The organism is Pseudomonas sp. NPDC087814 (assembly GCF_044742865.1).
Taxonomy (GTDB): Bacteria; Pseudomonadota; Gammaproteobacteria; order Pseudomonadales; family Pseudomonadaceae; genus Aquipseudomonas.
The window spans coordinates 22826-79742 of the sequence record NZ_JBIUVK010000017.1; the positions used below are offsets into that span (position 1 = coordinate 22826).

The 56917-nt window shown below is 61.4% G+C and carries 51 protein-coding genes and 2 pseudogenes (1 of these 53 only partly in view); 31 read left to right on the forward strand and 22 right to left on the reverse strand.

Translation table 11 applies throughout. The annotated features are described in order from the left end of the window. A partial coding sequence (locus ACIOMR_RS15350; protein WP_401195108.1) for a hypothetical protein occupies positions 1-169 on the reverse strand: 169 nt, incomplete at its 3' end. 305 nt (positions 170-474) lie between these two features. On the opposite strand from ACIOMR_RS15350, the gene ACIOMR_RS15355 reads away from it, so the two are divergent. Beyond that, positions 475-930 carry a DUF721 domain-containing protein gene (locus ACIOMR_RS15355; RefSeq protein WP_008432358.1) on the forward strand — a complete coding sequence of 152 codons (456 nt, stop codon included), beginning with the start codon at positions 475-477 and terminating at the stop codon, positions 928-930. A gap of 121 nt (positions 931-1051) precedes the next feature. Here the strand turns inward: ACIOMR_RS15355 and ACIOMR_RS15360 are convergent, their stop codons facing one another. Beyond that, the gene (locus ACIOMR_RS15360) at positions 1052-2530 is read right to left on the reverse strand and encodes a helicase HerA-like domain-containing protein (protein WP_008432355.1); all 1479 of its coding nucleotides are present in this window, start codon (positions 2528-2530) and stop codon (positions 1052-1054) included. A 196-nt stretch (positions 2531-2726) separates the two neighbouring features. Between ACIOMR_RS15360 and ACIOMR_RS15365 the strand changes: the two are divergent. Beyond that, a pseudogene (locus ACIOMR_RS15365) lies at positions 2727-3758 on the forward strand (cache domain-containing protein); the annotation flags it as partial. Positions 3759-3851: 93 nt separating this feature from the next. Next, the gene (locus ACIOMR_RS15370) at positions 3852-4616 is read left to right on the forward strand and encodes a methyl-accepting chemotaxis protein (protein WP_371132408.1); all 765 of its coding nucleotides are present in this window, start codon (positions 3852-3854) and stop codon (positions 4614-4616) included. A gap of 10 nt (positions 4617-4626) precedes the next feature. Here ACIOMR_RS15370 and ACIOMR_RS15375 read toward each other — a convergent pair whose 3' ends face one another. Beyond that, complete coding sequence (locus ACIOMR_RS15375) at positions 4627-4827, reverse strand: hypothetical protein (protein WP_023659227.1); 201 nt, start codon at positions 4825-4827, stop codon at positions 4627-4629. Between the two features lie 84 nt (positions 4828-4911). Continuing rightward, positions 4912-5760: a formyltetrahydrofolate deformylase gene (gene purU, locus ACIOMR_RS15380; protein ID WP_003209762.1), complete on the reverse strand. Its 849-nt coding sequence runs from the start codon at positions 5758-5760 to the stop codon at positions 4912-4914. A gap of 349 nt (positions 5761-6109) precedes the next feature. Here purU and mvaT point away from each other — a divergent pair, with 349 nt between their 5' ends. Then, entirely contained in the window at positions 6110-6484 is a 375-nt protein-coding gene (gene mvaT, locus ACIOMR_RS15385; RefSeq protein WP_003209760.1) for a histone-like nucleoid-structuring protein MvaT, read from the forward strand. Positions 6485-6574: 90 nt separating this feature from the next. Here mvaT and sbcB read toward each other — a convergent pair whose 3' ends face one another. Further along, positions 6575-8002 (reverse strand): exodeoxyribonuclease I, encoded by a 1428-nt coding sequence (sbcB, locus tag ACIOMR_RS15390; RefSeq protein ID WP_003214166.1) that lies wholly within the window; start codon positions 8000-8002, stop codon positions 6575-6577. A gap of 189 nt (positions 8003-8191) precedes the next feature. Between sbcB and ACIOMR_RS15395 the strand changes: the two genes are divergently transcribed. From ACIOMR_RS15395 to ACIOMR_RS15420, 6 genes are read left to right on the forward strand one after another with little or no spacing between them, the layout of a single operon-like run. Continuing rightward, complete coding sequence (locus ACIOMR_RS15395; protein WP_003214165.1) at positions 8192-8884, forward strand: RDD family protein; 693 nt, start codon at positions 8192-8194, stop codon at positions 8882-8884. Further along, entirely contained in the window at positions 8881-9861 is a 981-nt protein-coding gene (locus ACIOMR_RS15400) for a stage II sporulation protein M (protein ID WP_003214164.1), read from the forward strand. Before ACIOMR_RS15395 ends, ACIOMR_RS15400 begins: the two co-directional genes overlap by 4 nt. Next, positions 9848-11377 (forward strand): DUF4129 domain-containing protein, encoded by a 1530-nt coding sequence (locus ACIOMR_RS15405; RefSeq protein ID WP_401195038.1) that lies wholly within the window; start codon positions 9848-9850, stop codon positions 11375-11377. Before ACIOMR_RS15400 ends, ACIOMR_RS15405 begins: the two co-directional genes overlap by 14 nt. After that, on the forward strand, positions 11374-12531 hold the full coding sequence (locus tag ACIOMR_RS15410; RefSeq protein WP_401195041.1) for a DUF4350 domain-containing protein: 1158 nt from the start codon (positions 11374-11376) through the stop codon (positions 12529-12531). Before ACIOMR_RS15405 ends, ACIOMR_RS15410 begins: the two co-directional genes overlap by 4 nt. Beyond that, positions 12528-13508: a MoxR family ATPase gene (locus ACIOMR_RS15415; protein ID WP_008432346.1), complete on the forward strand. Its 981-nt coding sequence runs from the start codon at positions 12528-12530 to the stop codon at positions 13506-13508. The genes ACIOMR_RS15410 and ACIOMR_RS15415 overlap by 4 nt, the downstream gene beginning before the upstream one ends. Before the next feature lie 7 nt (positions 13509-13515). Continuing rightward, positions 13516-14847 carry a DUF58 domain-containing protein gene (locus tag ACIOMR_RS15420; RefSeq protein WP_401195044.1) on the forward strand — a complete coding sequence of 444 codons (1332 nt, stop codon included), beginning with the start codon at positions 13516-13518 and terminating at the stop codon, positions 14845-14847. A 16-nt stretch (positions 14848-14863) separates the two neighbouring features. Here the strand turns inward: ACIOMR_RS15420 and ACIOMR_RS15425 are convergent, their stop codons facing one another. After that, positions 14864-15223 carry a PilZ domain-containing protein gene (locus ACIOMR_RS15425; RefSeq protein ID WP_023659226.1) on the reverse strand — a complete coding sequence of 120 codons (360 nt, stop codon included), beginning with the start codon at positions 15221-15223 and terminating at the stop codon, positions 14864-14866. Between the two features lie 226 nt (positions 15224-15449). Beyond that, the gene (locus ACIOMR_RS15430; protein WP_003214151.1) at positions 15450-15824 is read right to left on the reverse strand and encodes a tol-pal system YbgF family protein; all 375 of its coding nucleotides are present in this window, start codon (positions 15822-15824) and stop codon (positions 15450-15452) included. 175 nt (positions 15825-15999) lie between these two features. Between ACIOMR_RS15430 and pyk the strand changes: the two genes are divergently transcribed. Continuing rightward, entirely contained in the window at positions 16000-17451 is a 1452-nt protein-coding gene (gene pyk / locus ACIOMR_RS15435) for a pyruvate kinase (protein ID WP_003214149.1), read from the forward strand. 199 nt (positions 17452-17650) lie between these two features. Here the strand turns inward: pyk and ACIOMR_RS15440 are convergent, their stop codons facing one another. Beyond that, positions 17651-18400: an enoyl-CoA hydratase-related protein gene (locus ACIOMR_RS15440; RefSeq protein WP_003214147.1), complete on the reverse strand. Its 750-nt coding sequence runs from the start codon at positions 18398-18400 to the stop codon at positions 17651-17653. A 30-nt stretch (positions 18401-18430) separates the two neighbouring features. Further along, entirely contained in the window at positions 18431-19363 is a 933-nt protein-coding gene (locus tag ACIOMR_RS15445) for an iron-sulfur-binding ferredoxin reductase (RefSeq protein WP_177081666.1), read from the reverse strand. 216 nt (positions 19364-19579) lie between these two features. On the opposite strand from ACIOMR_RS15445, the gene ACIOMR_RS15450 reads away from it, so the two are divergent. The 4 genes from ACIOMR_RS15450 to ACIOMR_RS15465 all read left to right on the forward strand — a co-directional run bounded on the left by ACIOMR_RS15450 (position 19580) and on the right by ACIOMR_RS15465 (position 26015). Beyond that, on the forward strand, positions 19580-21103 hold the full coding sequence (locus ACIOMR_RS15450; RefSeq protein WP_003214142.1) for a fumarate hydratase: 1524 nt from the start codon (positions 19580-19582) through the stop codon (positions 21101-21103). Positions 21104-21320: 217 nt separating this feature from the next. Beyond that, positions 21321-23087 (forward strand): ATP-binding protein, encoded by a 1767-nt coding sequence (locus tag ACIOMR_RS15455; protein WP_003214141.1) that lies wholly within the window; start codon positions 21321-21323, stop codon positions 23085-23087. Continuing rightward, complete coding sequence (locus ACIOMR_RS15460; RefSeq protein ID WP_177045880.1) at positions 23081-24406, forward strand: sigma-54 dependent transcriptional regulator; 1326 nt, start codon at positions 23081-23083, stop codon at positions 24404-24406. Before ACIOMR_RS15455 ends, ACIOMR_RS15460 begins: the two co-directional genes overlap by 7 nt. 289 nt (positions 24407-24695) lie before the next feature. Beyond that, a complete protein-coding gene (locus ACIOMR_RS15465; RefSeq protein WP_008435500.1) occupies positions 24696-26015 on the forward strand; it encodes an MFS transporter in 1320 nt (439 codons plus the stop codon). Positions 26016-26077: 62 nt separating this feature from the next. On the opposite strand, the gene ACIOMR_RS15470 is transcribed toward ACIOMR_RS15465, so the two are convergent. Beyond that, positions 26078-26833 carry a hypothetical protein gene (locus ACIOMR_RS15470; protein WP_401195052.1) on the reverse strand — a complete coding sequence of 252 codons (756 nt, stop codon included), beginning with the start codon at positions 26831-26833 and terminating at the stop codon, positions 26078-26080. A 195-nt stretch (positions 26834-27028) separates the two neighbouring features. Here ACIOMR_RS15470 and ACIOMR_RS15475 point away from each other — a divergent pair, with 195 nt between their 5' ends. Next, positions 27029-27661, forward strand: a complete 633-nt coding sequence (locus ACIOMR_RS15475) for a flavin reductase family protein (protein WP_102369799.1) — start codon at positions 27029-27031, stop codon at positions 27659-27661. A gap of 141 nt (positions 27662-27802) precedes the next feature. On the opposite strand, the gene ACIOMR_RS15480 is transcribed toward ACIOMR_RS15475, so the two are convergent. Together ACIOMR_RS15480 and ACIOMR_RS15485 are read right to left on the reverse strand one after the other, a co-directional pair. Beyond that, positions 27803-28051, reverse strand: coding sequence for a hypothetical protein (locus tag ACIOMR_RS15480; protein ID WP_003214132.1), 249 nt, complete (start codon positions 28049-28051; stop codon positions 27803-27805). A gap of 43 nt (positions 28052-28094) precedes the next feature. After that, positions 28095-28436: an antibiotic biosynthesis monooxygenase family protein gene (locus ACIOMR_RS15485; RefSeq protein ID WP_003214130.1), complete on the reverse strand. Its 342-nt coding sequence runs from the start codon at positions 28434-28436 to the stop codon at positions 28095-28097. A 326-nt stretch (positions 28437-28762) separates the two neighbouring features. On the opposite strand from ACIOMR_RS15485, the gene ACIOMR_RS15490 reads away from it, so the two are divergent. Next, complete coding sequence (locus ACIOMR_RS15490; protein ID WP_003214128.1) at positions 28763-29692, forward strand: AraC family transcriptional regulator; 930 nt, start codon at positions 28763-28765, stop codon at positions 29690-29692. Positions 29693-29844: 152 nt separating this feature from the next. Here the strand turns inward: ACIOMR_RS15490 and ACIOMR_RS15495 are convergent, their stop codons facing one another. The 4 genes from ACIOMR_RS15495 to edd form a co-directional block, all read right to left on the reverse strand. Continuing rightward, positions 29845-31314 carry an ATP-binding protein gene (locus tag ACIOMR_RS15495; RefSeq protein ID WP_087694634.1) on the reverse strand — a complete coding sequence of 490 codons (1470 nt, stop codon included), beginning with the start codon at positions 31312-31314 and terminating at the stop codon, positions 29845-29847. Continuing rightward, positions 31304-32035, reverse strand: a complete 732-nt coding sequence (locus ACIOMR_RS15500; protein ID WP_003214124.1) for a response regulator — start codon at positions 32033-32035, stop codon at positions 31304-31306. The genes ACIOMR_RS15495 and ACIOMR_RS15500 overlap by 11 nt, the downstream gene beginning before the upstream one ends. A 154-nt stretch (positions 32036-32189) precedes the next feature. Then, on the reverse strand, positions 32190-33146 hold the full coding sequence (locus ACIOMR_RS15505) for a glucokinase (RefSeq protein ID WP_003214122.1): 957 nt from the start codon (positions 33144-33146) through the stop codon (positions 32190-32192). Next, positions 33143-34969 (reverse strand): phosphogluconate dehydratase, encoded by a 1827-nt coding sequence (edd, locus tag ACIOMR_RS15510; RefSeq protein ID WP_003214119.1) that lies wholly within the window; start codon positions 34967-34969, stop codon positions 33143-33145. The genes ACIOMR_RS15505 and edd overlap by 4 nt, the downstream gene beginning before the upstream one ends. A 221-nt stretch (positions 34970-35190) precedes the next feature. On the opposite strand from edd, the gene gap reads away from it, so the two are divergent. From gap to ACIOMR_RS15550, 8 genes and pseudogenes are all read left to right on the forward strand, one after another. Next, on the forward strand, positions 35191-36192 hold the full coding sequence (gene gap / locus ACIOMR_RS15515; protein ID WP_003214117.1) for a type I glyceraldehyde-3-phosphate dehydrogenase: 1002 nt from the start codon (positions 35191-35193) through the stop codon (positions 36190-36192). Between the two features lie 184 nt (positions 36193-36376). Then, the gene (locus ACIOMR_RS15520) at positions 36377-36895 is read left to right on the forward strand and encodes an RNA polymerase sigma factor (RefSeq protein ID WP_003214115.1); all 519 of its coding nucleotides are present in this window, start codon (positions 36377-36379) and stop codon (positions 36893-36895) included. A gap of 61 nt (positions 36896-36956) precedes the next feature. Continuing rightward, a complete protein-coding gene (locus tag ACIOMR_RS15525) occupies positions 36957-37925 on the forward strand; it encodes a FecR domain-containing protein (protein ID WP_087694633.1) in 969 nt (322 codons plus the stop codon). A gap of 117 nt (positions 37926-38042) precedes the next feature. After that, positions 38043-40622 carry a TonB-dependent receptor gene (locus tag ACIOMR_RS15530; RefSeq protein WP_401195061.1) on the forward strand — a complete coding sequence of 860 codons (2580 nt, stop codon included), beginning with the start codon at positions 38043-38045 and terminating at the stop codon, positions 40620-40622. Between the two features lie 131 nt (positions 40623-40753). Continuing rightward, a complete protein-coding gene (locus tag ACIOMR_RS15535) occupies positions 40754-41362 on the forward strand; it encodes a biliverdin-producing heme oxygenase (RefSeq protein ID WP_003214109.1) in 609 nt (202 codons plus the stop codon). Positions 41363-41532: 170 nt separating this feature from the next. Continuing rightward, positions 41533-41934 carry a YbaN family protein gene (locus tag ACIOMR_RS15540; protein ID WP_008435511.1) on the forward strand — a complete coding sequence of 134 codons (402 nt, stop codon included), beginning with the start codon at positions 41533-41535 and terminating at the stop codon, positions 41932-41934. Positions 41935-42199: 265 nt separating this feature from the next. Then, positions 42200-43339 (forward strand): annotated as a pseudogene (locus ACIOMR_RS15545) (HAMP domain-containing protein); the annotation flags it as partial. A gap of 102 nt (positions 43340-43441) precedes the next feature. Then, on the forward strand, positions 43442-44197 hold the full coding sequence (locus ACIOMR_RS15550; protein ID WP_371103562.1) for a methyl-accepting chemotaxis protein: 756 nt from the start codon (positions 43442-43444) through the stop codon (positions 44195-44197). Positions 44198-44346: 149 nt separating this feature from the next. Here ACIOMR_RS15550 and ACIOMR_RS15555 read toward each other — a convergent pair whose 3' ends face one another. Next, complete coding sequence (locus ACIOMR_RS15555) at positions 44347-44910, reverse strand: NAD(P)H nitroreductase (protein WP_003214103.1); 564 nt, start codon at positions 44908-44910, stop codon at positions 44347-44349. Between the two features lie 139 nt (positions 44911-45049). On the opposite strand from ACIOMR_RS15555, the gene ACIOMR_RS15560 reads away from it, so the two are divergent. From ACIOMR_RS15560 to ACIOMR_RS15570, 3 genes are read left to right on the forward strand one after another with little or no spacing between them, the layout of a single operon-like run. Further along, positions 45050-46477, forward strand: a complete 1428-nt coding sequence (locus ACIOMR_RS15560) for a di-heme oxidoredictase family protein (protein ID WP_401195064.1) — start codon at positions 45050-45052, stop codon at positions 46475-46477. A 31-nt stretch (positions 46478-46508) separates the two neighbouring features. Continuing rightward, positions 46509-47573 (forward strand): imelysin family protein, encoded by a 1065-nt coding sequence (locus ACIOMR_RS15565; protein WP_008435517.1) that lies wholly within the window; start codon positions 46509-46511, stop codon positions 47571-47573. A 2-nt stretch (positions 47574-47575) separates the two neighbouring features. Next, on the forward strand, positions 47576-48673 hold the full coding sequence (locus ACIOMR_RS15570; protein ID WP_087694475.1) for a DUF1513 domain-containing protein: 1098 nt from the start codon (positions 47576-47578) through the stop codon (positions 48671-48673). A gap of 879 nt (positions 48674-49552) precedes the next feature. On the opposite strand, the gene ACIOMR_RS15575 is transcribed toward ACIOMR_RS15570, so the two are convergent. From ACIOMR_RS15575 to colR, 5 genes are all read right to left on the reverse strand, one after another. Then, positions 49553-49783 (reverse strand): hypothetical protein, encoded by a 231-nt coding sequence (locus ACIOMR_RS15575; protein WP_008433604.1) that lies wholly within the window; start codon positions 49781-49783, stop codon positions 49553-49555. Beyond that, positions 49783-50499, reverse strand: a complete 717-nt coding sequence (locus ACIOMR_RS15580; RefSeq protein ID WP_023659223.1) for a lipopolysaccharide kinase InaA family protein — start codon at positions 50497-50499, stop codon at positions 49783-49785. Before ACIOMR_RS15580 ends, ACIOMR_RS15575 begins: the two co-directional genes overlap by 1 nt. Before the next feature lie 4 nt (positions 50500-50503). Then, on the reverse strand, positions 50504-51184 hold the full coding sequence (locus ACIOMR_RS15585; protein WP_008433602.1) for a class I SAM-dependent methyltransferase: 681 nt from the start codon (positions 51182-51184) through the stop codon (positions 50504-50506). Positions 51185-51372: 188 nt separating this feature from the next. Continuing rightward, the gene (locus tag ACIOMR_RS15590) at positions 51373-52653 is read right to left on the reverse strand and encodes a HAMP domain-containing sensor histidine kinase (protein ID WP_008433601.1); all 1281 of its coding nucleotides are present in this window, start codon (positions 52651-52653) and stop codon (positions 51373-51375) included. Further along, on the reverse strand, positions 52643-53326 hold the full coding sequence (gene colR / locus ACIOMR_RS15595) for a two-component system response regulator ColR (protein ID WP_003208587.1): 684 nt from the start codon (positions 53324-53326) through the stop codon (positions 52643-52645). Before colR ends, ACIOMR_RS15590 begins: the two co-directional genes overlap by 11 nt. Positions 53327-53527: 201 nt before the next feature. Here colR and ACIOMR_RS15600 point away from each other — a divergent pair, with 201 nt between their 5' ends. From ACIOMR_RS15600 to ACIOMR_RS15610, 3 genes are all read left to right on the forward strand, one after another. Further along, positions 53528-55477, forward strand: coding sequence for an LTA synthase family protein (locus ACIOMR_RS15600; RefSeq protein ID WP_177041818.1), 1950 nt, complete (start codon positions 53528-53530; stop codon positions 55475-55477). A gap of 54 nt (positions 55478-55531) precedes the next feature. After that, a complete protein-coding gene (locus ACIOMR_RS15605) occupies positions 55532-56275 on the forward strand; it encodes a phosphatase PAP2 family protein (protein WP_087695318.1) in 744 nt (247 codons plus the stop codon). Positions 56276-56348: 73 nt separating this feature from the next. After that, positions 56349-56917, forward strand: partial view of a response regulator transcription factor gene (locus ACIOMR_RS15610; protein ID WP_401195073.1) — the 5' portion only. The gene runs 130 nt beyond the window's last position; 569 of the gene's 699 nt are visible here — the first part of the coding sequence; it begins with the start codon at positions 56349-56351; its stop codon lies off the right edge, out of view.

The following is a 56917-nucleotide window of genomic DNA, read 5'->3' on the forward strand; positions in this document are numbered from 1 at the left end:
CCTTGGCGATACGGGCCTTGAACTCGGCAGTCTTGGCACGCAATTGATCGTCCGAAAGGGCCACCATTTGCTCTTCGAAGGCATTGACGATCTGTACCGTCTTGAGCATGCGTTTGACTTCGCGCTCATTCTTGCTTCCAAAAAGTTTCTTTAACAAAGGCGCAAACATATCGGCAGGTTCTTCCACACATAGGGATGGAGGGCGCCCCGTGAGTCGCCCGAGCAGCCCTCACGGCCGCATGCGAACGAGCATTCTACCCGGAAACGTGGGTGAGGAAAGTGGCGTTATTCCACGATGCTGGCACGGCGCTCTTGGAGGGCTTGTTTAAAATAAGGGCTTTTTGCTGAACTTCAACCCATTCGGGCAATAAGTTACTCGTTGATTTAATGGATAAACTGCCGGTAATGCAATGGCGGCGGTGTCGCAGACGCTTTCTGCTACCATGGCCTCTCTGTTACTTAAGGTGTCTAGTCATGGCATTTCGCCCTCTTACGGCCCGAGCTCCCGCCGTGTTGCTTCGCGAAGCCAAGCCTTTAAAAGCCATCTTCGGCCATGCGCAACGCCTTGGTCATCTGCAACGCCTGGTAGAAAGCCAACTGCAGCCCGCCGCTCGCGAACACTGCCATGTGGCCTCGTGGCGCGAAGGCAATCTGCTGCTGATCGTCACCGACGGCCATTGGGCGACGCGCCTGCGCTACCAGCAGAAACGTTTGCAGCGCCAATTGATGGCCTTCGACGAATTCGCCAGCCTGACGCGCATCCAGTTCAAGGTGCAACCGCCGACCGTGCCGCAAGGCGCGGTGGGGCACACGATGGATTTGTCGGAAATCGCCGCCGAAACCATTCAGGCCACGGCAGACGGGATTACCGATCCGAACTTACGCGCTGCGCTGGAGCGGCTGGCCGCTCACGCCAAACCCAAAACCTGAGACCGGCGCAGAACCAAGTGTGGGAGCGAGCTTGCTCGCGAAGGTGGCGTGTCAGTCACTGGATATATTGACTGATCCACCGCTTTCGCGAGCAAGCCCGCTCCCACATTTGATCCCATCGTTATTTACGTTTGCTGCCGCCTAACAACGACCCCAGTAACCCGCGCACCAACTGCCGGCCCATCTGATTGGCCGCCTGTTGCATCGCCGATTTCAGTGCCTTGCCTGCCGTAGTACCGAGGAACGCACCGGCCTTGTCGGTAAAGCTTGGCTCTTCAGCGGCGGGCGTCGAATCCTCTTGCGGGCCCAAGTCCTTGCGCGCCATCAACACTTCGTACGCCGACTCACGGTCAATCGGCTTGTCATAACGCCCCTGCAATGGCGAACTGGCAATCAGTGCTGCCCGCTCAGCTTCGCTCAGTGGCCCGATCCGCGATTGCGGCGGTGCTACGAGTACGCGTTGGACTACTTCAGGCGTCCCCTTTTCCTGCAAGGTTCCCACCAATGCCTCACCTGTACCCAACTCGGTCAGCACCGCCAGCGCATCAAATGCCGGATTGGGCCGAAAACCATCGGCCACCGCCCGCAGGGACTTCTGCTCCTTGGTGGTGAACGCCCGCAGCCCGTGCTGGATGCGCAAGCCGAGTTGCGCCAGCACGGTGTCCGGCAAGTCCCCGGGAGACTGGGTGACGAAATACACACCGACGCCTTTCGAGCGAATCAGCCGCACCACTTGCTCCAGGCGATCCTGCAGGGCCTTGGGGGTGTCGGCAAACAACAGATGCGCCTCATCGAAAAACAGCGCCAGCAGCGGCTTGTCGGCATCGCCACGTTCCGGCAGTTGCTCGAACAGTTCGGCCAACAGCCAAAGCAGGAAGGTCGCGTAGACCTTCGGCGCCTCATGCACCAGCCGGCTGGCGTCCAATAGATGAATACGCCCGCGGCCGTCACTGGCCGGTTGCAGGATGTCTTCGAGTTGCAGCGCCGGCTCGCCGAACAACGCTTCGGCACCCTGCTGCTCCAGCACCGCCAGGCGCCGCAACAGCGCCTGGCTGGAACCGGTGGTCATCAAGGCCGCGTCTTCCCCGAGCAACTCCGGGTGATAGCGCAAATGGTTCAGCAGCGCCTTGAGGTCCTTGAGGTCCAGCAACAACAGGCCTTCACGATCGGCCACCTTGAAGGCTGCGTAGAGGGCCGATTGCTGGCTGTCGGTGAGCTCCAACAGGCTGCCGAGCAACAGCGGGCCCATTTCACTCATGGTGGTGCGCAACGGATGACCGGACTGGCCGTGGATATCCCACAACGTCACCGGATACGCCTTGGGCGTGTAATTAAGGAAAGGCATGCCGGCTATGCGCTCGGCGACCTTGCCCTGAGGGTTGGCCGCAGCGCCCAGGCCACACAGGTCACCCTTGATATCGGCGGCAAATACCGCGACGCCGGCGTCGCTGAAAGCTTCCGCCAGGCGCTGCAAGGTCACGGTCTTGCCGGTGCCGGTGGCGCCTGCGATCAGGCCGTGGCGGTTGGCCAGGCGCATCGACTGGGCAATCGGCTGGCCCTGAAGATCTGCACCAATAATGAGTTGCGAGGAGTCAGGCATTTTGTCACCCATGGTTAATCTTTGGCGCTGAATGGTCGATACAGATAAAGCGAGAGACCCAAAAAGTCTTGGAAAAACAGGCCGGATAATTCCTGCAGGAGCAGATGGAAATATCACACTTTTTTTGACGCAGCCATTCCGCGCGCCCCAGAAGGACGTGCATCGGATATTAAGACCATAGCGGACCCCACAAGCCATGAATAAAAATCTGCGTTTCAGCCATAAAATCCTGCTTGCCGCCGCTCTTGTCGTCATTGCCGCCTTTGCGTTGTTTACCCTCTACAACGACTACTTGCAGCGTAATGCGATTCGCGACGACCTGAACAACTACCTGCATGAAATGGGCGATGTCACTGCCAGCAACATCCAGACCTGGCTTACCGGGCGCATTGTGCTGATAGAAAGCGCCGCACAGAACATCGCCATCAACCCGGATTCAACCAGCGTCGCCAGCCTCCTGGAACAGAAGGCCCTGACGTCCTCGTTCATGGCCACGTACCTTGGCGACAGCAAGGGCGGCTTCGTCATCCGCCCCGATACCAAGATGCCCGACGGCTTCGACCCACGGGTACGCCCCTGGTACAAGGGCGCGCAGGGCAGCAACGGCTCAACCCTGACCGAACCCTACATTGACGCGGCCACCGGCCAGTTGATCATCTCCATCGCCACCCCCAGCACCAAGGCCGGCCAGAGTGTCGGCGTGGTGGGCGGCGACCTGAGCCTGCAAACCCTGGTAGACAACATCGGTGCCCTGAACTTCGGCGGCATGGGTTATGCCTTCCTGGTCAGTGCCGACGGCAAAGTGCTGGTACACCCGGACAAGGGCCTAGTGATGAAAACCCTGGCCGACGTCTATCCGAACAACACCCCCAGGATCAGCAGCGACTTCAGTGAAGTCGAGGTAAACGGCAAGACACGTATCGTCACCTTTACCCCGATCAAGGGCCTGCCCTCGGTGAACTGGTACCTCGGCCTGTCGGTGGATAAAGATAAATCCTTCGCCATGCTCAGCGAATTCCGCACCTCGGCGATCATCGCCACGATCATCGCCGTGGTCATCATCATCGCCCTGCTGGGCATGCTGATTCGCATCCTCCTGCAGCCACTGCACGTCATGACCCGCGCCATGGAAGACATCGCCGACGGTGAAGGCGACCTGACCCGCCGCCTGACCATCCAGAACCACGACGAATTCGGCGTGCTTGGCAGCGCTTTCAATCGTTTCGTGGAGCGGATTCACACCTCGATTCGCGAAGTTTCCTCGGCCACCGAGCAGGTCAATGAAGTGGCCCTGCGGGTGGTCAGCGCCTCCAATTCCTCGATGGTCAATTCCGACGAGCAGGCCAACCGGACCAACAGCGTCGCGGCCGCGATCAACGAGCTGGGGGCCGCCGCCCAGGAAATCGCCCGCAACGCCGCACAGGCCTCCAACCAGGCCAGCGATGCCCGGCACTTGGCCGAAGACGGTCAGCAAGTGGTGGAACGCAATATCAAGGCGATGAACCAGTTGTCGCAGATGATCAGCGCCTCCAGTACCAATATCGAAGCGCTTAACAGCAAGACAGTGAACATCGGGCAGATTCTGGAAGTGATCACCAGCATTTCCCAGCAAACCAACCTGCTGGCCCTCAACGCGGCGATTGAAGCCGCACGGGCCGGGGAAGCCGGGCGCGGCTTTGCGGTGGTGGCCGATGAAGTGCGCAACCTGGCGCACCGCACCCAGGAGTCGGCGCAGCAGGTGCAGAAGATGATCGAGGAGCTGCAAGTCGGCGCCCGGGATTCGGTCAGCACCATGAGCGAAAGCCAGCGGCACAGCCAGGACAGTGTGGAAATCGCCAACCTGGCGGGCGAGCGTCTGAACAGCGTGACCCAGCGTATCGGCGAAATTGACGGGATGAACCAGTCGGTAGCCACCGCTACCGAGGAACAGACCTCGGTGGTGGAGTCAATCAACATGGACATCACCGAGATCAACACCCTCAATCAGGAAGGTGTGGAAAACCTGCAATCAACCTTGCGGGCCTGTTCCGACCTGGAACAGCAAGCGGCGCGCTTGAAACAACTGGTGGGTAGTTTCCGGATTTGATCCCGCCGGGTCAGCGGCTGCCTTGCACAGCCGCTGACGCCTTTTCTTCAGGCAATTCGGATGTGTCCTGCAATTGTTCCCACAACTCGGCGGCGCCTGGAAACTCGGTGCCGTCCTCACTGCTCAGGTCATCCGGGTCATATCGACTCAAACAACCCTCTCCCAGCGTCGCGGGGGCTTTGGAAGTCGCCTTGTCCAGTGGATCGCTCATGCTCCAGTCCTCACCCGCGCTCAAAAAAAGGGCCTGTAGCGATTTAACGCCCAGGCCCTTCATTCTTCAATCAAAACACTTCAATCAGAACACGACAGTCTTGTTGCCGTGCACCAGTACCCGGTCTTCCAGGTGATAGCGCAGGCCGCGAGCCAGCACCATCTTCTCGACGTCACGGCCAAAACGGACCATGTCTTCGATGCTGTCGCTATGGCTGACACGCACCACGTCCTGCTCGATGATGGGCCCGGCGTCCAACTCTTCGGTGACGTAGTGGCACGTTGCACCGATCAGCTTCACGCCACGCAGGGATGCCTGGTGATACGGCTTGGCACCCACAAACGATGGCAGGAAACTGTGGTGAATATTGATCACCTTGCCAGCGTATTCACTGCACAACTCCGGCGGCAGAATCTGCATGTAGCGCGCCAGTACCACGACGTCCGCATCGTGCTGCTTGACCAGGCGCGAGACCTCGGCAAAGGCCGGCTCCTTGTCCTGCGGGTTGACCGGGACGTGGTAGTACGGAATGCCATGCCACTCGACCATGCTGCGCAGGTCGTCATGGTTGGAAATCACGCAGGAGATCTCGCAGTCCAGTTCATCGCTGTGCCAGCGGTGCAGCAGGTCTGCCAGGCAGTGGGACTCACGACTGGCCATCAGGACCACGCGTTTTTTCTGTTCCGTGTCGGTGATGCGCCAGGTCATCGAGAACTCTTCAGCGATCGGCGCAAATGCCTCGCGAAATGCCTCTAGACCAAAGGGCAGCGTATCGGCACGAATTTCGTGACGCATGAAAAACCAGCCGCTGAGATTGTCCGAGTGATGGCTCGCTTCGGTGATCCAACCGTTGTGGGAAGCCAGAAAGTTACTGACCTTGGCAACGATGCCAACCCGGTCCGGGCAAGCAATCACCAGCCGAAAAGTGCGCATTAGGGGGAAACTCCAGAACTTCGCAAAGGCCGCCATTCTAGCGATTGCGCAGAAAAACTGCAGTATTCCTCAACGCTTATTCTGATCGGCTGCGTCAACCCTGCCCCTTAATAGCGTAAGGTTTTTCCCCATTATGTGTGCAAACGCGTGGACTCCGGCAGTAAGCCAAGACTTAACCAGAGTATCTTTAGGCCATCCCCCTTACTAATTAACTCAATTCCACGCTTTTGCCACAAACAACCAAAGTAAATTACATAAATGCGGCCTTAAATGTTTACTTGGGCAAACTGTCTGACTATTATTGAGCCACTATCCCCTTTCACCCAGCGCCCTGCATAAGGTAGTCCCCATGTCCCTGATCAACGAATATCGCGCCACCGAAGAAGCTATCAAAGAGCTGCAAGCCCGTTTGAAGAACCTGTCCCAAGACGACAAACTGCAAACCGAGCTGGAATTCGAAGGCAAATTGCGCACCCTGATGGGCGAATACTCCAAATCCCTGCGTGACATCATCGCGCTGCTGGATCCGGATTCGAAAGTTAAGGCTCCACGTGGCGCCGTAAAAGCTACCGGCACCAAGCGTGCACGCAAGGTTAAACAATACAAAAACCCGCACAACGGCGAAGTGATTGAAACCAAAGGTGGCAACCACAAGACTCTGAAAGAGTGGAAAGCCAAGTGGGGCGGCGACGTGGTTGAAGGCTGGGCTACCCTGCTGGGCTAAGCCTCGCCAGGACGCTGCGTGATACGCAACGCAATAAAAAACGCCAGCTTGCTGGCGTTTTTTATTGTCCGTATTTTACCGGGAAGCTGATTACAGACTCATTCGAGTCGCTAAGGCATCAACATACTCCTGCCATTCATCAAGCACCTGGCGCTGAAACGGTGTGGCACTAACAGCCAACTCAAGACACGCCTGCTTAAAACCCTCAAGGGTGTTTGGCGCGCCCCATTGAGGGTCTGACAAACGTTGCTGACAGAAAACTCTCCAGCGTTGTTGCTCTTCACTATTCAAGGTGTCTGGAAAGTTGCGTGCACGATAGCGAAATAATAATTCAGGCAAACGTTCATCATCGAAAGGCCATTGCTGGCGCGCTAGTTGCGCCGGCTCGGCGACTCTCACTTGCTCGCATAAACGTCGATCACGATCCCCGATAAAACCATCGTATAGCTGCTGCTCGGGATCGGCGCTTGGCGCAAAATCTTCCTCGGCGTAAATCGCCGCCAGTTTATCGCGCCATAGTTCCTGTGCGTCGCTTAGCCGCAGGGCCCGCGCATCACACTCATCCATATCCAGCTGCAAACGCTCGCGGTCTTGCGGCCGAAGCACGCTCAACGGTGCGACCACCGGGCAACGATTGATGTGCAGCAACTTGAGCGGTACCGGCAATTCACCTTCGGCCAGTTCGTCGCGGCGGGTATATAAGCGCCGGCGCAAGGTATCGGCGTCCTCGTCCAACAGCCCTTGCGGATCGAGCCCCAGGTCGCAGACGATCAATGCATTGCGATTGCGCGGGTGCCACGCCAGCGGCAGCACCACCCCCAGGTAATGACGCTCGGCAGAAAAACGACCGGAAATATGCACCATCGGCTGCAACAACCGCACCTGGTCCATGACCCGTTGTTTGCTGCGCAGTTGAAACAGCCAGTCATAGAGCTTGGGTTGCTTCTCGCGGATCAACCGGGCCAGGGCGATGGTGGCGCGCACATCGGACAAGGCGTCGTGGGCCTGGCCGTGGTCGATGCCGTTGGCGGCCGTCAACCGCTCAAGCTTGAGGGTGACGCGCCCGTCCTGTTCCGGCCAGACGATCCCGTCAGGGCGCAGGGCGTAGGCAGTGCGCACCACGTCGATCAGGTCCCAGCGGCTGTTGCCGCCTTGCCATTCCCGGGCATAGGGATCGAAGAAATTGCGGTACAAGCTGTAGCGCGTCATCTCATCGTCAAAACGCAAGGTGTTGTAGCCGGCCCCGCAGGTGCCCGGGGTGGCCAGCTCGGCGTGCACCCGGGTCATGAAGTCGGCTTCGGCCAGGCCTTTTTCCGCCAGCACGCCGGGAGTGATGCCAGTGATCGCGCACGCTGCCGGATGCGGCAGGATATCGTCGCTGGGGTGGCAGTAGAGATTGACCGGCGGCCCGACCTCGTTAAGCTCGAGGTCGGTGCGAATACCGGCTACCTGCAGCGGGCGGTCGGTACGCGGATTGATGCCGGTGGTTTCATAGTCGTACCAGAAAATGGTGGTCACGGGCTATTCCTGTGCTGAAGACCGGCAAAGTCTAGGCGCTTGCAGGCATCGGGGGCCAGCGCTGTGTTCCCTGTACAAACATTCAGTAAATCGTTGAGTGGTTGCTTCCACCGTCGACACTGCTAGCATCGGTCTTTCCAACCCCGCCGCTGCCGCCCAGGCGCCAGCGCCGCACTGCCAAGGACCGCGATGCCACCTGCGCCACTGGATACCCGCTACCAGATCGAGACCCCGGAGGGTATCGACCTGCCCCTGCGCCCGGCCGGCCTGCTGGTACGCTCACTGGCCTTTGCCTTCGACCTGGGTTTGCGCGGCCTGATTCTCGGCATCCTGTTTATCGCATTGGCCTTTCTCGGCAACCTAGGCATTGGCCTGGGTTCGCTGCTGCTGTTCCTCGTCAGTTGGTGGTACATGGTGCTTTTCGAAGTGCTCAACCAGGGCTGCTCGCCCGGCAAACAGGTCATGGGCCTGCGGGTGGTACAGGACGATGGCACGCCCATCGGCTGGTCCGCCTCGCTGATCCGTAACCTGCTGCGCTTTGTCGACATGCTGCCCTTCGGCTATTTCCTCGGCGCCATCAGTTGCCTGCAACACCCCAACTTCAAGCGCCTGGGCGACCTGGCGGCCGGGACCCTTGTGATCTACCGCGAACAACCGCTTTCCCGCCCGCAAGTGCCCCAGGCCCCGGCGCTGCGCCTGCCGTTCGCCCTTGAGCTGAACGAACAACGGGCGATTCTCAGCTTCGCCGAACGCCAGGGCGAACTGTCGGCCGAACGGGTCAACGAACTGGCCGCTATCCTGGCCACGCCCCTGCAGGTCTCCCCTGCCCGCGCCGTGGCAGAACTCAACGGTGTGGCCCGCGGATTGTTGGGGCCAGCATGAAACAGAGTCTTTTCGAAAGCCGCCATCAGCCACAATGGCAAGCCTTTGCCGAGCAATTGACGCAGTTGGAGAAAGGCAAAGCCAAAGGCGCCGACTTCGTCGACTTCCCTCATCAATACCGGCAGTTGTGCCAGCACCTGGCCCTGGCCCAGGAGCGCGGCTACAGCAGCTACCTGGTGGACCCGTTGCAGCAGCTTGCCTTGCGCGGCCATCAACAGTTGTATCGTCATCGCAGCCGGATGGGGGCAAACGTGCTGAGCTTCCTGCTGGCCGATTTCCCCAGGCTGGTTCGCGCGCAATGGCCATTTGTGCTGGCTGCCGGCCTGCTGTTCTTTGGCAGCCTGCTCGGCATTGCCTTGCTGGTGTACCTGTTTCCGGACTTGATCTACAGCATCGTCAGCCCTCGGCAGGTGGCCGAGATGCAGGCCATGTACAACCCCGATGCCAGCCGCCTGGGCCGGGCAGCCGAACGCGCTTCCAGCGAAGACTGGATGATGTTCGGCTACTACGTGATGCACAACATCGGTATCGCCTTCCAGACCTTTGCCGCCGGGTTGCTGTTCGGCCTGGGCAGCGTATTTTTCCTGTTCTTCAATGGCCTGATCATTGGCGCCGTTGCCGGGCACCTGACGCAAATCGGCTACGGGCAAACGTTCTGGTCATTTGTCATCGGCCATGGCGCCTTCGAGCTCAGCGCAATTGCCCTGGCTGGCGCGGCTGGCCTGCAACTGGGCTGGGCGCTGATTGCACCGGGGCCCCTCACCAGAGGCGAATCCCTGCGCCTGGCCGCGCGCAAAAGTGTGCAAATGATTTGTGGTGTGATGGTGTTCCTGCTGATCGCCGCGTTTATCGAGGCGTACTGGTCGTCCACCAATGCCGTGGCGCCGTGGGTCAAGTACCTGGTCGGCACCGCCCTGTGGTTGCTGATGGCGGCCTACCTGCTGTTTGCCGGACGGAATCGCCATGCGCCTGAGTGATGCCAGCGTCGTGATCCGCCCGCGTACCTCCTGGGAGGCCATGGACCTCGGCATCCTGCTGGCCCGGGAACACCGGCTGCTGTTGATGAGCAGTTGGGCCATCGTGACCTTGCCGGTCTTCGCCCTGTTCAGCGTGCTCCTGTGGAATCACCCCACCACCGCGCTGTTGCTGTTCTGGTGGTTGAAACCGGCATTCGACCGCCTGCCACTGTATATCCTGTCCAAGGCCCTGTTCTGCGAAACACCCAGCCTGAAACAAGCGCTGCGCCAATCGCCGCGGCTGCTCAAGGGCCAACTGCTGGCCAGCCTGACCTGGCGGCGCTTCAGCCTCAGCCGTAGCTTCGAGATGCCGGTGGTCCAGCTCGAAGGGCTGCAAGGCCAGGCGCGCCAACAACGTCTCGGGGTGTTGCAGAAGCGCAACGCAGGCGCCGCGCGCTGGCTGACCCTGATCGGGGTGCACCTGGAAATCGCCCTGTGGTTCGGGTTGATGGCCGTGTTCTATTTCTTCCTGCCGCAAGAGGTCGAACGCGACTGGGATTGGCAGCAACTGGTGCTCACCGCCGGCCACGACTGGCGTTGGCTGGAGCACCTGACCAGCATGTTCTACGCCTTGATCCTGGTGTTCTGGGAGCCGATCTATGTCGCCTGTGGCTTCAGCCTTTACCTGAACCGCCGCACGGTGCTGGAAGCCTGGGACCTGGAACTGGTGTTCCGCCGAATGCGCCAGCGCCTGAGCGGTGTGGCGTCGCTGCTGTTGCTGGTGGCCGGGCTGACGCTGATTCCGCCGATCCCATCGGCATGGGCTGATGAACCGGTTCCCCAAACGCCGCTGACTACACAATCGGCCAGTCACTCGATCAAGACGCTGTTGGAGCAGCCACCGTTCAAGATCCCGGAAACGCTCACTCGTTACCGCTTCGGCGAGGATAAAGCAGCCGACAAAAACAAAGCGGCAGGTGATGCCAAGCTGCCAGCCTGGCTGGAAGCATTGCTGAAAAACCTCAACAGTGATTCGTTCAAGCACATCGCCAAGGGCCTTGAAGTACTGCTCTGGGGATTGCTGGCAGGTGGCCTGGCACTGGTGATCTGGCGCTACCGCGACTGGCTGCATGCCTTTGTCAGCCGCCGCAGCCCGCGCAAACCCAAGGCTGCCAAACCCGTGCCTTCGCAGCTGTTCGGCCTTGAACTGGGGGCTGACACCTTGCCCGAAGACATCGCAGGCGCCGCCGAACAGCTGTGGGCAACACAGCCCCGGGAAGCCCTCGGCCTGCTCTACCGTGGGTTGCTCAGCCGCTTGCTGCACGACTTCAACCTGCCGCTGAAAAGTGCCGACACGGAAGGTGAAGTCCTGGAACGTATCCGCCAACTGCAACAACCGCAGCTGCTGGCATTCAGCGGTGAGCTGACCCGTTACTGGCAAAACCTTGCCTATGGCCATCGCCTGCCGCCTGCCTTGGTGCAACAACAGCTATGCAGCGATTGGCGAACCCTGTTCGGTTCGGGAGCGGCGCAATGAACCGGCCGTTGCTGTGGGTCGGGCTGCTGGTCGCGGGCTTGCTGGCAGCAGGCGGTTTTTATGCCTGGCACAAGGCGATTCCTTATCAGGAAGTGGTCGATCGCGGCCCTTCACCCGAAGCCCTGGCCAACCCCTACCTGGCAGCTGAACACTTTCTGCGCCAGCAGGGCCTGGTGGTGGAACATGCCAACAGCCTCGAACGGCTGGCCAGCCTTTCGCCCAAGGGCAACAGCCTGCTGTTGCTGGGCGAGCGCAGCAACATGAGCCCGCCCCAGGTTGATCAATTGCTGCAGTGGACCCGGGCTGGCGGCCATCTGCTGCTGGTAGCCGAAGCGCTGTGGGATGAGGACACCGGTGAAAGTGGCGACCTGTTGCTGGATCGTGTGCAGATACACCAATCCTTCAGTGAAGAATTCGACGCTCCGGCACCCGCGCGTAAAAAGAAAACGCCGGACCTGACCAAACTCTATGTGGACAACGAAACAGCGCCGGCCTATTTCAGCTTCGACACCGACTTCAACCTCACCGACCCCAGGCACCTGGCACAATTCTCGGCCAACAGCGCCCGGTCGACGCACCTGATGCAGGTCAACCTCGGGCAAGGGCGTGTGACCGTGGTCACCGACAGCGACCTGTGGAAAAACCCCGGCATCGGCCTGCACGATAACGCGTGGCTGCTCTGGTACCTGAGCCAGGGCACCCAGGTCACACTGCTGTTCAACACTGATATCGAGGACCTGTTCAGCCTGTTGTTGCGCTACTTCCCCCAGGCACTGGTGGCACTTGCCGCACTGATCGCCCTGGGCCTCTGGCACGCCAGCCTGCGCCAGGGTCCGATCCGGCAACCGGCGCCCAAGGCACGGCGGCAATTGCAGGAACACTTGAACGCCAGTGCCGACTTCCTGTTGCGCCGCAGCGGGCAAGACAGCTTGCTGCAAGCCTTGCAGCGCGACATCCAGCGCACCGCTCGGCGCCGTCATCCCGGGTTCGAACACCTCGATACAGCCGAACAATTGCGGGTGCTTGAACGCCTGACCCGCCAACCCTCCCTTGTTATCAGCCAGGCCCTTGGCCCACCTGCGACGAAACGGCTCTCCAGCGCCGATTTCAGCCGCCAGGTGGCCTGCCTGCAAACCCTCAGGAATGCCCTATGAGCGAATTTCCCGCCACTGACCCGATTCAGCGCGCCAGCCAACTGGCCCAGGCCTTGCGCGTCGAACTGCGCAAGGCGGTTATCGGTCAGGACCCGGTGATCGATGACGTGCTCACGGCGTTGATCGCGGGCGGCCATGTGTTGCTTGAAGGGGTTCCCGGCCTGGGCAAGACCTTGCTGGTACGCGCGCTGGCACGCTGTTTTGGAGGCGAGTTCGCGCGCATCCAGTTCACCCCGGACCTGATGCCCAGCGACGTGACCGGCCATGCCGTATACGACCTGCATACCGAACAGTTCAAGCTGCGCAAGGGACCGTTGTTCACCAACCTGCTGTTGGCTGACGAGATCAACCGTGCCCCGGCGAAAACCCAGGCAGCGTTGCTGGAAGCCATGCAGGAACGCCAGGTAACCCTTGAAGGCGAGGCGCTGCCCATCGGCCAGCCGTTCATGGTACTGGCCACCCAGAACCCCATCGAGCAGGAAGGTACTTACCCGTTGCCCGAAGCCGAACTGGACCGTTTCATGCTCAAGGTGCGCATGGACTATCCCGAGGCACAGCAGGAACTGGACATGGTGCGCGAAGTCACCCGCTCGTCCCGAGCCGACATGCTCGACGTACAGCCGCTGCGCACGGTGCTGCAAGCCGAAGACGTGCTGCTGTTGCAACAGATTGCCAGCGAGTTGGCGCTGGATGAGCAGGTGCTCGACTACGCCGTGCGCCTGGCCCGCACTACGCGCAGTTGGCCGGGCCTGACCATCGGCGCCGGGCCCCGGGCCTCCATCGCCCTGGTTCGCGGTGCACGGGCGCGGGCCTTGCTGCGCGGGGGCGAGTTCGTGACCCCGGACGACATCAAGGGCTGCGCCCTGGCAGTGTTGCGCCATCGGGTGCGTATTGCCCCGGAGCTGGATATCGACGGGTTGGAAGTCGACCAGGTGCTCCGGCAATTGCTGGACCAGGTCCCGGCGCCACGCCAATGAGACGCCCATGAGACCAACCCGCCTGCTGTTGACCTGGCTCGGTGTACTGCTGGGCCTGAGTATCCTGCTCGGCGCACTGGTGGCGCTACAGGTCAAGGTGCCAGACGCCCTGCACTCAGTGACGTGGGGCCTGCTGCTGGCCCTGTTGCTGCTGGCCCTGCTGGATGCCAGCCGCCTGCGCCGCCGGCCGTCCCCGCGCGTGCGACGGCAGATGCCCGGCAGCCTGGCACTGGGGCGCTGGGGGGAAGTGCGGGTAACCCTGGAGCACGATTATCCCCAGCCGTTGGCGGTCCAGGTATTCGATCATGTGCCTGACGGCCTGGCGGTGGAGGACCTGCCGCAATCCATCGAACTGCGGCCCGGCGAGCACAGTGAACTGGGTTATCGGCTAAGGCCCCAAAGGCGCGGGCATTTCAGCTTTACCCGCTGTGAAGTGCATCTGCCCAGCGCCCTGGGGCTATGGTCGGCCCGGCGCCTGATCGACGTCAGCGACGCCACCCGGGTCTACCCGGACTTCGCACGCCTGTATGGTGCGCAGTTGCTGGCGGTGGACAACTGGCTCAACCAGCTGGGCGTACGCCAGCGGCAACGGCGTGGGCTGGGCCTGGAGTTTCACCAGCTGCGTGAGTTTCGCGAAGGTGACAGCCTGCGCCAGATCGACTGGAAAGCCACCGCCCGGCAACGCACGCCCATTGCCAGGGAGTACCAGGACGAGCGCGACCAGCAGATTATGTTCATGCTCGATTGTGGCCGCCGTATGCGCAGCCAGGACGCCGAACTGTCGCACTTCGACCACGCGCTCAACGCCTGCCTGCTGCTCAGTTATGTAGCCTTGCGCCAGGGCGATGCCGTAGGGCTGTGCACCTTTGCCTGCGACCAGCCGCGCTACCTGGCGCCGGTCAAGGGCAGTGGCCAGCTCAACCTGTTGCTGAATGCGGTGTATGACCTGGACACGTCCCGGCGTACGGCCGATTACCAGGCGGCCGCCAGCCAACTGCTGGCCCGGCAGAAACGTCGCTCGCTGGTGATCGTAGTGACCAATTTGCGGGATGAGGAAGATGAAGAGTTACTCAGCGCCGTAAAGCGCATCAGCCGCCAGCACCGGGTAATGGTCGCAAGCCTGCGGGAGGAGGTCCTTGGCCAGTTACGCCAGGCTCCCGTGCAAACCCTGCACGAAGCCCTGGCCTACTGCGGCACGATCAACTATCTCAATACCCGGGACGAACTCCACGACCGCTTGAACGCCCACGGGCTGTCGGTACTGGACACACTGCCTTCGGACCTAGGCGCCGCCCTGGTGACCCGCTACCTGGGCTGGAAAAAAGCCGGCGCGCTATGAACGCCGGATGCAGCACCTAGGCAGAGGCCTGCAACGGATCAAAGCTGAAGTAATCCAGCAGCGCGCTGATCACCTCCCCATATTCGGCTGGGGCCTGGGATATGGTGAACCCGGAATCGTAATGCTGGGGGTTTATATCCTCATGACACCACAGGCAGGTGGCCGTGAGGTCTACCGCCTGCACCTCACCCTCAGGCCCGGGGATCTTCAAGCGCAGCTCGAACTCCACATCGACCATCATGGGTAACTGGCTGATCAACATCAGGCCCTGCTCGGAAACATTGCCCAGATAGCCGATTGGCTTGTCCGTCAGGCGGTTGAACACTTGAAGGAAGCAAGGTAACTGATGCCGCTCGATCCGTCGGTGAGTAAACATGATGAGGTCGCCATCCAATGGCCATATATGTGGCCGCTCCAGTGATTCGAAACGAGCCTGAAGGCCCGCTCTCCCCGGATATCGGTGCGACAACCGCAAACGGGTTGCCACTTTTACAGCTGCCAAATCCGGGAACGCCATCCGTTTGAATAGAAACTTATACAAACTGACATTCAAAGATTAGCCCAAGACTGGCAACGAGCCAGCTATGGCATGACAAATATCATCACAACGACGCCGGCCGCGGCTGGGCAACACTCGCGCCGGGGTAATGCCCCAGTTGCTGCAGGGTATCCAAACGGGCACGGGCACGGAATGCGTACTCGCTCGCCGGGTACTGGCTGATGATGAACTGATAGGTTTGCGCCGCATCGACAAACAGCTTCTCGCGCTCCAGGCACTGCCCGCGCAACATCGAGACTTCCGGTTGCACGTAGCGCCGGGAACGGCTTTCACGGTCGACCTGGGACAACTCAAGGGTGACCCGCTGGCAATCGCCCACACCGTAGGCGCGGTACGCATTGTTCAAATGATGGTCCATCGACCAACGGGTGCAGCCGACAACACTGACGGCCAGGGCAGCAATGATCACGATTCGCATGGGGGTTCTCCTGTCTTGTGCAGTGTATCGACCCTTCATCGAAAATCTTCAAGGTTGTTCATCTGTTCATGCAGAGTGAAAACAAGCGAATCATCGATAAGTAGTGCAAACGAACAATGACTACAACCAAAGAGCATAGTAGCCTTCCCCAGCGCTTGAACTCAGGAGTCCGTGCATGTCCGTCCGTCGTACCAAAATCGTCGCCACCCTTGGCCCGGCCAGTAACTCGCCGGAAGTCCTCGAACAGCTGATTCTGGCTGGCCTGGACGTTGCCCGTCTGAACTTCTCCCACGGCACCCCGGACGAGCACAAGGCTCGCGCCAAGCTGGTGCGTGACCTGGCCGCCAAGCATGGCCGCTTCGTGGCGTTGCTGGGTGACCTGCAAGGCCCGAAAATCCGTATCGCCAAATTTGCCAACAAGCGGATCGAGCTGAAGATCGGTGACCAGTTCACCTTCTCCACCAGCCATCCGCTGACCGAAGGCAACCAGCAAGTCGTGGGTATCGACTACCCGGACCTGGTGAAAGACTGCGGCGTCGGCGACGAACTGCTGCTGGACGACGGCCGTGTGGTAATGCGCGTCGACACCGCCACCCCGACCGAACTGAATTGCACCGTGATCATCGGCGGCCCGCTGTCGGACCACAAAGGCATCAACCGTCGCGGCGGTGGCCTGACTGCCCCGGCCCTGACTGAAAAAGACAAGGCCGACATCAAGCTCGCCGCCGAAATGGAAGTGGACTACCTCGCGGTATCCTTCCCGCGCGACGCCGCCGACATGGAATACGCCCGTAAACTGCGCGACGAAGCCGGCGGCACTGCCTGGCTGGTGGCGAAGATCGAACGCGCCGAAGCCGTAGCCGACGATGAAACCCTCGACGGCCTGATCAAGGCTTCCGACGCCGTGATGGTTGCCCGTGGCGACCTGGGTGTGGAAATTGGTGACGCCGAGCTGATCGGTATCCAGAAGAAAATCATCCTGCACGCACGTCGCCACAACAAGGCGGTGATCGTTGCGACCCAGATGATGGAGTCGATGATCCAGAACCCGATGCCAACCCGTGCCGAAGTGTCCGACGTGGCCAACGCCGTGCTCGACTACACCGACGCCGTGATGCTTTCAGCTGAAAGTGCGGCTGGCCCGTACCCGCTGGAAGCCGTGCAGGCCATGGCACGCATCTGCGTCGGCGCTGAAAAGCACCCGACCAGCAAGACCTCCAGCCACCGTATCGGCAAGGTCTTCGAAAGCTGCGACCAGAGCATCGCCCTGGCGGCCATGTACACCGCCAACCACTTCCCGGGTGTGAAAGCGATCATCGCCCTGACCGAAAGTGGCTACACGCCGTTGATCATGTCGCGCATCCGTTCCTCGATCCCGATCTACGCGTTCTCCCCGCACCGCGAAACCCAGGCCCGTGCGGCCATGTTCCGCGGCGTCTACACCGTACCGTTCGACCCGGCATCGCTGCCGCCTGAGCAAGTCAGCCAGGCCGCGATCGACGAGTTGCTCAAGCGCGGCGTCGTGGAGAAAGGCGACTGGGTCATCCTGACCAAGGGTGACAGCTACCACACCATCGGCGGCACCAACGGCATGAAGATCCTGCACGTTGGCGACCCAATGGTCTGAGTGACCGCTCGCTGAAAAACAAAAGCCCTGCCATGTGAATGGCGGGGCTTTTTGCATTGCAAATTGGCTTGTGTGTTGGCTTTACTGGCCTATTCGCGAGCAAGCCCGCTCCCACATTTGATCGCGTACATCCTGAAGAAACACGGTCGAATGTGGGAGCGGGCTTGCTCGCGAAGACGGCCGACCAGTCAACGCTCATTCACCTCCGAGTGATAAACCCCGACAACGCCGCAATCGCCTCCGGCGACTTCAACCTCTGGGTAAACAACGCCCCCTCCTCCTCGATGACCTTGCGCAACTGCTCGCGATCAACGCTTTTCATCAGATGCTTGCTGACCTGCACCGCGCCCGGCGCCAGGGTCTCAAACCGTCCAGCAATTTCCCGGGCCTTGGCCAGGGCCGATTCACCGCTGCCCAATGCCTCGGTGGCAATGCCCCAGGCGGCAGCCTGTTCGCCGGTGAACCCTTCACCCAGCAGCAGCAACTCCGCCGCCTTGGCATGCCCCAGCAAGCGCGGCAGGATCAAGCTGGACCCAAACTCCGGACACAGCCCCAGGTTGACGAACGGCATGCGCAACCGTGCATCCCGGCTGACATACACCAGGTCACAATGCAGCAGCAGCGTCGTGCCAATTCCCACCGCCACGCCCGCCACCGCCGCAATCACCGGCTTGCGGCAGTTGAGCAAGCTGCGCATGAAATTGAAGACCGGGCTGTCGAGATCCGCCGGCGGTTGTTCGAGGAAGTCGCCAATATCGTTACCGGCGGTGAAGCACTCGCTGCTGCCCTGGATCAGCACGGCATTCACGCTGGTATCGGCATCCGCCTGCTCCAGCGCCTCGGCCAATTGGCTGTACATGGCGCGGGTCAGGGCATTTTTCTTGTCCGGGCGATTGAGCTGCAAAATCAGCAACCCGCGTTCGCGTTGCTGCAGGATGGCATCGGTCATGACAAATCTCGCGGCTGGGAAATTCAGCGCTCAACCACGGGGCAGGAACACATCGGCCAGCAGTTGATTGCGCGGCAGTCCGGCCAGGAACAGGCGCTTGGAAAAGGCCTCGACACTGGCCGGGTGCCCGCAGAGTAAAGCCAGAGTTTGCCGGGAAACAAGCCGCAGTTGCGCCAACGCCTGCGTCACCTCAGCCGCTGTCCATAGCTCAACGGTCACGTTCGGATGCGCACCAGCCAGCTGGGCCAATGGCCCGGCGAGGTAATGACCGCCCGCGTCATGGGCCAGGTGAATGACCCGGATGGCGCCCTGGTGATCATGGCGCAAGGCCTCGCGCAACACGCCCCATAGCGGGCCGAGTCCGGTGCCCGAGGCCAGCAGCCAGAGCGGCCGCGATTGCCAGTCGGGGTCGTACTGCAAGGCGCCGCCCCGCAATTCGCCCAGGCGCAGGCTGTCACCGGCCTTGAATTGGCGGGCGGCGTCGCTGAATTCGCCGGGCAGGCGGCAATCGATGTGAAATTCGAGAAACGGATCTTCCTGGGGCAGGCTGGCCAATGAATAAGGCCGCGCAACGCTGCCGGCCCACAACACCAGATGCTGCCCCGCCCGGTAGCGCAAGCCGCGTTCGGGTTGCAGCCGCAAGCGCAGTACACTCGGGGTCAACCAATCGACGCTCAGCACCGTCGCCGGCAACCCGTCACGCAGCGGGTCGAAGGCTTCGACCTGCAAGTCACCTGCGACCTGGCACTGGCACGCCAGGCGCCAGCCATCCTGGCGCTGCGCCGGGCTCAGGGCATCCGGCTGGTTGTCCTGGATATCACCCTGGCAACGCACCAGGCAGGCATGGCAGCTGCCGGCGCGGCAACTATAAGGCACGGCCACGCCCGCCTGGTTCAGGGCATCCAGCAGGTTGCTGCCGGCGGCTACCGACCAGTGGCGTTCACCGACGTGAAGTTCAGGCATCAAGGGTCTCGGATCAAAAAGGCGTCTACAGGGAATCACGCCCCGTAGAGTTTGACCATAGTCGGGTGTATCGGCCACCGTGGCGGGTTATACTGCCGCGCCTTTTTAGCGTCGCGCCTGCACCACTTTGGCGTGCCTTGGAAAGGTGGCTTCAGCCGACCGATGCAACACTGACGCCACCTTTATTGAATGTTCCCTTATAGAGGAGCGCGACTCATGACCGTGATCAAGCAAGACGACCTGATTCAGAGCGTTGCCGACGCCCTGCAATTCATTTCCTACTACCATCCCGTTGACTTCATCCAGGCGATGCACGAGGCCTACCTGCGCGAAGAATCGCCAGCGGCCCGTGACTCCATGGCTCAGATCCTGATCAACTCGCGCATGTGTGCCACCGGCCACCGCCCGATCTGCCAGGACACCGGGATTGTCACCGTATTTGTACGTGTAGGCATGGACGTGCGCTGGGATGGCGCCACCATGAGCCTGGACGACATGATCAACCAAGGCGTGCGCCAGGCCTACAACCTGCCGGAAAACGTCCTGCGGGCTTCGATCCTCGCCGACCCGGCCGGTGCGCGTAAAAACACCAAGGACAACACCCCTGCCGTGATCCACTACTCCATCGTCCCGGGTAACACCGTGGAAGTGGACGTGGCCGCCAAGGGCGGTGGTTCCGAGAACAAGTCGAAAATGGCCATGCTCAACCCGTCCGACTCGATCGTCGACTGGGTGCTCAAGACCGTTCCGACCATGGGCGCCGGCTGGTGCCCACCGGGCATGCTTGGCATCGGCATCGGCGGCACCGCCGAGAAAGCCGCGGTAATGGCCAAGGAAGTGTTGATGGAGTCCATCGACATCCACGAGCTGAAGAAGCGCGGCCCGTCCAACCGTATCGAAGAGATGCGCCTGGAGCTGTTCGAGAAGGTCAACCAACTGGGCATCGGTGCCCAGGGCCTGGGTGGCCTGACCACCGTGCTCGACGTGAAAATCATGGACTACCCGACCCACGCGGCCTCGCTGCCGGTGTGCATGATCCCCAACTGCGCCGCCACCCGTCACGCGCACTTCGTGCTCGACGGCTCGGGCCCTGCATCGCTCGAAGCGCCACCGCTGGACGCCTACCCGGAAATCGTCTGGGAAGCCGGCCCGTCGGCCCGTCGCGTCAACCTCGACACCCTGACCCCGGAAGACGTGCAGAGCTGGAAGCCGGGCGAAACCGTGTTGCTCAACGGCAAGATGCTCACCGGTCGCGACGCCGCGCACAAGCGCATGGTCGAGATGCTGAACAAGGGCGAAACCCTGCCGGTGGACCTCAAGGGTCGCTTCATCTACTACGTCGGCCCGGTTGATCCGGTGCGCGAAGAAGTGGTGGGGCCTGCCGGTCCGACCACCGCCACGCGGATGGACAAGTTCACCCGCCAGATCCTCGAGCAAACCGGCCTGTTGGGCATGATCGGCAAATCCGAGCGCGGCCCGACCGCTATCGAAGCGATCAAGGACCACAAGGCGGTTTACCTGATGGCAGTGGGCGGCGCGGCTTACCTGGTGGCCCAGGCCATCAAGAAATCCCGCGTCGTGGCGTTCGCCGAGCTGGGCATGGAAGCGATCTACGAGTTCGACGTGAAAGACATGCCGGTCACCGTTGCCGTTGATAGCAAGGGCGAGTCGGTACACATCACCGGTCCTGCCATCTGGCAGAAAAAGATCAGTGAAAGCCTGGCGGTTGAAGTGCAGTAAGCATTTCCCCTGCAAGGATAAAAGGCGACCACTACGGTCGCCTTTTTTTGTTTCATGCACCTCTCACTGTGGCGAGGGAGCTTGCTCCCGCTCCAGTGCGCAGCGCTCCCATTTTTTTGGGGCCGCTACGCGCCCCAGCGGGAGCAAGCTCCCTCGCCACAACAGCCATGCGCCTCATGCTATGGTGCTCGCCCCTAATTGCACTGTTCATCTTCGTATGATTGCGATTCCCCGTCCGCTGCGTTTGACCTTCTACTCCCTGCTGATCATCGCCGGTGCGATGCTGGCTGCCGCCCTGGCCACCCGCCACGCCGAACGCCTGGCCCTGGTGGATGACGCCGCCCGCGCCAATCAGCAGCTCATGCTTTATGGCAACTCCCTGCACACCCTGATCGAACGTTACCGCGCCCTGCCCGCCGTGCTGGCCCTGGACTCGGAAATGATCAGCGCCCTGAAGGGCCCGCTGGACACCGCCACCCAGGATTTGCTCAACCGCAAGCTGGAGCGCATCAACGGCGCCGCCCAGTCCTCGACCCTGGAACTGATGGACCGCAACGGCCTCGCCGTGGCCGCCAGCAACTGGAACCTGCCCAGCAGTTATGTGGGGCACAACTACGCGTTTCGTCCCTACTTCAGCCAAACCTTGAGCCAGGGCACCGGGCGTTTTTATGCAGTGGGCGTGACCACCGGGATTCCGGGGTATTTCCTCTCCAGCGCGGTGGTCGGCGAGAACGAGCAGTTCCTCGGTGCCATGGTGGTCAAGCTGGAGTTCCCGGAACTGGAGCGCGAGTGGGCCCAGGGCAATGACTTGCTGCTGGTCAGCGATGCCCGGGGCATTGTGTTTATCGCCAATCAGCCGGGCTGGCGCTACCGCGCGCTGCGTCCGTTGTCGGACAGCGACCACGCCGAACTCAAGGCCACCCGCCAATACGACAAGAAACAATTGCTGCCGCTGGACACCGAAGCCTTGCAACGCTTTGACGAAAACAGCCACCTGATGCGCGTCGACGGCCCCGACGGCAAGGCCAATTACATTTGGGAATCCCTGCCGCTGAAGGCCGAAGGCTGGACCTTGCACCTGCTGCGCAAGCCACAATTTGCCTTTGAAGACCAACGCAACGCCGGCCTCGCCGCCGCCGGCTCATGGCTGGCGCTGGTGTTCCTGGTGCTGTTCCTGACCCAGCGCTGGCGCCTCGCCCGCTTGCGCCAGCGCAGCCGCGAAGAACTTGAACAACTGGTGGAAGAACGCACCCGCGCCCTGCGTACTGCCCAGGATGGCCTGGTGCAATCCGCCAAACTGGCAGCGCTGGGGCAGATGTCTGCCGCCCTCGCTCACGAAATCAACCAGCCATTGACCGCCCAGCGCATGCAGTTGGCGACTCTGCGGCTGCTGCTGGACCATGGCCGGGTGGACGACGCCTACCAGGCCCTGACCCCGCTGGACGACATGCTCACACGCATGGCCGCGCTCACCGGCCACCTCAAGACCTTCGCCCGCAAGAGCCCCAGCGGCCTGCGCGAACGCCTCGACCTGGCGACGGTGGTGGACCAGTCCCTGCACTTGCTCGATGCGCGCCTGCGGGACGAAGCCATCGGCACCGTACTGGACCTGACCCGCCCCGCCTGGGTACGCGGCGACGCGATCCGCCTCGAACAGGTGCTGATCAACCTGCTGCGCAACGCCCTCGACGCCATGGCCGACAAGCCACGCAAGCGCCTGGAGATCCGTCTGCACGCCGATCAGCAGCTATGGCACCTGACCGTCAGCGACAGCGGCGGCGGGATCGCCGAGGAAAACCTCAACAGCGTGTTCGACCCGTTCTTCACCACCAAGCCGGTAGGCGACGGGCTCGGCTTGGGACTCGCCGTGTCGTACGCTATCGTCCACGAACTTGGCGGGCGCCTTAGCGCCGGCAATCAAGGTGACGGGGCGATCTTTACCCTGACCTTGCCCATCGCGCTGGAGACACCAGACCTATGTTGAATGCGGTGATTGTGGTCGACGACGAAGCCAGCATTCGCACGGCCGTCGAGCAATGGCTGAGCCTGTCCGGCTTTGAGGTGCAGTTGTTCAGCCGCGCCGAGGAATGCCTGGCGCAATTGCCCCGGGACTTTCCCGGGGTGATCCTGAGTGACGTGCGCATGCCCGGCCTCAGTGGCCTGGAGTTGCTGGCTGAAGTGCAGCGGCGTGACGCCGACCTGCCGCTGATTCTGCTCACCGGCCACGGCGATGTGCCGATGGCCGTCGAGGCCATGCGTGATGGCGCCTACGACTTCCTCGAAAAACCCTTCAGCCCCGAAGCCCTGCTCAGCAGCCTGCGCCGGGCGCTGGACAAGCGCGGGCTGGTGCTCGAAAACCGCCGCTTGCATCAGCAGGCCGATCACCGGGCCCAACTGGAATCGAGCCTGCTGGGGGTGTCCCGGGGTTTGCAGAACCTGCGCCGGCAAGTCCTGGACCTGGCCGGCTTGCCGGTCAATGTGTTGATTCGCGGCGAAACCGGCAGCGGCAAGGAACTGGTCGCCCGTTGCCTGCATGATTTCGGCCCCCGGGCGAAGAAGCCGTTTGTGGCGCTGAACTGCGCGGCGATTCCCGAGCAGCTGTTTGAAGCCGAGCTGTTCGGCCATGAAAGTGGCGCGTTCACCGGCGCCCAGGGCAAGCGCATCGGCAAGCTGGAATACGCCAATGGCGGCACGCTGTTTCTCGATGAGATCGAAAGCATGCCGCTGGCCCAGCAGGTGAAATTGCTGCGGGTGTTGCAGGAGCAAAAACTCGAACGGCTCGGTTCCAATCAAAGCATCAAGGTGGACTTGCGGATCATCGCCGCCACCAAACCCGACCTGCTGGACGAAGCTCGCGCCGGGCGTTTTCGCGAGGACTTGGCCTATCGCCTGACCGTCGCACAACTGCGCCTGCCACCGCTGCGGGAACGCCGGGAAGATATTCCCCTGCTGTTCGAGCACTTTGCACAAAGCGCCGCCGAGCGCCTGGGCCGCAACTTCGCGCCGCTGAGCGGACCCGCGCTGGGGCGCCTGCTCAGCCATGACTGGCCGGGGAATGTGCGGGAGCTGGCCAATGCCGCTGAACGCCAGGTGCTGGGGCTGGGTGAACCGGAGCCGGAAGGCATCGAAGCCGGGCAATCGTTGGCGGCGCAGCAGGAAGCATTTGAAGCCCATTGCCTGAAAGCCGCGCTGACCCGGCACAAAGGCGATATCAAGGCGGTGCTGGCCGAGTTGCAACTGCCACGGCGCACCTTCAATGAAAAAATGCAGCGCCATGGCCTGGCGCGGGATACGTTCCTCTAACCCGATCGTTCCCACGCTCCGCGTGGGAATGCAGCTCTGGACGCTCCGCGTCCGCCCTTAAAATCGTGACGCGGAACGTCACAGGATGCGCTCCCACGCAGAGCGTGGGAGCGATCTTCGTCGGCGGTTTTCCGCTCATCCCCCTTGATTCATCAGCAATTTTCCGCTCAAAAATTTCCGCAAACCCTTCTAGACCGGGCCTTCATCGGCTTGGCACAGCTCCTGCTATAGCCCAGCCAGGCTGCGCTACCGCGCGCTCCACAAAAACAATTAGATGAAGGATCCTTAAATGGATAACTCCAACTCCCTGCCTCTGGGGTCGGCGACTGCGCCGGCAAAAGGACGCACCACCTCCAGCCGTATCAAGTCGATCTTCAGCGGATCGGTCGGCAACATGGTCGAGTGGTACGACTGGTACGTCTACGCGGCTTTCTCCCTGTATTTCGCCAAGACCTTTTTCCCGAAAGGCGACACCACCGCCCAACTCCTGAACACCGCCGCGATCTTCGCCGTGGGCTTCCTGATGCGCCCGATCGGTGGCTGGCTGATGGGCCTGTACGCCGACAAAGTCGGGCGTAAAAAGGCCTTGATGGCCTCGGTGTACCTGATGTGCTTCGGCTCTTTGCTGATTGCCCTGAGCCCGGGCTATGAAGCTATTGGTATCGGTGCGCCGATCCTGCTGGTATTCGCCCGTTTGCTGCAGGGCCTGTCGGTCGGCGGTGAATACGGCACCTCCGCCACTTACCTCAGCGAGATGGCGACCAAGGAACGTCGGGGCTTCTACTCCAGCTTCCAGTACGTGACCCTGATCTCCGGCCAGCTCATCGCCCTGGCGGTATTGATCGTGCTGCAACAATTGCTGACCACCGAACAGCTGTACGACTGGGGCTGGCGTATCCCGTTCGCCATCGGCGCCCTGTGCGCGGTAGTGGCGCTGTACCTGCGTCGTGGCATGGAAGAAACCGAGTCGTTCACCAAGAAAGAAAAGGCCAAGGAAAGCGCAATGCGCACCTTGATGCGCCACCCCAAGGAACTGATGACCGTGGTTGGCCTGACCATGGGCGGCACCCTGGCGTTCTACACCTACACCACCTACATGCAGAAATACCTGGTGAACACCGTCGGCATGAGCATCTCCGACTCCACCACCATTTCGGCGGCCACGCTGTTCCTGTTCATGTGCCTGCAACCCATCATCGGCGGGCTGTCGGACAAGGTTGGCCGCCGGCCGATCCTGATCGCCTTCGGCGTCCTCGGCACCCTGTTCACCGTGCCGATCCTCACCACCCTGCACACCATCCAGACCTGGTGGGGCGCGTTCTTCCTGATCATGGCGGCGCTGATCATCGTCAGCGGCTACACCTCGATCAACGCCGTGGTGAAGGCCGAATTGTTCCCCACCGAAATCCGCGCCCTGGGTGTTGGCTTGCCCTATGCGCTGACCGTGTCGATCTTCGGCGGCACCGCTGAATACATCGCGCTGTGGTTCAAGAGCATTGGTATGGAAACCGGTTACTACTGGTACGTCACCGCGTGTATTGCGGTGTCGCTGTTGGTGTATGTGACCATGAAGGACACCCGCAAGCATTCACGGATTACTACGGACTAAGGGTTCGGCGGGCGTAAAAAAAGGGCCATGTCAGTCAATGACACGGCCCTTTTTCATTGCCCTCAAGACAGCTCGGCAGCCGCCTGGCGTCCATACCGACGCTGGGCATACGCCGCCCCGGCAATCATCACCACCAGCACCGCCGCCAACACGGCCGACGAGCCGATGGTGCCAAAGTCCAGCCCGCCCTTTTCATGGGGTTTGGTCAGGAAGTCACCCAGGGTTGCGCCGAACGGCCGGGTCAACACAAACGCCACCCAGAACAGCAGCACCGACGAAATCCGCGTGAAGTATTTAAGCAACACCACCACCGCGATACTCGCCCCGATCAGCAACGCGCCACCAGCGAACCCCAGCCCGGAATCATCCGCGAGGAAATCACCCAGCGCCGTGCCCAGGGTGTTGGAGAACAGAATCGCCATCCAGTAGAACAGCTCACCGCGAAAGGTCTGCACCTTGTTCACGTTCAGCGAGTCGCCGCTGATACGCCACAGGGCAAAGATCACCACCAGGATCGACACCAGAATCATCGAGCCCGTGGCATAACCCAGCCCCAGCGTGCGGTCCATAAAGTCCGACATGGTGGTGCCGGCGGTGCTGGTGGACAGGATCACGATCCAGTACAGCACCGGGTTGTAGGTTTTCGACCAGAGTTGCGTCACCAGAGTGACCAGGAACACGCTGATCAGGATCATCGAGCTGATGGCGTAACCGACATTCAAGGTCATCGACAGCAAGTCCCCGGCGGTTTCGCCCAGGGTCGTGGCGCAGATTTTCATGACCCAGAACGCCAGGGTGATCTGAGGAAGTTTGTTCATTGTGCAGAAGGCTCCAAAGGCTCAGTCGTTCAATCGGTCGACTTATAGGGGGTGTCGACCTGGCGCGCAGACTGACCCGGGAGCTGTGAAAAATAGGTGGGGGCTGTATGAAAATTCCATATGGATTATAGAAATCCGCCGCGCCGGATTGCACTATGGTGCCCTCCCCAGAACAGCGCATCAGGAACCCCGGCCATGTCCGACGATATTCATTTCTACGAACCCGCCAACGGCCACGGCCTGCCCCATGACCCGTTCAATGCGATCGTCGGCCCGCGCCCGATTGGCTGGATTTCGTCCCACGACAGCCAGGGCCGCCTGAACCTGGCGCCCTACAGTTTCTTTAACGCGTTCAACTACATTCCGCCGATCATTGGGTTTTCCAGTGTCGGGCGCAAAGACAGCCTGAACAACATCGAACAGACCGGTGAGTTCGTGTGGAACCTGGCCACCCGCCCGCTGGCCGAGCAGATGAACCAGAGTTGCGCGCCGGTATCACCCGAGGTCAACGAGTTTGAATTGGCCGGCTTGACGCCGGTGGCTTCAAAGGTGATCGCCGTGCCTCGCGTGGGCGAAAGCCCGGTGTCGTTCGAGTGCAAGGTGACGCAGATCATTCAGCTGCAGCGCGCCGACAAGGAGCTGGTGCCAAGCTGGTTGGTGCTCGGCGAGGTGGTCGCGGTGCATATCGCCAAATGGCTGCTGAAAGACGGGGTGTACGACACGGCTGCCGCCCAGCCGATCCTGCGTGGAGGTGGCCCGGCGGATTATTTTCAGTTGGGGCCGGAAGCGCTGTTCAAAATGTACCGCCCAGGCGCCACGCAACGCTGATTGGAACGAGATAAAAATGTGGGAGCGGGCTTGCTCGCGAAGGGGGCGTATCAGTCCATGCATATGCCAACTGATCCACCGAATTCGCGAGCAAGCCCGCTCCCACACAAGCCCGCTCTCAGATTTGGATCAGCGGTGTTTTTAGTTGGCGGAAGTTGCCCAAGAGAGCTGACCGTCTTCATCTACATCGACCAAGCGCTCCAGTTGCAGAGCTGCGGCATCGTCGGCGTCGGAGGCAGTCTTGAACGTCTGTCCATCGAGGATCTTGTGAAAGCGCGGTGCGCCCATGCCATCCAGCGCCTTGACGGCGATGGCGGCGCTATAGCCACCCTCTTCTTCACGCACCAAGGCGGAAACGGCTTCGTGGTGGGCAAACTCTTTACGTGCCATGTTGCAGGTCCTGGCCAATGGGAAAGGCGGCCATTCTAAAGCACTAGCCCGCCAGTTGCAGGTACTCGCCATAGGCATTGGCCGCCGAGGCGTCGGTAAAGGTCTGGAAGTCCATGCTGCGAACCACCATGTCATTCAACAACTCGGTGAAGACCATCAGCGCCGGCGAGCTGAAGTAGGCACTCATCGCCTGCTCGCTGCTCCAGAAGCCCGACACCAACCACACATCCGGGTCGGCCAGGGAGTGCTGCAACGAGAATTGCAGGCAACCCTGAGCCTGGCGGCCCGGTTCGATCAAACTGCTCAAGCGTGCACCCAGTTCGGTGCTGTACCCGGTACGGGCACGGATAAAGGCCATATGGCTCGCGGGAATGGGGGTGGACATGTTCGACTCTCCCGTTGAGAAGTGATGCTCGGCAAGCACTGTGAGGGCGTGTTGCCACAGGATCAAAGATACGGGCGCGGGTGTGGATGCGGTTAGTCAATTCCTGCTGGCTTATTGCACAATCCTGCGAGATACGTAGATATAGCAATCGGCCTGCGAAGTTTATTCCCGGCATGACTGCCGTATTTCAGGGGCATGACAGGCCCCGGCTTGCCTGATTCACGATTTTTCGCAGGATCAGGCAAGGATTGTGCAGAATCGAAATACCGCTTTTTGCAAAGCCGCCCTTAAGCTGTGCCCATCGTCAAAGCACCAGAGGATGTCCCATGTCGTCGCCCGAACTTCGCTCCAAACCCCTCGACGCCGATATGGAAAAGCAGCGCGCAGAACTCGCCGGCATCGTTCGCCGGCATACCTGGGAGGATGGTTCCTACGGCACGGCGATCACGTCGCTGTATCTCAACCGCCATAACTCCCCGCGTGAATTCACGCCGGTGCTGGTTGAACCCGCGCTGTGCATCCTCGCCCAGGGCAGCAAGGAAGTGCGCCTGGCGGATGAAGTCTTCGCCTACGACCCGCTCAATTACCTGGTGTTTTCGGTAGCGATGCCGGTGGCCGGGCGCATCCTTGATGCCACGCCGGAAGACCCCAACCTGTCGATTCGGGTGAATATCGACCCGGCACAGATCACCGCACTGATTGCCGAAGCCGGGCCGATGGGCGTGCCCCCGCGCCCGACCTCCCGAGGGATGTATGTCGACCGCCTGGACAGCCAGCTACTGGACGCCGTGCTGCGCCTGACCCGATTGCTCGACGCACCGAAAGACATCGCAATGCTCGCGCCGCTGATCAATCGGGAAATTCTCTATCGCCTGTTGCGCGGTCCACAGGGTTATCGGCTGTATGAAATTGCCGTCGCCAACAGTCAGAGCCATCGGGTGAGCCAGGCGATCACCTGGTTGAACGGCAACTACGAACAGCCCCTGCGCATTGATGACCTGGCCAAGGAAGTGAACCTCAGCGTCTCGACCTTGCACCACCGCTTCAAGGCGATGACCGCCATGAGCCCGTTGCAGTACCAAAAACAGTTGCGCTTGCAGGAGGCTCGGCGGTTGATGATCGCCGAGGGCCTGGAAGCCTCGGCGGCGGGGTATCGGGTGGGCTATGAGAGCCCATCACAGTTCAGCCGCGAATACAGCCGGCTGTTTGGTGCGCCGCCGTTGCGGGATCTGGCCAGGTTGCGCCAGAGCGTCTAACCACGGTTATAACACCGGATACTAATAATGTGGCGAGGGAGCTTGCTCCCGTTGGACTGCGCAGCAGTCCCATCTTTTGGGGCCGCTTCGCGCCCCAACGGGAGCAAGCTCCCTCGCCACAAGTACTCAATCAGCTGCGGTATTGGTGGTGTTCAATCCAGGCCACGAGGCAGTTGCAAGGTCACCCGCAAACCGCCCTCCCGCAGATTCTGCAAACTCACTTCACCGCCATGGCTGTGGGCAATGTTGCGGGCGATGCCCAGGCCCAGGCCGTAACCCTGTTGTTGCCCGGCCAGGCGGAAGTGCGGTTCGAAGACCTGCTCCAGGCGCTGTTCCGGCACGCCCGGGCCTTCGTCGTCGACGTGAAGGATGAATTCCGCGCCATCGTCTTCAATGTGCAAATGGGCGTTCTGCCCGTACTTCAGGGCGTTGTCGATCAGGTTGCCGATACAGCGCTTGAGCGCCAGCGGCTTGCCCGGGTACGTCGTAAGTGCCCGACCATGTTGGGTCACGCGCCCATTGCCGTTGGGCGCCAGGTACGGCTCCACCAGGCAGTCGAGTACGTGGTTGAGGTCCACCGGTTCGATGTTTTCGTGAATGTCGGTGTCTTTCACACACTGCAACGCGCCTTTGACCAGCAACTCCAGTTCATCCAGGTCGCGGCCGAACTTGGTTTGCAGGTTCTCGTCTTCCAGCAATTCCACCCGCAACCGCAGGCGTGTGATGGGTGTGCGCAGGTCGTGGGAAATGGCGCTGAACAGCTGGCTGCGTTCGGTCAGGTAACGGCTGATGCGTTCGCGCATGGCATTGAACGCGCGGCCTACTTCCACCACTTCGCTGCCGCCGCCTTCGGCCACCGGCTCCACGTCGGCGCCCAGGGACATGTCCCGCGCCGCCCTCGCCAGGCGCTTGAGTGGGCGGCTTTGCCAGTGCACCAACAGGCCGATAAACAGCAGCAGGAAGCCGCTGGTGAGCACGATAAACCACACCTGCTGGTATGGCAGGCCTTGTTCTTCGAGGCTGGTATAGGGTTCGGGCAGCAAGGAGGCAATGTAGAGCCATTCGCCCTGGGCCAGCTGGATCTGGGTGACCAACACCGGCGGATTCACCGGTTCCAGGGTCAACGCGTAATGCGCCCAGGAACGCGGCAATTCATCGAGTTTCAAGCCGGCGTTGAAGATGCGCAGGTCTTCGGCGCTGACGAACTCCACCGAAACATGCACGTCGCTGCCCAGGGTCTGGCGCAACACTTCTTCGACAGCACCGAGCACTGCATGCTTGCGCGGGGTTTCCGGCAATACCGCCATGTCCAGGGGCTTGTCGTTGAGCGTCACCACAAACCGGGTACCGCCCATGCTGCGCAACTGGTCCAGTACCAACGGCCGGAAGGCCACCGGCAACGAGCGGAAATAACTGACGCTGGCGGTCATCGAATGCGCCAGGCTGCGGGCGGCGGTTACCAGGCCTTCAAGCTGGGTAGCGCGCAATTGCGAGACCCAGATCACGCTGGACAACGCCTGGGCAAACAGCACCGCCAACAGGGTCAGCAGTAACATCCGCCCCAGCAGCGAACGCGGTACCGGGATGCGCCGGCGCAGTTCACGCAGGCGCTCAGTGGGCATTGCCGGCAACCACGCTGGCTGCCAATTGATAGCCACTGCCGCGCACGGTGCGGATCAGCCGGGGTGGTTTTTCGGTGTCGCGCAGGCGTTGGCGCAGACGGCTGACGGCCATGTCGACAATCCGGTCCAGGGGCATCAGGTCGCGGCCACGGGTGGCGTTGCCGATGGTGTCGCGGTCGAGGATTTGCTGGGGGTGGTCGAGGAACAGTTTGAGCAGGGCAAAATCGGCGCCGGAAAGAATCACTTCCTCGCCGTCGACGTGGAACAGCCGGTGGCTGACCATGTCCAGGCGCCACTCGCCAAACACCAGCACCTCGCCGCCGCTGCGCTCCTGGCCAAACTGGCAACGCCGCAACAGGGCCTTGATACGGGCCTGCAGCTCACGGGGGCTGAAGGGTTTGCCGATGTAATCGTCGGCACCCAGCTCCAGGCCGATCACGCGGTCGGCTTCGTCGGAACTGGCGGTGAGCATGATGATCGGCACCTGGGCCTGGCGTGGGTGCTGGCGGATCCAGCGGCAGAGGCTGAAACCGTCTTCGTCCGGCAGCATCACATCAAGGATCACCAGGTCGCACGGGGCTTCGTTCATCGCCTGGCGGAACCCCGCGCCATCCGGCACGCCGCGCACCTGGAAACCGGCGCGGCTGAGGTAGGTTTGCAGCAACTCGCGGATTTCCTGGTCGTCGTCGACCAGGAGAATGGATTTACTGATTACGCTCACGGGGTCCTCCTTGTTGTCATGGCCAAGCTTAAGTCATTTGTTGCCCTTGAGGCCGCCTTCGCGAGCAAGCCCGCTCCCACATTCCACCTCATTCATCCAGTTGGAATGGGATTGAATGTGGGAGCGGGCTTGCTCGCGAAGAGGCCATCACTGCCTACGCAAATGCCTGCTCAAGCGCCACACCAGCACCTGTCAACCCTGAATACGGTGCCGTCACCAGCCACACCGGAATGCCTTTGAAGTAGTCGCTCATGCAGCCCTTGTCGCCAAAACTCCTGGCAAAACCACTCTTGATAAAGAAATCGGCAAAGCGCGGGATCACCCCACCCACGATGTACACGCCACCACGACCGCCGGTGGTCAGCACATTGTTACCGGCGACGCGGCCCAGCCAGATACTGAACTGGTCCAGCACTTCCAGGGCAATCGGGTCGCCCGCCAGGCCAGCGGCAGTGATGGCCTCGGGAGTTTCCAGAACCGCCTCGTGACCGTCCACCGCGCAGATCGCCCGGTACAACCTGGGCAAACCGCCACCGCTCAAGGCAGTTTCAGCGCTGACATGGCCGATCTCATTGTAGATGTGCTGCCACAGCTGGGCTTCACGCGGGCTGCTCACGGGCAGGTCGACATGGCCGCCCTCCCCCGGCAATGCCGCCCAACGGCCATGGCCGAGGTCGAGCAAGGTGCCGACGCCCAGGCCGGTGCCCGGGCCGATCACCACCGCAGGGCGCAACGGCTCCGGCGTGCCTTCGCACACCACGCGGAATTCGTCGGGCTTCAGGCGGGTCATGCCCAGGGCCATGGCCGAGAAATCATTCACCAGCAGCAGCTCGTCCACCTGCAAGGTCTTGCAGAACGCAGTCTTGCTCAGGCGCCAGTGATTGTTGGTGAATTTAAATTCATCGCCACTCACCGGCCCCGCGACCGACAGGCACACCGCGCCAATCGAGCCGATGGCCAGGCCTTCTTCCTTCAGATAGACCTGGATCGCCTCTTCCGGGCTGGCATGATCCGCCGTCGCATGGACGCGGATCGAATGCAGCTCCTGATCCCGCCACAACGCAAAACGGGCGTTGGTACCACCGATATCACCGACCAGCGCTAGCTTCACTTAAGTGTCTCCAAGGCAGAGGTAAAGGCGCTGGCGCCCTGCTCTGCGGAGCTTGCAGCCAAACGCATAAACGCAAACAACTCGCGACCGGCCCCCACGTTATTGCCCAGAAGGCCCGTGGCAGGCGCGCGCGCGGCAAATTCTTCGGCGTCCACCTTAAGCTCCAAGGTGCCTTTGACGCCATCCACGCGAATGATATCGCCATCGCGCACACGTGCCAGTGGCCCGCCGCTCTGGGCTTCGGGGTTGACGTGAATCGCGGCGGGAATCTTACCCGACGCGCCGGACATGCGCCCGTCTGTTACCAACGCCACTTTGAAGCCACGATCCTGCAACACGCCGAGGAACGGGGTCATCTTGTGCAATTCCGGCATGCCGTTGGAGCGCGGGCCCTGGAAACGCATCACTGCAACGAAGTCTTTTTCCAACTCACCGGCCTTGAACGCGTCGGCCAGGTCTTGCTGGTCCTGGAACACCACGGCCGGGGCTTCGACGATTTGATGTTCGAGGGCCACGGCGGAGACCTTCATCACACCCCGGCCGAGGTTGCCTTCCATTACCCGCAGGCCGCCTTCCGGAGAAAACGCACGGGCCACGGGACGCAGGATGGTTTCGTCGAGGCTTTCGATCGGGCCTTCACGCCATACCAGCTCGCCGTCCACCAGGAACGGTTCCTGGGTGTAGCGGCTCAGGCCATGACCGGCCACGGTGTTGACGTCGTTGTGCAGCAGGCCGGCTTCCAGCAGTTCGCGGATCAGGAACGACATGCCTCCCGCCGCCTGGAAGTGGTTGATGTCGGCCTTGCCGTTTGGATACACGTGGGACAGGGTCGGCACCACCTCGGAGAGGTCGGCCATGTCATCCCAAGTGAGGATGATGCCCGCCGACATGGCGATGGCCGGCATGTGCAGGGTGTGGTTGGTGGACCCACCAGTGGCGTTGAGGGCGATGATGGAGTTGACGATGGACTTCTCGTCGACGATCTCGCCGATCGGCGTGAAGCTGCCGTTGGCCTTGGTCAGGCGCGTGACCTGGTGCGCGGCTTCGCGGGTCAGGGCGTCACGCAGCGGCGTGTACGGGTTGACGAACGAGGCGCCCGGCAGGTGCAGGCCCATGACTTCCATCAGCAACTGGTTGGTGTTGGCGGTGCCGTAGAAGGTGCAGGTGCCCGGGCTGTGGTAGGACTTCATCTCCGATTCCAGCAGCTCTTCGCGGGTGGCCTTGCCTTCGGCGTAGCGCTGGCGCACGTCGGCTTTCTGTTTGTTGGAGATCCCCGACGGCATCGGGCCGCCCGGTACGAAGATCATCGGCAGGTGGCCGTAGCGCAGGGCGCCCATCATCAGGCCGGGGACGATCTTGTCGCAGATACCCAGCATCAGCGCGGCGTCGAACATGTTGTGGGACAGCGCTACCGCCGTGGACATGGCGATCACTTCGCGGCTCAGCAGGCTGAGCTCCATGCCTGGCTCGCCCTGGGTCACGCCGTCGCACATGGCGGGGGTACCGCCGGCGAACTGGCCAACAGAACCGACTTCACGCAGGGCCTTTTTGATTTGCTCGGGGAAATGTTCGTATGGCTGGTGGGCCGACAGCATGTCGTTATATGACGAAACAATTGCCACGTTGGCGGCGTTCATCATGCGCAGGCTGTTTTTGTCTTCGGTGCCACACCCGGCCACGCCGTGGGCAAAGTTGGCGCATTGCAGCTTGCCGCGCATCGGGCCGTCGCTGGCAGCGCCGCGAATGAGCGCAAGGTATGCCTCACGGGTTGCACGGCTGCGGGCGATAAGCCGTTCGGTGACCTCAAGTACGCGGGGATGCATGTATAGAACTCCAGGCTAACGGATGTGGCGACCTGAGTGTCTATGCTGGTCAAAAGCCCGCCGCGAAGAGGTTGGCAGGGTGTTGCTTGACCAATCGGACCAGTTGATTCAGGTCACTCGTTGTAGATTGAACAAAATATTGCCACTAAAAAGGCTTGTTTTCTATTTTTATGCGAATAATCTTGTAATTCTTACAACAAATCGACGACAGGCACCTTCCAATGACTCTACGTATCGCTATCAATGGTTTTGGCCGTATTGGCCGTAATGTCCTGCGCGCACTTTATACCCAAGGCTACCGTCAGGATTTGCAGATCGTCGCCATCAACGATCTCGGCGACAGCTCGATCAATGCCCACCTGCTTAAATACGACACCGTCCACGGTACTTTCGACGCAGAGGTCGCTCATGATCAGGAAAGCCTGACCGTGAACGGTGACCGGATTGCCGTGAGTGCCATTCGCAACCCGGCCGACCTGCCGTGGGCTGCGCACAAGGTGGACGTGGTGTTCGAATGCACCGGTCTGTTCACCGACCGTGACAAGGCCGCCGCCCATATTACCGCCGGCGCGCGCAAGGTGATCATCTCGGCCCCGGCCAAGGGCGCTGATGCCACCGTGGTGTATGGGGTAAACCATGACATTTTGCGTCAATCCCACCAGATCATCTCCAACGCTTCCTGCACCACCAACTGCCTGGCGCCCGTGGCCCAGGTGCTGCACCGCGAGCTGGGCATCGAAAGCGGCCTGATGACCACCATCCACGCCTACACCAACGACCAGAACCTGACCGACGTCTACCACACCGACCCGTACCGCGCGCGCTCGGCCACCCAGAACATGATCCCGAGCAAGACCGGCGCTGCCGAAGCCGTGGGCCTGGTGCTGCCGGAACTGGCAGGCAAGCTGACCGGCATGGCCGTGCGTGTACCGGTGATCAACGTGTCGCTGGTGGACCTCACCGTGCAACTGAAAAAAGAAGCCAGTGCCGAGCAGGTCAACGCGCTGCTGAAAGAAGCCAGCCAGCACTCGAAAATCCTCGGCTATAACACCCTGCCGCTGGTTTCCAGCGACTTCAACCATAACCCGCTTTCGTCGATCTTCGACGCCAATCACACCAAAGTGAGCGGCAAACTGCTGAAAGTGCTGGCCTGGTACGATAATGAGTGGGGCTTCTCGAACCGGATGCTGGATAACTGCCTGGCGCTGTGCAACGCCGAGTAATGCTCGGCCTGTAGGAGCGAGCTTGCTCGCGAAAAACGCAAAACCACCGCGTTTATTCAGGATGCCAGCGATATCGTTGACGCCCTTCGCGAGCAAGCTCGCTCCTACAGTAATCCAAAGTGCCACTTGCCATTTGCGTTGATGATAAGCATTATCATTCGCTGCAAATCGGTCTGGTATCACTGTGAGCCAATCTCGTTTCAACCAAGTCTTCCTCACCCAGCGGGTGATTTTGCTGCGCACCTTGCAGCGGATGGTGAATAACCACAGCACCGCCGAGGACCTGTTGCAGGAAACCTACCTCCGCGTTACCCGGGCCCTGAGCGAACGGCCGATCGACCACCTCGAACCCTTTGTCTACCAGACGGCGCGCAACCTGGCGCTGGACCACCTGCGCGCCCGCAGGATTCAGGCCCGCACCCTGCAGGAAGATGTCCCGCTGGACGTCCTGCAAAGCGTCGCCTCCCCCGTCAGCACCCCCGAAGACGCGACACAGGCCGAGCAATTGCTCGAGCACCTGAGTGTCAGCCTCGGCCAGTTGAGCGCCCGCCAGCAGCAGATATTCATCCTCAGCCGCCTGCACGGTTGCAGCTATCAGGAGATTGCCGACAAGCTCGACGTGTCCCTGAGCACCGTGCAGAAGGAACTGAAACTGATCATGGCCATCTGCATAGGTGTGGCCGAAAGACTGGATCGCCCTTAAGCTTTGTCGGCACAGTCTGTAGGACTATTGATTAAAACGTGGCGAAGACCCGAGGAACACCGTGACGGAACCGAATAAACGGCACCCCCATGAGCTGGCTCATGAGGTGTTGCAAGACGCGGCCATGGACCAAGCCCTCGACTGGCTGATCGCGTTGCAGTGCCCGCAACCCGGGCAGCAGGCGGAATTTGAAGCCTGGCTCGCCAACGACCCGTTAAACGCCGAAGCCTTCATCAAGGCCCAGACTGCCTGGGGCGGCGCGCCGGTTCACAGCGCTGCCGTCGCCCTGAATGCTCCACGCAAACCCAGCGCCTGGCGCCGTATCAAACCGCACTGGAAGCCCCTGGCCACTGCCGCTGTGTTGCTGCTGGGCCTGTTCAGCTTCAGCAACCTGCCTATGCGCCTGCAGGCCGACCATCTGACCGTGGTGGGCGAACGCCAGCGCCTGCAGCTGGACGATGGCTCGAAAGTGTTGCTCAACACCAACTCAGCCTTCTCCAGCAGCATCAAGGACCACCAGCGCATCGCCCGCCTGTATCAGGGCGAGGCGTTTTTCGAAGTGCTGCCCAGCCGTGGCCTGCCCCTGGAAATCGACGCCGGCCCGGTGCGCGCCAGCGTGCGCGACACCTCTTTCGCGGTGCGCTACTTGAACGGTGAAGCCCAGGTTCAGGTACAGCGTGGTGATGTCGACCTGAGCAACACGTTTGACGACGCGCGGGTGCGCCTGAGCGCCGGTGAAAGTATCCGCATCGGGCCCAAGGGCTTCGGCCAACCGGCCAAACTCGACACCACCAAGGACCTGGCCTGGGTCGACGGCCGGCTGATCTTCGAAAACTGCCCGATGAGCGAAGTGCTGGCCGAATTGCGTCGCTACTACCCCGGCTGGATCGTCAACAACAACGACAGGCTGGCCAGCGTGGCCGTCACCGGCAATTACCGGCTCGACCAGCCGCTCGACGTGGTGCGCTCCCTGGCCCACATCACCTCGGCCAAGCTCTCGGAATACCCGGCGCTGGTGATCCTGAACTAAATGAGAATTATTTTTACTCGATAGCCAGCGACGATACGTCTCGTTATAGCCAATGCAACTGATTCCTATTTGATTCAGTGCGCAACTATAAGATTCGTACCTTCCGGAGCGCTCTCGATGTCGTCTCGTTTCAACCGCCGGTCCTCTTCGCCCGTTCGCCGCCAGGGCTTGTCGCTGCTGACGGCTGCAATCCTGTTGGCCGGTGCGCCCGTCATGGCCGCCACCGCCGCCGAGCCTGCCAGCCGCAGCCAGGGCAATTACAGCTTCAGCATCGAGCAGCAATCCCTGGTCTCGGCGCTGAACGCCTTCACCGCGGTGACCGGCTGGCAAGTCGGCCTGCCGGCAGAACTGGGCCAGGGTGTGTCGTCCCCTGGCGTGCGCGGCTCATTGCCGGCGGATAAAGCCCTGGACCGGCTGTTGGTGGGGACCAACCTGGGCTATCGCAAACTGGGCAACAACAACATCGTGCTGGAAAAACGCGTCGCCGTCGGTGCCATCACCCTGCAACAGATGACCATCAGTGCCACCCGCCAGGAACAGGCCGTGGACAGCGTGCCCAGCACCGTGACCGTGCACGACCGCGAAGAACTGGACCGCCAGAACGTCAACACCATCCGCGAACTGGTGCGTTATGAGCCAGGTGTTTCGGTGGGCGGTGCCGGCACCCGCTCCGGCAATGCCGGCTACAACATTCGCGGGATCGACGGCGACCGCATCCTGACCCAGGTGGACGGCGTCGAGGTGCCGGACAACTTCTTCAACGGCCCCTACGCCAAGACCCGCCGCAACTACGTCGACCCGGAAATCGTCAAGCGCGTGGAAATCCTGCGCGGCCCGGCCTCGGCCTTGTACGGCAGCAGCGCCATCGGCGGCGCGGTGAGCTATTTCACCCTCGACCCCAACGACATCATCAAGCCCGGCCAGGACTACGGCGCACGCCTGAAGACCGGCTACAGCTCCGCCGACGAGAGCTGGCTGACCTCCGGCACCGTCGCCGGTCGCGTGCAGGACTTCGACGGCTTGCTGCACCTGAGCCAGCGCAACGGTCACGAGATGGAATCCTACGACGGCAATAACGCCACCGGCCTGGCGCGCACCGGCGCCAACCCGGAAGATGCGCGCACCACCAACGTGCTGGCCAAACTGGGCTGGAACTACGGCGAAGAGAACCGCCTGGGCCTGACCTACGAGAAGTTCAAGGACGATCGCGACACCAATCTGAAAAACGCAGTGGGTGGCCCGTTTGTCGGTGGCCAGGGCTTCAACTTCTACCGCGGCCGCACGGGCAACGACACCATCACCCGAGAACGCTTCGGCATCGAAAACAAGTTCGCCCTCGACTCGCCGATTGCCGATCACATCAAGACCAGCCTCAACTACCAGATCGCCAAGACCGACCAGACCACCGCAGAAATCTACCAGCCATCGCGCAAGGTATTGCGCACCCGCGAGACCCTGTACGAAGAGAAGCAGTGGGTATTCGACGCGCAGTTGGACAAGGCTTTCAGCATCGGCGAAACCGACCATGTCGTGACCTACGGCACCACCCTCAAGCAGCAGAAAGTCACCGGTTCCCGTGAGGGCGCCGCGACCTGCCTGGCAGTCGGCGCAGGCTGCACCGCCATCGGTGCACCAAGCCCGTCGGCCGCCGACAGCGTGAAAAAAGCCAGCGACTTCCCGGATCCGACCATCAACTCCTACGCGCTGTTTGCCCAGGACCAGATTGCCTGGGACAAGTGGACCTTCCTGCCCAGCGTACGGTACGACTACATCCAGCTCAAACCCAAGCTGACCCAGGAATTCCTCAATACCGTTGACCCGACACGCATCTACGACCACAGCGATTCGGAAAAGAACTGGCACCGTGTAACGCCAAAATTCGGCATCACTTATGCCCTGACCGAGCAATACACCTGGTTCGGCCAATACGCCGAAGGCTATCGCACGCCATCGGCCAAGGCCTTGTATGGCCGCTTTGAAAACCTGCAGCAGCGCTACACCGTCGAACCCAACCCGGACCTCAAGCCGGAAAGCAGCCGGGGTGTCGAAACCGGGATTCGCGGCAACTTCGAATCGGGCTCGTTTGATGTGGCGGTGTACTACAACAAGTACCGTGATTTCATCGACGAAGATGCCTCGGTTGCCGGTGGCACCGTCCAGCAGTTCGAAGCCAACAACATCAAGCACGCCACCATCAAGGGCGTGGAGGCCAAGGGCCGCTTGAGCCTCGACGCATTCGGCGCACCGCAGGGCCTGTATACCCAAGGCTCGATTGCCTACACCTACGGGCGCAATGACGACAACGGCGAACCGTTGAACAGCGTCAACCCGCTCAAGGGCGTGTTCGGCCTGGGCTATGACCAGCAGAACTACGGTGCGCTGGTCAGCTGGACCCTGGTCAAGAAACAGGACCGCGTCGACAGCACCACCTTCTTCGCCCCTGACGGCAACAGCGCCAACGGCCCGTTCAAGACCCCGGGTTTTGGCATCGTCGACCTGACCGGCTTCTACAAGGTCACCAACGACGTGACCATCAACGGCGGCCTGTACAACCTGACGGACAAGAAATACTGGAACTGGGATGACGTGCGCAGCTACGACAGCGTCGGCGAAGCCGGTGTGACCGGCCCGGCCAACCTCGACCGCCTGACCCAGCCGGGCCGCAACTTTGCGATCAACCTGATCTGGGACATCTGATCCATGGAGCCTCATCCCGACGCAATTTAATCCGCGCCGGGGTGAGGATTTTTTACTGTGACGCGTCTTCTGGTTCGTCTAGTTCATAACAGCCTGGCAACCAGACGCTTTCTCTTCTCAAGGACTCCCCGATGACCGCCTCCCCTACCGCAGAACGTGCAGCCCTGCGCTCCCAGCGCCTGAACCAGATCACCAACGAACCGCACACCAAGCTCGATGCGTTGGTGAAGGCCCATGCACCGTTTGAAACCCAGGCCAACTTCGCCCGCTTCGTGGTCGCGCAATACCTGTTCCAGTCGGAGTTGGTGGCGCTGTACAACGATGCCGAGTTGATCAAGATCGTCCCTGACCTCGCCGAACGCTGCCGTGCCGAAGCGGCCAAGCTGGACCTGGGCGACCTGGACACCGAAGTACCGGCCCCGGTGGCCGGCGCGGTGAAAAACCCGAGCAAGGCCGAAGCCCTGGGGTGGCTGTTCGTGTCCGAAGGTTCCAAGCTGGGCGCCGCGTTCCTGATCAAGCGTGCCGTGGGCCTGGGTTTGAGCGAAACCTTCGGTGCCCGTCACCTGGGCGAGCCGGCGGGGGGTCGCGCTGAAGGCTGGAAGCGCTTCACCCGCACCCTCGACGCACTGGAATTCACCGCTGAAGAAGAAGCCGAAGTGGAGAAAGGCGCGATTGATGCGTTCGTGCGCTTCACCGTGTTGCTGGAACAGGCGTACGCTAGCGCCCCTGAACTGGCCTGATTCCCTGATTGGAATGCAATCAAATGTGGGAGCGGGCTTGCTCGCGAATGCCGTGGTTCAGTCACCAGATATATTGACTGAACCACCGCATTCGCGAGCAAGCCCGCTCCCACATTTTGATCCGGTTTCACTTTGAATCCTTCGTAAATCCATCCATGCAAACCGCACCCATGACCGGCAAAACCCAATCCTCATCCAAAATCGCCCGCGTCCTGTTCGGCCTGCTGGCCTACGTCAGCCTGGGCATCGGCTTGATTGCGATTGTGGTACCGGGCTTGCCCACCACCGAGTTCATCCTGCTGGCCGCCTGGGCCGCCACCAAAAGCTCGCCGCGCCTGAGTGCCTGGCTGGAAAACCACCGGCTGTTCGGGCCGATCCTGTTCAATTGGCGCAATGGCAAGATCATCGCCCGCCGGGCCAAAGTCAGCGCCACCGTGAGCATGCTGCTGTGCGCCGGCCTGATGCTGGTGATGCTCGACCACGGCTGGCCGATCTACCTGGCCATCGCCGGAATGAGCATGGGCAACCTGTGGATCTGGTCGCGACCGGAACGTCTCCCGCAACCCACCTGACACCCCCCACTACCGCTCATCGGCTCCCGCTCATGAACTGCCGGCCCAAGCCGATGTTCCGGGCATAGCGCCGAATGGACTCGCCTGAGCTTGCATACTAATAAGTCCATTCGCGGGTACTTCTATGTTCGACACCCTCTCCATTCGCTTGAAAATCGTGCTGTTGTCCGGTCTGTGCCTGCTGGGGGTGATTGCCCTGGTGGTCGGCATGAACCTGTACCAGACCAACCAGAACGACGAACTCATCAGCGATTCAAGCTCGCGAATGCTCACCGACAGTGTGCAGAACCTGCTGCAGGCCAAGGCCGCCGAGCAAGCGGTGCAACTGCAAAAAACCTTCGGTGAAAGCCTGTTGGTGGTGACGGCCCTGGCCGACCAGATCAAGGACCTGCGCACTCTGGCCGCCAAGCGCTCGCTGGATGCCGGGGCCTTGCGTGAAGAACTCAACCACAGCCTGAAAACCGCCTTCGACCGCAACACCAAGGTGCTCGGCATCTGGCTGTCGTTCGAGCCCAACGCCCTCGATGGCAAAGACAGTGAATTCGTCAATGATGCCGCCCGTGTGTCCAACGAAAAAGGCCGCTTTTCCAGCTACTGGAGCCGCGCCGGCGGTGAAGGCCTGAACACCGTGATGGTCGAGGATGACCTGACCAAGACCACCCTCAACCTCAGCGGCACGCCATACAACATCTGGTACACCTGCCCACGAGACACAAAAAACACCTGCCTACTGGACCCGTATGAAGACACCGTGGCCGGCAAGCTGGTGTTGATGACCACCATTTCCCTGCCGCTGCTGGTCGACGGCAAAGTGATCGGCGTGGTCGGTGTGGACCTCGCCCTCAATGCCCTGCAAGCGGCCGCTGATGCGGCGCAAAAAGAACTGTTCAACGGCGCCGGAATTCTCGAAATACTGTCCGGTAACGGCTTGATCGCCGGCTACAGCGGCGAGCCGGCCAAAGTCGGCAAAAACCTGGTGGACACCCTCGGTGCCGAAGGCAAAGAGATCGTGCAACTGCTGGCCAGCGATACCCGCAAGATCCGCGAGGAAGATGGCACGATTCGCGCCGTGTACCCGGTCAAACCGATTGCCGACGCCAAATCCTGGGGCGTGGTGATCAAGCTGCCCAAACAAGTGCTGCTGGCAGACTCGCTCAAACTCCAGGCGGTGCTCGACAAGGCCCAGGCCAGTGGCACCGTCAAGGCGTTGCTGGTAGGCGCAGCCGCCGGGCTGCTGGGCCTGTTGCTGATCTGGCTGACCGCCACCGGCGTGACCCGGCCGATCAACAGCGTGGCCGCCATGCTCAAGGAAATCGCCAGCGGCGACGGCGACCTCACCCAGCGCCTGGCCTACGGTAAAAAAGATGAACTGGGGGAACTGGTGAACTGGTTCAACCGCTTCCTCGACAAGCTGCAGCCGACCATCGCGCAGATCAAGCAAAGCATCACCGAAGCCCGTGGCACCGCCGACCAGTCCTCGGCAATCGCGCGCCAGACCAGCGAAGGCATGCAGGTGCAGTTCCGTGAGATCGACCAGGTGGCCACCGCCTCGAATGAAATGAGCGCCACCGCCCACGACGTGGCCAACAGCGCCTCCAACGCCGCCAGCGCGGCCCGCGGCGCCGACCAGTCAGCCCGCGAAGGCATGCAGATCATTGAACGCAGCACCCGCGACATCACCACCCTGGCCGAAGAAGTCAGCAAGGCCGTGACCGAAGTCGAAGCCCTGGCGGTGAACAGCGAGCAGATCGGCTCGGTACTGGAAGTGATCCGCAGCATCGCCGAACAGACCAACCTGCTGGCCCTGAACGCTGCGATTGAAGCGGCGCGAGCCGGGGAAAGCGGGCGCGGTTTTGCGGTGGTGGCCGACGAGGTGCGCAACCTGGCCAAGCGTACCCAGGACTCGGTGGAGGAGATTCGCCTGGTGATCGAGCGCATCCAGACTGGCACCCGTGGAGTGGTGGCGACCATGCATTCGAGCCAGACCCAGGCGCAGAACAACGCCGGGCAGATTCATCAGGCGGTGCAGGCCCTGGGCAAGATCAGCGATGCGGTAACGGTGATCAGCGACATGAACCTGCAAATCGCCAGCGCCGCCGAGCAGCAAAGTGCGGTGGCCGAGGAGGTCAACCGCAACGTCTCGGCAATCCGCACAGTGACCGAAACCCTGACCGGCCAGGCCACCGAATCGGCGGCCATCAGCAGCCAGCTCAATGCCCTGGCCAGCCAGCAGATGAAGCTGATGGATCAGTTTCGGGTTTGACCCGGGCTTGAAGCCAGTAAGCACCAAATGTGGGAGCGGGCTTGCCCGCGAATACGGTGGATCAGTCGGTACATGTATTGACTGACACACCGCATTCGCGAGCAAGCCCGCTCCCACACAAGCCCGTCCACATTTAGAGTCGCGGTGCCTTATTGACCCGTCCAGGCCGCCACAAACGGCGCCAGGTCTTCTTTCGGCGCGGTACGCGGCGGGTTTTGTGGGGTGCCCAGGTAGAGGAAGCCAATCACTTCCTCATCCGCCTTCAGCCCGAGGCCTTTGGCGACATGGGCCGAGTACGACAACTCACCGGTGCGCCACACCGCGCCGATCCCCTGGGCGTACGCCGCCAGCAGAATCCCGTGAGCCGCACAGGCCGCCGCCAGCAGCTGCTCGGATTTTGGCACTTTGAAATGTTCTTGCAGGCGGGCAATCACCACCACCACCAACGGCGCCCGCAGCGGGCCGTTCTGCGCCTTGTCGATCGCGGCCTGGGGCGCGTCGGCGTCCTGCAGGCGGGCGGCTTCGGCCAGCAGGGTGCCCATGCGCTCACGTGCCGCACCCTCCACCGTCAGGAAGCGCCAAGGGCGCAGTTGGCCGTGGTCGGGCGCGCGCATGGCAGCGGCGAACAGCAGGTCGCGCTGCTCCTGGGTCGGTGCCGGGTCCAGCAGTCGCGGCACGGAAACACGGTTGAGCAAAGCGTCGAGAGCCTGCATTGGCCACCTCCAGAGAAAAATGTGCGGTCATTCTAGCGGGAATGAATCGGATACCACCAAACGATAATTGCTCTTATTCAATCCGCCCTGCCCTGTTAGACTTTGCGGCCTTATTTTCAGCCTACGTTCAGGAAGACTGATGTCCCGTTCGCCCCTTCGCCTGTCTGCACTGTTGATGGCCTTGAGCCTGAGTGCCTGCGATGACGCCCCGCGATTCACCAAGGCCGAGCCTGGTGAAGCGCGTGCCGGTGGCGCGACCACGGTGAGGAAGACCGACCAGAACGCCTTCTCCCTGCCCTCGGCCAACCTGTCGCCCACCCGGCGCCTGGACTTCAGCGTCGGCAACAGTTTCTTTCGCAGCCCCTGGGTGATTGCCCCGTCCACCACCACTGCCCGCGACGGGCTGGGCCCGCTGTTCAATACCAATGCCTGCCAGAACTGCCATATCAAGGATGGCCGTGGGCATCCGCCATTGCCCGATGCGCCCAACGCGGTGTCGATGCTGGTACGCCTGTCGATTCCCGATGCACCGCCCTATGCGAAGGTCATCGAGCAACTGGGTGTAGTCCCCGAGCCGGTCTACGGTGGGCAATTGCAGGACATGGCCGTGCCCGGCGTCGCCCCGGAGGGCAAGGTGCGGGTCGACTACACGCCGGTCAACGTCCGCTTCAAGGACGGCACCGTGGTCGAATTGCGCAAGCCTGCCCTGCAAGTCACCCAGCTCGGTTATGGGCCGATGCACCCCGACACGCGCTTCTCGGCGCGGGTTGCACCGCCGATGATCGGCCTGGGGCTGCTCGAAGCGATCCCCGACGCCGACATCCTGCGCAACACCGACCCGAAAACCGCCGACAAGGAAGCCATTGTCGGGCGGGCGAATTGGGTCTGGGACGACGCGCAACACAAGACCGTACTCGGTCGATTTGGCTGGAAAGCCGGGCAACCGAACCTCAATCAACAAAATGTTCACGCGTTCTCTGGTGATATGGGCCTGACCACCTCCCTGAGACCGTTCGATGACTGCACCGATGCACAAGTGGCCTGCAAACAGGCGCCCAACGGCAATGGCCCGGATGGCGAGCCTGAGGTCAGCGACAACATCCTGCGCCTGGTGCTGTTCTACACCCGCAACCTGGCCGTCCCCGCCCGCCGCGACGTCAACGCACCGCAAGTGCTGGCCGGGAAAAACCTGTTCTACCAGGCCGGTTGCCAGGGCTGCCACACCCCGCAATTCACCACGGCGCCCACCGCCGCCGAACCTGAATTGGCTAACCAGGTGATTCGCCCCTACAGCGACTTGCTGCTGCACGACATGGGCGACGGCCTCGCCGACAACCGCAGCGAATTCAAGGCCAGTGGCCGCGACTGGCGCACGCCGCCGTTGTGGGGCATTGGCCTGACGCAAGCCGTCAGTGGCCACACCCAGTTCTTGCATGACGGCCGCGCCCGCAACCTGATGGAGGCCGTGCTGTGGCACGGCGGTGAAGCCCAGGCGGCGCAGCAGCATGTGTTGTCGTTCAATGCCGAGCAGCGCGCCGCGTTGCTGGCATTTCTGAATTCTTTATAAGCTTTGTCCTAATTACAGAAGGGAGCTCGACATGTTCCGTCCCAAGTTGTTGTTCACCAGCCTGGCCGCCCTCGCCCTCGGTGCGTGCTCGCCCCAGGACCCGCAAGCGGTGACCTCGGCGGCCATCGCCAAGCAAGTGATCCTGCCGACCTACAGCCGCTGGGTTGAAGCCGACCGCCAACTGGCCGTCAGCGCCCTGGCCTACTGCCAGGGCAAGGAAAGCCTGGAGACCGCCCGCGCCGACTTCCTGCACGCGCAAAAGGCCTGGGCCGAGTTGCAACCGCTGCTGATCGGCCCGCTGGCCGAGGGCAACCGCTCGTGGCAGGTGCAGTTCTGGCCGGACAAGAAAAACCTGGTGGGTCGTCAAGTCGAGCAACTGGTGACCGCCCAACCACAGATCGACGCCGCCGCCCTGGCCAAATCCAGCGTCGTGGTGCAGGGCCTGTCGGCCTACGAATACATCCTCTACGACGCCAAGACCGATCTGGCGGACGAGACGCAAAAAGCCCGCTACTGCCCGTTGCTGGTAGCCATCGGCGAGCGCCAGAAACTGCTGGCCGAAGAGATCCTGTCGAGCTGGAACAGCACCGACGGCATGCTGGCGCAGATGACCAAGTTTCCTAACCAGCGCTACGCCGATTCCCACGAAGCCATTGCTGACCTGCTGCGGGTACAAGTGACTGCACTGGACACCCTGAAGAAAAAACTCGGCACCCCGATGGGCCGCCAGACCAAGGGCATCCCGCAGCCGTTCCAGGCCGATGCGTGGCGCAGCCAGTCGTCCCTGCAAAGCCTGGAGGCCAGCCTGGCTGCCGCCCAGACCGTCTGGGTCGGCGTCGACAACAAAGGCCTGCGCGGCCTGTTGCCTGCCGATCAAAAGCCATTGGCTGACAAGATCGACGCCGCGTATGCCGCCTCCCTGAAACTCTTCGCCAGCAACCAGCGTACGCTGAATGAACTGCTGGCCGACGATGCCGGGCGCCAGCAACTCAACGATATCTACGACAGCCTCAACGTCGTCCACCGCCTGCACGAAGGCGAGCTGGCCAAGGCGCTGGGCATCCAACTGGGCTTTAACGCCAACGACGGTGACTGATGATGCTCAGGCGACAGGCTTTGGCCCTCGGCAGCGTGCTGCTCAGTGCGATCACTTTGGGCGGCTGGACGCTGTTCAAGCAGAAGGGCAAAAGCCCGCTGCTGCTCTCGGCGCGGGATGACAGTGATGGCAGGCACTACGCCGTCGGCTTTCGCCTGGACGGCAAGCAGGTATTTGCCACCGAGGTCGGCCAGCGCTGCCACGACATCATCAACCACCCGACGCTGCCGATTGCGCTGTTTGTCGCCCGCCGGCCGGGCACCGAGAGTTACCTGATCGACTTGCGGGACGGGGCGCTGCTGCAAACCATCACCTCCAAGGCCAATCGCCACTTTTACGGGCATGCGGTGGTGCACAAGGATGGCGAGTGGTTGTATGCCACAGAGAACGACACGTCTGACCCGGGTCGCGGTTTGCTGGGTGTGTACCGGTTCGAGGGTGAGCGGCTGGTGCACACCGGGGAGATTTCTACCCATGGGATCGGGCCGCACCAGGTGTCGTGGATGCCTGATGGCGAGACGCTGGTGGTGGCTAACGGCGGGATTCGCACTGAGGCTGAGAGCCGGGTGGAGATGAACCTGAATGCCATGGAGCCGAGCCTGGTCCTGATGAAGCGCGACGGGACGCTGTTGAGCAAGGAGACCCTGGGCCAGCAGATGAACAGTGTGCGGCATATGGGGATTGCCAGCGACGGGACGATCCTCGCGGGGCAGCAATTCATGGGGCCTTCCCATGAGCGTTCGGAGTTGCTGGCGATCAAGCGGCCGGGGCAGGCGTTTGTGGCGTTTCCGGTGGCGGATGAGCAGTTGCAGGCCATGGGGCACTACACGGCCAGTGTGGCGGTGCACAGCGAGTTGCGGCTGGTGGCGTTGACGGCGCCACGGGGGAATCGATTCTTTATCTGGAACATGGACAGCGCGCAGTTGCTGCTGGACGGGCCGTTGCCGGATTGTGCCGGGGTGGGTGCGGTGGCTGACGGGTTTGTGGTGACTTCCGGGCAGGGGCGTTGCCGGTTTTATGATTGTCGGCAGGTGCCGTTGGTGGGCAAGCCGCTGGAGTTGCCGGCGGGGCTTTGGGATAACCATCTGCATCTGGTTTGATTGGGGGGCATATCCGTTGCTGCGGTAACGGCGGCTTATGGTTCCGCTCTTACAGCGGCTCACTTTTGAAGAGCGCAAAAGTAAGCAAAACGCTCTTGCCCCACCACTCGGCACCTCGCTTAGGCTCGGTGTGCCCTCACTCCGGCTTTGGACCGTGGGCCGCCGCGATGGGCCATCCTTGGCCCAGCGCGGCTAACCCGGCGTCCTGCCGGGTTACCCACGCTCCAAAGCCTGCGTTCGGCCAGCGTGGTTTAACGGGGCGCCTAAGATCAAGATCAAAAGCAAAAGCACAGCGGCCTCCCGGCCGGCTTGAGTGTTGAAGAGCACAATCAAAAGCTAAAGCGTGCACGGTCCACTGTAGGAGCTGGCTTGCCGGCGATTGCATCGCCTCGGTGTATATGGAGGACCGAGGTGTCTGCATCGCAGGCAAGCCAGCTCCCACAGAAAAGCAGCTCTGCTTTCGCTCTTAACACTCAAGCCGGCCGGTAGGCCGCTGTGCTCTGCTTTTGATCTGCTTTTGATTTTGATCTGCGGGCCCCGTCAACCACGATGGCCGCAAGCAGGCACGGTGGAGCGGGTAAATCGGCAAGGATGCCGATTTAGCCGCGCCGGGCCATGGATGGCCCGTCGCGGCGGCCCGCGGAGCCGTGCCGGAGTGCGGGCATGCCGAGCCTAGGCGAGGCACCGAGTGGTAGGGCAAAGACCTTTTGGTTACTTTTGGGGCGTTTGCCAAAAGTGACCCGCTGTAAGAGCGGAACCATAAGCCGCCGTTACCGCAGCAACGGATATGTACTCGATCAACCAACCAACCAACCCAAAACCCAAGCCCAAATAAAAGGCCTCGAACTAGCGAGGCCTTTTATTTGGGCTTCAATCTCTTCAACTCTGTGGCCTCATCCCTTGGGACATCCCAAACATGAACAACAACAACTCATGATCAGGCTTGGCCGCGACACCGACCTTGGCGATCCGCGGCATCGGGCATTGCTGCCCGACACCCTGCACCGCACTGAGAACTTGTGTCCGGGGCTGCTCCCAGGCAGCCAGGGCCAGGGCAGCTATGCCCAACGCCCCCAACAGAAACAAACCTCGTGCAATTTCTAGCTTCATTACGTTAAACCCTTGATAGCGCTGCCAAACGCCGTCTCGTAAAAGTAGCTCAGTTTTTGCCAGTCCGTAGCATTCCACGACGAATGGCGGCGCAACTGCAACATGTCATGCCGGGCCGCCCGCAAAGCGGTCAAGCGCTGCCGGCACTTCTCGAAATCCAGCAACGCCACCTCAACCTTCGCCGCGTCACCCTCACCCGTCACCCGCACAAAGATATGCTTGATATACAGGCAACCATGCTGCCAACGCCCCTTGTGCATCCGCGCCAACGTACCAGCCAGTTCCTTGAGCAAACGCTCATGCACCAACTCGCCATACTGCTCACGACCACCGGCGGCGTACCAGTTTTCAATCTCGTCGAAACCGTCCAGCGACGCCGTCACCAACAACGCCTTCCATTGGTGCTCAGGATCGCGACGGGCCTCGCAGAACACCAACTCCGGTACGCGTACATCCAGCAAGCGCAGGCCCTTCAGGGCGTCACGCTCACGCAACACAGTGGGGCGCCCAAACGGATGGAGCCAACTACGGTAGATATGACCGGTCTGGCGCTTGCTGTAGAGCAAACGCCCATTGGTGCCCGTTACCCGTTGCACACCACTTTCACCGCCACGACGACGATTGGGCTCTTCGACCCACTCGCCCTGCTGGCGCCAGAAATAATCAAATCGCTCTTCGGGAGCTACTTCACTACCTGGTAAACACTCGACAGCCATCCTGTTACCTCTTGCGCAATACATACACTCGCCACATGGCGTAGAGCGGTATGAAGTCCAGGGATTCCTGAACACGGAAACCGGCCTGCTCAAACTCTGCCTCAACAGTAGCAGCCGGTAACACAAACCGATTTTGGTAACCTTCCTGCTCACCCTTGTTGCGACGCCGCACTTCGGCACGCTTGCGTTTCCACGCCTTGAAGTTGCCGTCCACCCACAGCGAGATAATCACGCTGTCACGGGTAACACGCTGAAATTCGCGCAGTATTGCCAGCCTGTGCTCGGGGTCACCAATGTGGTGCATCAAGCGCATGCAGAAAATACTGTCGACCGCATTATCTGGCAAATCGATATCAAAGGCAGACGTTTGCAAGGGGCGTACCCGTTTCACCACATCCGCCGGTTGGGCGACGGTGGCAATCTTCAACATCGACGCGGAGTTGTCGGCGCCGATGATCACGCGGTTGGGCTTTTCTGCCAGCAACGGCCAGAAACGCCCGGCACCACATGGCAGGTCCAGCACCAGGCCAGGCTCACCGGCCATGGCCAGCGCACCACGGGCCAATTGCTCGTCGCGTTTGTGGGACAACCGGCGAGCCAGATTGTCCTGATGTTTGAGTAAATAATTCTGCGCGTGCTGATCGTCGTACTTTTCGGAAAATTCGAGCTTGATCGGGGTAGGCATCACCGGGTCTCCAGTTACTGATGCCTACAACCTTAAAAAGAATCCTGTGATCAACAGGTCAACACGTTGTGAAAAACTTGTCCTGTCGAATCGTATACATTACAAAACTTTGCAGACACAAGTCGTGGCATGGTGCCATCTTCGGCGAAAATGAGGAAGTCTGCCGCAGCTTAGCGGCAGGGCAGGCATCAAGCTTTGACCTGACTCAATTCGACGTGAAAGCGGCAGCCGTTGGGCTCCATGGTGCTGAGGCTGACGCTCCAACCCTGGTTCTCGCAGATGCGCTGAACCAAGGACAAACCCAGGCCAAGGCCTTCACCGCGCTTTTCACTGCCACGCACAAACGGTTCGAACATCGCTTCGCGCTTGTCCTCGGGAATGCCCACGCCAGTGTCTTCCACCACAAAACCGCTCGGTTCCAGGGTAAGGCGGATCAAGCCATGCTCGGTGTAGTGCAGGGCATTACGCAACAGGTTGCCCATGACCGCGTGCAGGAAGGTCGCGTTGTAGCGGGTATCCAGTGGATTGCCCGGTTGATAGATCAGCTCCAGGCCTTTGCGCTCGATCGGCTCACGCCAGATCCCCAGCAGGTCCTCGGCCACCTGGGCCAGGTTGGCCTGGGGCGACATGCCGGCCTCCTCGCGCTGGGCACGGGCCAGCATCAGGAAGGTCTGCACCAGTTCGCGCATTTCTTCACAGGCCCGCGCAATGCGCTCGACCTGCTTGCGGCCGCGCTGGTCAATCGCGGGGTTCTCCAGCAACAGTTCGCAGGAGCTGGCGAGCACCATCAGCGGGGTGCGCAATTCGTGGCTCACGTCACTGGTAAACAGCTGCTCCCGGGACAACGCCTGGCGCAAGCGGCCCAGGGTTGCATCAAAGGCCACGGCCAGTTCACCGACTTCATCGGCCGCATAATCCGGCGCCAGCGGGGGTGCCAGGCCAAGTAATTGGTCGCGATGCCGCACCTGGCGGGCCAGGCGTACCACCGGCGCCATTACCTTGCGCGCCAGTACCCAACCGAGAAATACCGCCAGCGCCAGGCTGAGTACAAACCCCACCAGCACGACAGCAAACAGCACGCGCTCGCGCTCTTCGAAATCGCTCTGGTCTTGCAGCAGGACATAACGGCGACCGTCGACGATTTCGACCATTGCGTGGTAGGAAAGCTGTTCGCGGAACACCTCGTGAAAACCGGCGTCGAGGTGGCGCAAGTCCTTGGGCAGTTCAAAATCGCCGGGGCCGCCGCTGAAGTAGAACAACTGGTCGGGCTCGGGGCGATGGCTCCAGTCCTCGACGCTGTCCATCAGCAGCAGCCGTTGCAAGTCACCGCCCAGGCCTGCCGATATGAGTTTTTCTTCCACCAGGTGCACCGTTGCGACGATGCCCATGGCGAAGGCCCCCGCCACCAACGCGCTCATCAAGGCGAAGGCGATGATGATCCGTTGGGCAAGGCTTTGCTTAAACTCCATCACGACCCTCGGCCAGGCGATAACCCACACCGTGCACCGTTTGCAGCAACGGCTTGGCGAAGGGTTTATCAATCACCTGACGCAGTTGATGGACATGGCTGCGCAGGCTGTCGCTGTCCGGGCAGTCATCGCCCCACAGGGCTTCTTCGAGAATCTCACGGCGCAATACATGCGGGCTTTTCTGCATCAGCACCGCCAACAGCTTCAGGCCGACCGGGTTGAGCTTGAGCAGGCGCCCTTCGCGGGTGACTTCCAGGGTGTCGAGGTCGTAGTTCAGGTCACCCACTTGCAAGGCACGGCGCCCGCCGCCCTGGGCACGACGCAGCACCGCTTCGATACGCGCGGCCAGCTCCGACAGCGCAAACGGCTTGAGCAGGTAGTCATCGGCGCCGGACTTGAAGCCCTGCAGCCGGTCATCCAGTTGGTCGCGCGCAGTGAGCATGATCACCGGCGTGTCCCGGCGCGCGTCTTCACGCAGGCGTTTGCACAGGGTGTAGCCATCAATGCCAGGCAGCATGATGTCGAGCACGATCAGGTCGTAATGTTCGGTGGCAGCCAGGTGCAGGCCCGACAAACCGTCCTGCGCACAGTCTACGGTGTAGCCCTTCAGCCCCAGGTAATCGGCCAGGTTGGCCAGAATATCGCGGTTGTCTTCAACCAATAAAATTCGCATGGGCAGTGTCTCCGTACGCGGTAACGGCCGTGTTGGCTCGCGCAGCTTAAGGCCAAGTATGGCTCACGGCTAGGCCTGAAGGCCGCGCCGATTACTGTTTTCAACCGATTGCGAGACTTAACGAGTTTTTCACTATAGGTTCACAAGCTGACTACAGTGTCAGCGCGAAGATCGCGCCCATCGAAAATAAGGAACGTTGACATGGGTTTTCCAAAAACGGCGCCAATGCGCTATTTGCTGTTGGTGACCGGTGCCTGGCTGGTGGTTTTTCTACTGACCCGCAGCGTGCTGCTGGTAACCCATCTGGATGAGGTGAGCGGTAACCTGCTGCCGGTATTCGGCGTGGGCCTGCTCTATGACCTCGGCTTCCTCGCCTATGCCGCCCTGCCCCTGGGCCTGTATTTGCTGCTGTGCCCACCGGGGTTGTGGCGCCGTCGCGGCCATCGCTGGTTCCTGCAGGCGGTACTCACCGTCAGCCTGTTCGCCATGCTCTTCACCAGCGTGGCCGAATGGCTGTTCTGGGACGAGTTCGGCGTGCGCTTCAACTTCATTGCCGTGGATTACCTGGTCTACTCCAAGGAAGTGCTGAACAACCTGCTGGAGTCGTATCCGATCGGCAAGCTGCTGAGTCTGCTGGCCGTGATGGCGATCGTCTTGAGCGTGGTCTTGCGTAAACCGTTCAACGCGGCCATGGACGCGCCGTTGCCTGCGATGCGCAAGCGTCTGCTCAGTGCCCTTGGCCTGTTGCTGGTGGCCGGCCTGAGCCTGCAACTGATCAACCAGGACAGCCCGCGCAGCCAGGGCGGTAACGCCTACAACAACGAACTGGCCAGCAACGGCCCCTATCAGTTCTTCGCCGCCTTCCGTAACAACGAACTGGACTACACCCAGTTCTACAAGAGCCTGCCGGCGGATGTAGTCGCCAAGCAGTTGCGCGCCGAACTCAGCGAGCCCAACGCACGGTTTATCGGCACGGATCCGCTGGATATCCGTCGCGCCATTACCAACCCCGGCACGCTGCGCAAACCCAACATCGTGCTGGTGACCATCGAAAGCTTCAGTGCCAAGTACATGGGCAGCAACGGCGACCCGAATAACCTCACGCCCAACCTCGATGCGCTGCGCAAACAGAGCCTGTACTTCAATAACTTCTACGCCACCGGCACCCGTACCGACCGTGGCCTGGAAGCCATCACCCTGGCCATCCCGCCAACGCCCGGGCGCTCCATCGTCAAGCGTATCGGCCGGGAAAGCGGTTTCGGCAGCCTCGGCCAGCAGCTCAACGCCATCGGCTACGACAGCGTGTTTGTCTACGGCGGCCGGGGCTACTTCGACAACATGAACGCGTTTTTCAGCGGCAACGGTTACCGCGTGGTCGACCAGAGCAGCGTGCCCGAATCCGAAATCAGCTTTAAAAACGCCTGGGGCATGGCCGACGAAGACCTCTATAAACAGACGCTGAAACTGGCGGACGCCGACTACGCCAAGCAGCAACCATTCCTGCTGCAACTGATGACCACCTCCAACCACCGTCCATATACCTACCCGGCTGGCCGCATCGATATCAAATCCGGTGACGGTCGCGACGGCGCGGTGAAGTACACCGACCATGCCATTGGCCAGTTCCTGGAGGCGGCGCGCCAGAAACCCTGGTTCGACAACACGATCTTTATTTTCGTCGCCGACCACACGGCGGGCAGCGCCGGCAAGGAAGACCTGCCGATGGTCAATTACCAGATCCCGCTGTTCATCTACGCACCCAAGCTGGTAGACGCCGGCGAGAACGCGAAGCTGGCCAGCCAGATCGACCTCGCCCCGACCCTGCTGGGCTTGCTGAACCTGAGCTACGAGTCGACGTTTTTTGGCCGCAACCTGCTGCAGGACAACCCGCTGCCGCCACGGGTAGTGGTCGGCAATTACCAGTACCTGGGGTTGTTCGACGGCAAGGACCTGGCGATTCTCAGCCCGCGCCAAGGCTTGCGTCGGCATGACCAAGCCCTGGGCGACAGCCACGAAATCCGCGTTGGCAGCGATGACCCGTTGATCCAGCGGGCCATCACCTACTACCAGGGCGCCAGTTATGACTACAAGCAACAATTGCTGAGCTGGAGGGTGCCCAAGGACGAGGTTCCCCAAGTGAGTACACGCTAACCAGAATGCCCCGGCCAGGTCTGACCGGGGCTTTTTTTAGAGTCTGAGTTCGCCATGCAAGCAATCGCTGTTCGTCCGCTATCCCAACCCCTCAACTTCTGGTTGTGCCTCGGTGTGCCTGCCGTTCTGGCGGTGGCCATGTTGCTGCTGGAGCTGACGTCGCTGGACATGGACATCGCCAGGCTGTTTTACGACGCGTCCGAAGGCGGCTTCGTGGGCCGGCACAGTTTTTTTCTGGAGGACATTCTTCACGATCGCGCCAAGCAGATGGTGATCGTGTTTTCGGTGCTGGCAATCGCCGGGCTTGCCGGGGCCTTTGTCTTTGAGCGACTCAAACCCTATCGCCGGGAACTGGGCTGCCTGGTGCTGTCGCTGGCACTGGCCACCTCGTTCGTTTCACCGTTGAAGACGGTGACCGGGGTGCAATGCCCGTGGAGCGTCAAGGAGTTTGGCGGCCAGGAGACGTACAGCGAACTGCTGAGCCCCAGGCCGCCGACCGACAAGCCTGGCCGTTGCTGGCCGGGCGGACATGCGGCGACCGGGTTTGCGCTGTTTGCGTTGTTTTTTGCCCTGAGGGATCGCCGACCGCGGATGGCGCGCTCGGCGTTCCTGTTTGCGCTGGGCCTGGGCACGGTGCTTTCGGTGAGCCGCACGATGCAAGGGGCGCACTTTCTTTCCCACAACGTGTGGACGGCAATTTTCAGCTGGCTGATTTGTTTGGGCGCCTATTACTTCCTGCTGTACCGGCCGGTGAAAACACCGCAGCCCGCCTTCCGCAAGCAGCCCGTGACGCCGTGATGAACAGCCCTTGCCTAGCCGGGGGCAAGGGCGCAACACTCTGCGCACTTTTTGGCAACGATCCTGCTGAGCCATGTCCGATACCCTGTTGCTGATCGAAGACGACCTGCCCCTGGCGGCACTGACGGCCGAGTTCCTGCGCGCCGAAGGCTTTACCGTCGCAGTGGAACACCGTGGCGACCACGCCGCCCAGCGTATCCAGGATGAACAACCGGCACTGTTGATCCTCGATGTGATGCTGCCGGGCATCGACGGTTTTACCCTGTGCCGACAGATTCGCGACCACTACCCCGGGCTGATCCTGATGATGACGGCCCTGGACGAGAACGCCGAACAATTGGTGGGGTTTGCCGCCGGGGCCGACGACTACGTGGTCAAGCCGATCGACCCGCAACTGTTGCTGGCAAGGATCCGCTCGCTGCTGCGCCGCCATCCCCAGGCACCTCGCAGCTACTATCAGTGGGGCGCTTTTCGGCTGGACCTGAACAACCACTTCGCCTGGCTTGGCGAGGCGCCCTTGCAGTTTTCGGTGGCCGAATTCGAGTTGCTCGCCATCTTTGCCCGCCATTGCGGCGTATTGCTCACCCGGGAAAAGCTGCTCCAGCGCCTGCGCGGCCTGGAGTACGACGGGCTGAACCGATC

Coding starts and splice junctions, on each gene's coding strand:
- ACIOMR_RS15465 (WP_008435500.1), top strand. CDS start 24,696: ATGGATAACTCCAACTCCCTGCCTCTGGGGTCGGCGACTGCGCCGGCA.
- ACIOMR_RS15565 (WP_008435517.1), top strand. CDS start 46,509: ATGTTCCGTCCCAAGTTGTTGTTCACCAGCCTGGCCGCCCTCGCCCTC.
- ACIOMR_RS15530 (WP_401195061.1), top strand. CDS start 38,043: ATGTCGTCTCGTTTCAACCGCCGGTCCTCTTCGCCCGTTCGCCGCCAG.
- ACIOMR_RS15375 (WP_023659227.1), bottom strand. CDS start 4,827: ATGAGCGATCCACTGGACAAGGCGACTTCCAAAGCCCCCGCGACGCTG.
- ACIOMR_RS15410 (WP_401195041.1), top strand. CDS start 11,374: ATGAACCGGCCGTTGCTGTGGGTCGGGCTGCTGGTCGCGGGCTTGCTG.
- ACIOMR_RS15355 (WP_008432358.1), top strand. CDS start 475: ATGGCATTTCGCCCTCTTACGGCCCGAGCTCCCGCCGTGTTGCTTCGC.
- ACIOMR_RS15540 (WP_008435511.1), top strand. CDS start 41,533: ATGACCGGCAAAACCCAATCCTCATCCAAAATCGCCCGCGTCCTGTTC.
- ACIOMR_RS15415 (WP_008432346.1), top strand. CDS start 12,528: ATGAGCGAATTTCCCGCCACTGACCCGATTCAGCGCGCCAGCCAACTG.
- ACIOMR_RS15395 (WP_003214165.1), top strand. CDS start 8,192: ATGCCACCTGCGCCACTGGATACCCGCTACCAGATCGAGACCCCGGAG.
- ACIOMR_RS15560 (WP_401195064.1), top strand. CDS start 45,050: ATGTCCCGTTCGCCCCTTCGCCTGTCTGCACTGTTGATGGCCTTGAGC.
- mvaT (WP_003209760.1), top strand. CDS start 6,110: ATGTCCCTGATCAACGAATATCGCGCCACCGAAGAAGCTATCAAAGAG.
- ACIOMR_RS15570 (WP_087694475.1), top strand. CDS start 47,576: ATGCTCAGGCGACAGGCTTTGGCCCTCGGCAGCGTGCTGCTCAGTGCG.
- ACIOMR_RS15600 (WP_177041818.1), top strand. CDS start 53,528: ATGGGTTTTCCAAAAACGGCGCCAATGCGCTATTTGCTGTTGGTGACC.
- ACIOMR_RS15425 (WP_023659226.1), bottom strand. CDS start 15,223: ATGTTTACTCACCGACGGATCGAGCGGCATCAGTTACCTTGCTTCCTT.
- ACIOMR_RS15420 (WP_401195044.1), top strand. CDS start 13,516: ATGAGACCAACCCGCCTGCTGTTGACCTGGCTCGGTGTACTGCTGGGC.
- ACIOMR_RS15430 (WP_003214151.1), bottom strand. CDS start 15,824: ATGCGAATCGTGATCATTGCTGCCCTGGCCGTCAGTGTTGTCGGCTGC.
- ACIOMR_RS15400 (WP_003214164.1), top strand. CDS start 8,881: ATGAAACAGAGTCTTTTCGAAAGCCGCCATCAGCCACAATGGCAAGCC.
- ACIOMR_RS15445 (WP_177081666.1), bottom strand. CDS start 19,363: ATGCCTGAACTTCACGTCGGTGAACGCCACTGGTCGGTAGCCGCCGGC.
- ACIOMR_RS15450 (WP_003214142.1), top strand. CDS start 19,580: ATGACCGTGATCAAGCAAGACGACCTGATTCAGAGCGTTGCCGACGCC.
- purU (WP_003209762.1), bottom strand. CDS start 5,760: ATGCGCACTTTTCGGCTGGTGATTGCTTGCCCGGACCGGGTTGGCATC.
- ACIOMR_RS15580 (WP_023659223.1), bottom strand. CDS start 50,499: ATGGCTGTCGAGTGTTTACCAGGTAGTGAAGTAGCTCCCGAAGAGCGA.
- gap (WP_003214117.1), top strand. CDS start 35,191: ATGACTCTACGTATCGCTATCAATGGTTTTGGCCGTATTGGCCGTAAT.
- pyk (WP_003214149.1), top strand. CDS start 16,000: ATGTCCGTCCGTCGTACCAAAATCGTCGCCACCCTTGGCCCGGCCAGT.
- ACIOMR_RS15555 (WP_003214103.1), bottom strand. CDS start 44,910: ATGCAGGCTCTCGACGCTTTGCTCAACCGTGTTTCCGTGCCGCGACTG.
- ACIOMR_RS15460 (WP_177045880.1), top strand. CDS start 23,081: ATGTTGAATGCGGTGATTGTGGTCGACGACGAAGCCAGCATTCGCACG.
- ACIOMR_RS15590 (WP_008433601.1), bottom strand. CDS start 52,653: ATGGAGTTTAAGCAAAGCCTTGCCCAACGGATCATCATCGCCTTCGCC.
- ACIOMR_RS15470 (WP_401195052.1), bottom strand. CDS start 26,833: ATGAACAAACTTCCTCAGATCACCCTGGCGTTCTGGGTCATGAAAATC.
- ACIOMR_RS15455 (WP_003214141.1), top strand. CDS start 21,321: ATGATTGCGATTCCCCGTCCGCTGCGTTTGACCTTCTACTCCCTGCTG.
- ACIOMR_RS15480 (WP_003214132.1), bottom strand. CDS start 28,051: ATGGCACGTAAAGAGTTTGCCCACCACGAAGCCGTTTCCGCCTTGGTG.
- ACIOMR_RS15495 (WP_087694634.1), bottom strand. CDS start 31,314: ATGCCCACTGAGCGCCTGCGTGAACTGCGCCGGCGCATCCCGGTACCG.
- colR (WP_003208587.1), bottom strand. CDS start 53,326: ATGCGAATTTTATTGGTTGAAGACAACCGCGATATTCTGGCCAACCTG.
- ACIOMR_RS15360 (WP_008432355.1), bottom strand. CDS start 2,530: ATGCCTGACTCCTCGCAACTCATTATTGGTGCAGATCTTCAGGGCCAG.
- ACIOMR_RS15575 (WP_008433604.1), bottom strand. CDS start 49,783: ATGAAGCTAGAAATTGCACGAGGTTTGTTTCTGTTGGGGGCGTTGGGC.
- ACIOMR_RS15550 (WP_371103562.1), top strand. CDS start 43,442: ATGCAGGTGCAGTTCCGTGAGATCGACCAGGTGGCCACCGCCTCGAAT.
- ACIOMR_RS15405 (WP_401195038.1), top strand. CDS start 9,848: ATGCGCCTGAGTGATGCCAGCGTCGTGATCCGCCCGCGTACCTCCTGG.
- ACIOMR_RS15585 (WP_008433602.1), bottom strand. CDS start 51,184: ATGCCTACCCCGATCAAGCTCGAATTTTCCGAAAAGTACGACGATCAG.
- ACIOMR_RS15490 (WP_003214128.1), top strand. CDS start 28,763: ATGTCGTCGCCCGAACTTCGCTCCAAACCCCTCGACGCCGATATGGAA.
- ACIOMR_RS15475 (WP_102369799.1), top strand. CDS start 27,029: ATGTCCGACGATATTCATTTCTACGAACCCGCCAACGGCCACGGCCTG.
- ACIOMR_RS15535 (WP_003214109.1), top strand. CDS start 40,754: ATGACCGCCTCCCCTACCGCAGAACGTGCAGCCCTGCGCTCCCAGCGC.
- ACIOMR_RS15605 (WP_087695318.1), top strand. CDS start 55,532: ATGCAAGCAATCGCTGTTCGTCCGCTATCCCAACCCCTCAACTTCTGG.
- edd (WP_003214119.1), bottom strand. CDS start 34,969: ATGCATCCCCGCGTACTTGAGGTCACCGAACGGCTTATCGCCCGCAGC.
- ACIOMR_RS15440 (WP_003214147.1), bottom strand. CDS start 18,400: ATGACCGATGCCATCCTGCAGCAACGCGAACGCGGGTTGCTGATTTTG.
- ACIOMR_RS15370 (WP_371132408.1), top strand. CDS start 3,852: ATGGTCAATTCCGACGAGCAGGCCAACCGGACCAACAGCGTCGCGGCC.
- ACIOMR_RS15485 (WP_003214130.1), bottom strand. CDS start 28,436: ATGTCCACCCCCATTCCCGCGAGCCATATGGCCTTTATCCGTGCCCGT.